Genomic DNA, 56744 nt, shown 5'->3' with positions numbered 1-56744 from the left:
CACCTGCCCGGCGAGCGAATCGAACTGCAGCGGCTCGGCGAAGGTGCGCGGCAGGTCGATGCGCATGTCGCGGTTGGTCAGCGTGATCGCGCCTCGCTTCTCGTTCGCCTCCAGGCTCCCCGATACGTTGGCAAGTCCCGGCAGCGAGCCGACCGGCGCCACGCCCAACTGTTCGAAGCGCGCCTTGACCGCGAACTGCGCCGGCGGCCACGCTCCGCTCCAGCTTGCGTCGACACCCGAGACGATGCCGCGCGGCGCGTAGCGCGCGAGATCTTTGCGAATGCCCTCGTCGATCGGCAAGTGCTCGGCGAAATGCGCCAAGGCGCCGAGGTCGAGCACGTTCGCCTTCATCTGGCCACCGGCCGGCTTGGCGCCCTGCGCCTCGAACTTGCGCAGGGTGAAATCGGCGGCGCGAAAACTTTCTCCGTCCGGCGCGGAGGCGCCGAGTTGGCGCGCAGACACTTCGAACCCCGAGCGCCATCCGCGCCAGCCCACACGTCCCGCAAGCTCGTTCAGTTCCAGCGGCTGCAGGCCCGGCGCTAACGTGGCGGTTACCGCGGCAAGGTGCACGTCGGCCGTCACCGCGGTTACGCGTTCGGCTGCAATATCCACCCATAGCCGCAGCGCGCCCTGGCCGCGCGCGATGTCGATCGGCAGGTCGACCCACTGTTTGTGCGCGGCCAGGTCCGCATCGTCGAGCCGCAGATAGATCTGGCCTTCCCATTGCTGCAGGTCGCGCACGCTGCGGCCCGAGAGGTTTCCTCGCAGATCCACGGCGCCGAGCACCCCGGCCGGCCCGACCGCCTGCAGGCCGAAGCGGTGGCGGTAGAACTCGTTCTGCAGCCGCAGCCGGACCTGTTCGAGCTTGAGCTCCGGCGCCTGCCTTTGCTCGTCCAGCCACGATACGCTGGCGCCGGATATCGCCAGCGCCGGCTGGCGCAGGACCCAGTCTGCGAGCCCCCCGCCGCCTTCGGTCTTGCGTAGTTCGATGGCGCCGATCGAGATGACGCCGTCGGCGGCGCGGCGAATCGCGAGGTGAGGCCGATCGATCCGGAACGAATGGAAGCGGGGCTCGAGGAAGAACAGCGTTGTCCACGCAAGTGAGCTCTCGATCCGGCCCAGCTCGAGCCCGGGCCTACCCGCATCGTCATAGACGGTGACATCGAGCAGCGTGAATTGCGGCCGAAACCCGCGCCAGTCGGCGCGCACTTCCCCTATGGCGATGCGCTGGCCCGTGGCCGAGCTCATGATGCGCTCGAGATGGCCTCGATACGCATCGATGTTCGGCAGCACCCAATAGCGCAAGCCGAGGATCGAACCGCCGGCCAGCAGCATCGCAGTAAGCGTTGCGTAAAGTCCGACGCGCCACGACCAGAGCGGGATGAGCTTGAAGATCAGCCGGCCGATGCGCCGTAACACCTCGAAATCCGCCGTAGCTCGCAGTGTCCTGAGTCCGGGATTCGATGCTGCAATCCCGATCGTATGCCCCGCGCCCGAGCGTGGCAAAAGTGTCGAAATCGGCGCCAGACGCGAAGTGAACCGCAGCCAGGTTGGACACCTGGCGAGGATTCACGACAATGTATGGCGTCGATTCTCGGCATCTTTTGCGCGGCGAATTTCGGACTCAGGACACTACTGTGGAGTGTGAAAGTCGTCAGCCCAGCCGACGACCGTGTGTCAATCGCCCAGCGAGCGAGCGCCCGAAAACTTCTCGCATGCTCAGTACAATGGACGGACTTGCGCAAGGAATTTCATTGTAACCTCAAAAGCAATGATGCCCGCAGCCAACACCGGACCCGATGCAGCCTCCGGCGCGATCGAGCGCGCGTGCCGATTGAGCCGCTACGCGCGCCGCACGGCTGCGAGCCAGCCGGCGTTGCTGCAAACGCTCGACGCCGCCCGTGCGTTTACCGCGCAAGCCATGCGCAATTTCATTCGCGCGGCCGAGCCATTCGACGAAACCGCGCTGATGGCTACCTTACGCGAGCTGCGCAAGCGCGTGCTGCTCACGCTCATCGTGCGCGATCTGGCGGGCTGGGCCGACCTCGACGAAGTGACCTCGACCATGACCGCCCTGGCCGACACCGCTCTCGACGAAGCCTGCACCCGGATCGAAGCCTGGACCGCGACCCAATACGGCAGCCCCACGGCCCCGGACGGCAGCACGCAGCACCTCATGGTGGTCGGCATGGGGAAGCTCGGCGGCTGCGAGCTCAACGTGTCGTCCGATATCGACCTGGTGTTCCTTCACGGCGAAGAGGGCGAAACGCGTGGCGCCAGGTCCATCAGCAATTCCGAGTTGTTCACCCGGATCGCGCGCAAACTGATCGCCGCGCTGGGTGAGATCACCGCGGACGGGTTCGTGTTCCGCGTCGACATGCGCCTGCGGCCCTACGGGGATTCGGGGCCACTGGTGTGCAACCTCGCCATGCTGGAGAGCTACTTCATCACCCAGGGACGCGAGTGGGAGCGTTACGCCTGGATCAAGGCGCGCCTGATCCGCGGCGGGCGCGAGGGCGAGCTCGCCGCGCTGGTGCGGCCGTTCGTCTTCCGCCGCCACCTCGACTACGGCGCGCTCGCCTCGATGCGAAGCCTGCATGCGCAGATCCGCCAGGAAGTGAACCGGCGCGACATGGCCGACGACATCAAGCTCGGTCCCGGCGGCATTCGGGAAATCGAGTTCATCGCCCAACTGTTCCAGCTGATCCGCGGTGGCCGCGAGGCGGCGCTGCGCACGCAGCCCACGCTCGAAGTGCTGCGGCTGCTGGCCGAACGCGCGCTATTGCCTGCGGCGGCTGCAGCCGAGCTCGCGCAGGCGTATGAATTCCTGCGCCGCCTGGAGCACCGGCTGCAATATCTCGACGACCAGCAGACGCAGTCGCTGCCGCGCAGCAACGAAGATCGCGCGTTGATCGCGCAGGCGATGAGCATGCAGGATTGGCCGGCCATGCTGGACGCGCTGGATGCGCATCGCCGGGCCGTGTCGCATCACTTCGAGCAGATTTTCGCAGCCAGCGGGCGGGCGCCGGACGAAGGCTCGACTGCTGCGGCCGTGGCCGCGCCCGGCTTGCCGTCGGCGGCGATCGAGGCCCAGGGCGGCGTGCTCGGCCAGCAGCTCGTGCAACTGGGCTACGCGCGTGCGGACGCGCTCGCGGCGCGCGTGACCGGGATGCGCACCGGCAGCCGCTATCGGCAGATGCCGGCTTCCGGTCAGACGCGCATCGACGTCCTGCTGCCGCGCGTGCTGGAAACCGCGGCCCGACTGCACGATCGGGATGCGGCGGCCGAGAGCCTGCTCGATCTGATCGAAAACATCGGCCGGCGCGAGTCCTACCTCGCGTTGCTGGTGGAGTATCCGCAGGCTCTGGCGGCGGTCGCCAACCTGGCCGCGGCAAGCCGCTGGGCCGCGCAGTATCTGGGGCAGCACCCGATTCTGCTGGACGAGCTGCTGGACAATCGGGCGGCTGCCGCCGCGCCCGATCTGGCCGGCATGGTGCGCGCTCTTGAAACGCAATTGAGCGAACACGCCGGCGACATGGAGGGGCAGATGGATGCCCTGCGCCACTTCAAGCATGCGCAGACCTTTCGCCTGCTGGTGCAGGATCTGGCCGGTGGGTTGCCTTTGGAGACGCTCAGCGATCACCTGAGCGATCTGGCTTGTGCCTGCCTGGACTCGGTCATGCGGCTCGCCTGGGAGCACCTGCGCGTGCGCCATCGGCCCGAGCCGCGCTTCGCAATCGTCGGCTACGGCAAGCTCGGCGGCAAGGAGCTCGGCTATGCGTCCGACCTCGACATCATATTTCTCTACGATGACGACACCGGCCAGGCCGCAGAAGTCTACGCGCGTTATGCGCTGCGCATCAACACGTGGCTGACGACGGTTACGCCGGCCGGCATCTTGTACGAAACCGATCTGCGCCTGCGGCCCGACGGCGCGAGCGGCCTGCTGGTAAGCCCGCTCGAAGCCTTCGTCGCCTACCAGCGCGACAAGGCCTGGGTGTGGGAGCACCAGGCGCTCACGCGCGCCCGTCACGTCGCGGGCGATGCGGCAATCGGGCGCCGCTTCGAAGCGTTGCGTGTGGAGATCCTGCGCAGCCAACGCGACGTGGGCGAGCTTCAGCGCGAAATCGTCGCCATGCGCGCGAAGATGCTCGATGCGCATCCGAACACGAGCGCGGCTTTCGACCTGAAGCACGATCGCGGCGGCATCATCGATGTCGAGTTCATGGTCCAGTATCTCGTCCTGGCGCACTCCGCGCGCCACGCCGAGCTCACGGCCAATATCGGCAATCTTGCCCTGATCATGCGCGCCGCCGCGCTGGGGCTGATCCCGGCTTCGGATGCGCAGGCCGTGCACGCCGCCTACCGCCGCTACCGGCAACTGCAGCACGCATTGCGGCTTCGCGGTGAGCGTTACGCCCGCGTCGACCCGGCTAGCGTGGCAACCGAGATCGACTCGGTGCGGCGACTGTGGGATCGGGTTTTCGCGCCGTAAAGATCGCATTGCCGATCCGCTCGGAATGCGGCGCAAGCGCCGAAAACGCCACGTATGGTCCTAATTTGGACCATACCAAGCGCCACGGCGATGCGTCGCCGCGAGGCGAATTCGGCTAGAATTTCTGTTTTCCGCTGCAGGGAGTTGTACCATGTCGATGGCCGATCGCGACGGCTGGATCTGGCAGGACGGCAAGCTACGGCCATGGCGCGAGGCGACCACTCACGTGCTCACGCATACGCTGCATTACGGCATGGGCGTATTCGAAGGCGTGCGCGCCTACAAGACCTCGCAGGGAACTGCCGTATTCCGGCTGCGCGAGCATACCGACCGGCTGTTCCGCTCGGCGCACATCAACGGCATGAAGATTCCTTACGACAAGAGCACGATCTTCGAAGCGCAGCGCGAAGTGGTGCGCGCCAACAAGCTCGACGAGTGCTACATCCGCCCGATCGCCTTCTACGGCTCGGAAGCGATGGGCATCAACACCGCCAAGTGCTCGGTGCACGTGGCGATCGCCGCCTGGGCCTGGGGGGCCTACCTCGGCCCCGAGGCGCTGGAAGAGGGTATCCGTGTCAAGACCTCGTCCTATGCCCGCCACCACGTCAATGTCACGATGTGCCGCGCCAAATCGGTCGGTACGTACATGAACTCGATTCTCGCCAACCAGGAAGCGCACCAGGACGGCTACGACGAAGCGCTGCTGCTCGATGTCGACGGCTTCGTCGCCGAAGGTTCGGGCGAGAACATCTTCATCGTGCGCAGCGGAAAACTGTACGAACCCGAGCTCACCTCCGCGCTCGAAGGCATCACGCGCGATGCCGTGATCACGCTCGCACAGGAAGCGGGCATCGAGGTGATCGCCAAGCGCATCACGCGCGACGAGGTGTACAGCGCCGACGAAGCGTTCTTCACCGGCACCGCGGCCGAGGTCACCCCGATCCGGGAGCTCGACAGCCGCACGATCGGAGTCGGCCGCCGCGGCCCTGTCACCGAAAAACTGCAGAAGATGTTCTTCGACTGCGTGGGCGGACGCGCGCAGAACCACCGCGACTGGAACACCCCGGTCGCCGCCTGATCGCCGCCATCATGAACGACGACACGGTTCGCACGCCAGCCTGCATCGAGGTCACGGACAAGGACTTGCCGCTGCACTGTCCGACGCCCGCGATGCTGCTGTGGAACTCGCATCCGCGCGTGTTTCTCGATATCGAGCGTACCGGCGAGGCGATGTGTCCCTATTGCGGCACCCGCTTCTCGTACCAGGGTGAAGGCGGACACCGCGGGCACTAACGGGCGAGGCGCGGCGCTGCACGCGCGCGGGACGGCAACCGCCACGGCGACGCGCGTGCTGGTGGTTGGACCTTCCTGGGTTGGCGATACGGTTCTGGCGCAACCGCTGTTCATGCGGCTGCGCGAGCGCTCGCCGCAGCTTGCGCTCGACGTGCTGGCCCCGCCCTGGACCGCCTCCCTGGTCCGCCGCATGCCCGAAGTGAACGACGTCATCGAGAATCCGTTCCGGCACGGCGAGCTGAAGGTGTTCGCGCGCCGCCGTCTGGGTCTGGCGCTGCGCGAACGGCACTACCATCGCGCCATCATCCTGCCCAATTCGCTCAAGTCCGCGTTGCCGCCGTTTTTCGCCCACATTGCCGTGCGCACCGGCTACCGCGGCGAGCTGCGCTCGGGCGTGCTGAACGATATAAGGCGCCTGGACGAGAAACGGCTGCCGCTTCTGGTGGAGCGCTTCGCCGCTCTGGCCGAGCCGGCAGGCGCACCCTTGCGCCGCCCTGTGCCGCGTCCGCGGCTGCGCGCCGACCCGCTCAACCGCTCGCGCGCGATCGAGCGCCTGCAGCTCGCGACCGAACGGCCGGTGGTCGCGTTCTGTCCCGGAGCGGAATACGGCGAGGCGAAGCGCTGGCCGGTGGAGCATTTCGCGGCGCTCGCCGGACACGCGCGTGCCGCCGGCGCGCAGGTCTGGCTGTTCGGTTCGGCCAACGACAAGAGCATCGCGGATGCAATCGCGAGCCGCTGCGACGCGCAAGGCATCGCGAATCTGTGCGGCCGCACGACGCTCGCCGATGCGGTCGACCTCCTGTCGCTGGCCGCGGTGGTGGTCAGCAACGATTCCGGGTTGATGCACGTCGCCGCAGCGCTCGACCGGCCCCTGGTGGCGCTTTATGGATCGAGCAGCCCGGGCTACACGCCGCCGCTCGCGCCGCAGGCCCGGGTGCTGAGCCTCGATCTGCCGTGCAGCCCATGCTTCGAGCGCGTCTGTCCGCTGGGGCACTTCAAGTGCCTGCGCGATCTCGCACCCGATCGGGTATGGCGCGATGCCGCCGCCATCGCCGCTGCAGCGCTGCCGCATCCTTCCGGCACGTCCGGCTGAAGACGCCGCCTGGATGGTGCGCTTTGGCGCAGAGCGTGACGTGGTTTGCGGGGGGCTCGCGCCGCTCCTGCTAGAATCGCCGCCTATGGCTGCAGCATCATTCACCACGCCACAGGAAGCCGAGCAGGCGTTCTACGAAGCGTTCCAGCGCGCCGACCTCGATGCCATGATGGCGGTCTGGGCGGAGGACGACGAAGTATTCTGCGTGCACCCTGGGGGCTCGCGGCTGACGGGGCTTGCGGCGATACGGGAATCGTTCCGGCAGCTGTTCCGCAACGGCGCGAACATGCGTTTTCAATTGCGCGGTGTGCAGCAGATCCGTGGCGGTTTGCTCGCGGTCCACAGCGTCTACGAATACATCACGCTCGTGGGCGAGCGCCGGCAAGCGAGCGCGGTCATCGCAACCAACCTGTACGCGAATGCCGGCGGCGGTTGGCGCATGGTGGGCCATCACGCCTCGCCGGTCGCCAACGCCGAAGTCGAACCGCCTGCGGAAAAGAGCACGCCCACCCTGCTGCACTGAGCCCGCCGGCCGCTTTCCGGGAAATGTCATGAGCAACGAATTTGCGCTGCCGCCGCGGTCCAGAAAACCGCGCACGCGGGGTCTCACCTCGATGATCGATTTCGGTCCCGACACGTTCGGCTGGACCGGCGGGGAGCACGGCATTCGAGGGCTGCTCGAGTGCGCGGCCGACTACATCGACTTTGCCAAGATCTACGCGATGAATGCGCTGCTGTTGCCGGAGCAGACGGTCAAGCGCGCGGCCCAGGCCTATCGGGATGCCGGCATCGTGCCGTTCGCCGGTGGCATTCTGTTCGAGTACGCGTGGCAGAAGGGCCAGGTGGAGGAGATGATGCGCCACCTCGATCGACTCGGCTTGGCGGGTATCGAGCTGTCGGAGAACTACATCACGCTCGATCGCGACCAGCGCCGGCGCGAGATCGATCGGCTGCAGCGCCATGGCCTGAAAGTGGTGTACGAGTTCGGCCGCAAGAATCCGGTCGATCCCATGAGCTTCGATTACGTGGCCGGGCTGGTCGCCGATGTACAAGCTCTCGGCATAGACCATGTCACCGTCGAGCAATGCGAGATCGATCTGCTGGCGCAAAGCTCCGCCGAGGCGCTGCGTACACTTCCGCAGCAACCGTGGTTCGACCACATCCTGATCGAGGTCGACCCCTACCGCTTCCCGCAGCAGCACGCGCAGATCATCCGCGATTTCGGGCCGGAGGTGAACCTCGCCAACGTCACGCCCGGGCAGGTTCTGCGGGTGGAAGGATTCCGTTGCGGCATCGGCCGCGCGGTCGACTATTCCCTGCTCGCGCGCTGAGCCCACCCGGGCGCCCCGCGCCCGGGTATCTTATCCGGTGCGAGCGCTGTAATTGTCAGCGTAGGCGATCATGACGGGTACTTCAGAACATCCTGACCGGCTGGCGCACGAGCTGGAGCAGCACAGGCCCGCCCTACCTGGGTCGGCGGATATGGGAGCCATAAAAGGCTCCAGGAAGCGTGACGAATTTCTCGAACCCAACCTAGGACAACGGCATTCCCGAATTGACCCATGCATGCCCGTGGCGTAGGCTGCAAGCGCTCGGCCTCGCATCGGTCAAGAGGGATCGGTCATGTGCATCCAGTCCTGGGCTCACGTTTTCCTTCTCCGTGCCGCGTTGCTTCTCCTGGCGGCTTGGGCGCTGCCGGCGAGCGCCGGCTTCCAAATCGAGCGCTTCGGCTATGACAAATTCAAGCCTGGCGGACCGGGCGTGCCGTTCGAAGTCACGACGTTTCTCGATACATTCAGTGGCGGCGGCCCCCTGGTCAATCCCTCGGCCGCATTCGAGTGGCAAATCAAAGTCGGCACGATCAAGGACAAGGACGAGGACGAGGGCCTGCACCTGAAGCCCTGGCGGCGCGGCGCCCCCTTCACGATCGGGCCCTACCTGACACTCGCCCAGGTCCTGGAGCTGCAAACACCGCTTGCCGGCACCGGCGCCATCGACAATGCGCCGTCCAACTTCGGCGTGTACGCCGTCTACGAGCTCGATTCGTACACGGGGGGTCAGATCTTTGGCGGGGTGGGCCTCACGGACGTCTTTCGCGGTGCCGGCACGCGCGCGATTGCCGCTACCGTCGAACGCGACGGCGACAATTACTACGGCAAGTTCTCCAATGCGCTCACGGGCGAGATCTCGGATCGGCAACTGCTCGGCATCACTCTCGAAACGCGGTTTGTCGAGGTCTTCATCCAACGGGAGCATCCTACGAGCAATTCGGTGAGTGCCGGATACGCGCTGCGGGACAAGGATTTCGGCTTCATCGATCCCATCGAGCCCGTGAAGCGCTTCAGCGGATTGCAGCTCGCCTTCTCCGATGTCGTGCTGAGTCCCGTGATCTTCGCCGCGGCACCGATCCCGGAACCCGAGACGTGGGCGCTCTTGATCGCCGGCCTTGCGGTTATCGGCTACCGGGTCCGTAAGACAGACACGCCGCTAGTTTGACTCCGCGCGGTCTGCAGCGCTTGCAGCAGCGGAGAAAACAAGCCGTTCGATCCACGCCTGCGGTTAAATAAGCGCCCGGCCCCGCGCTTATTTGGGAGCTGCAACCTGCGCTTGCGCCGTGGGGCGCGCGGCATCTGCAGGACGCTTGGTCAATTCGCGATAGCGCGTGAGCTGCGCGTCGAACTTGGCGTTGATGCTATCGGTCTCCTGCTGGCTTTGAGCCATCAGGGCGTCGAGCTTTTTCCGATCCTCGCGCGCGCCGGAACGCGCCAGTCCGGCCGAGGCCATCTTGAGCGTGTCCTGATTGCGCTTGAGCTCGCGCGCGCGCGCCAGCTCGATTTCCTTCTCGCTGGCATAGGTCGACAGCAGGGCCGTGTCCTTGCGCTGGCGATCCAGCTGCCGTTTGGCTTCCGCCTTGCGCCTTTCCTGCTCTTCCTCGCTCGGAGCCACCTGCACGGCCTTGAGGTGCTCGGTCTTCGCTGGCTGGGCCGCGCGCTTGCCGCGTTCGGCAGCGCGACTGGCATACCTGGGCGGAACGCTGTCGCCATAATGCGTGGTGCCGTGCTCGTCGACCCACTTGTACATGGCGGCGCCGGCAGGCAGCGAAAACGCGGTTGCGGCAACAAGGCTTGCGAGAAAAGTTATACGCAGGGGCTTCATCGGAGCTCCGTGGATCGGGTTTGGTGTTGTTGTGCGTGGCTCACGACCCGGTCACGCCGTATGCATTACGGCCGCGCTTGGCCGAAGTTTAGCGAGCTTCCGGCATTGTGTTACAGCCTGCCCCCTCGCTTGCAGCGCGCGCATCGGCATGCGGGCCGATGCCGTTGGTCCGCGGGTCCCTGGCCTTGGTCCCCAAACGAGCATTGCGCGAAGCGCTGGGAGAGCGCGGATCGCGTTTGCAGAATGAGGAACGTACACTGTCGGCATGAGTGATTGGGATGCGGTCGAACGATTTGGCGAGGCGGCGGCCAACCTGCCGTACCAGCCGCCGCGCTGGCTGCGCAATCCGCATCTGCAAACGCTCTACGCGTCCTGCATCGCGCGCTGTCCTTGCATTGCCTGGCGGCGCAGCCGCTGGTCCACGCCCGACGGCGATTTCGTCGATCTCGACTGGCTCTGCGCCACACGAGGCACGGCGCGTGCTTGCGCGTTGTCGCCGCCCCCTTTGATCGTCGTGTTTCACGGCCTGGAAGGCAGTTCCGGCAGCCACTATGCGCGCACGCTCATGCATGCCATCGACTGTCGCGGCTGGCGCGGAGTCGTGGTTCATTTCCGCGGCTGCAGCGGCGAACCGAATCTTCTGCCGCGTGCCTATCATAGCGGCGACTCGGCCGAAATCGACTGGATTCTACGACGCATGCGCGCCGAACAACCTGGGCCGCTGGCCGCTTGTGCAGTATCGCTCGGCGGCAACGCGCTGCTGAAGTGGCTGGGCGAGCGCGGGCCCGCAGCCAGCGCGGTGCTGGAAGCCGCTTGCGCGATATCGGCACCGGTCGATCTCACCGCGGCGGGTGCGGCGCTCGAACGAGGCTTCAACCGCCTCTACACGTGGAACTTCCTGCGCACGCTCAAGCGCAAGAGCCGGCAGAAGCTGCGCAGCTTTCCCGGGCTTCTGGACTCCGAGGCCATGCGCCGTGCCCGCACGCTACGCATGTTCGACGATCACGTCACCGCGCCCCTGCACGGATTTGTCGATGCCAGCGACTACTGGACTCGATCCAGCAGCAAGCCGTGGCTGAAACATATTGCCGTGCCGACGCTCGTTCTCAATGCACGCGACGATCCGTTCTTGCCGGCGCACGCGCTGCCGAGCACGGCCGAGGTGTCGGCCGCGGTTACGCTGGAACAACCGGCGCACGGCGGCCACGGCGCATTCGTCAGTGGCCGCTTTCCGGGCTCGCTCGACTGGATGCCGGCACGCGTGCTCGCTTTCTTTCAGGCCCAATTGGCGGGCAGCCGTGTGGCGCATCTTTAGCGTGGCATAATTTTTCCTCTCACGATAGGGCACGGGACATGAACAACATTCCGGCGGAGATCTTCAAGGCCTACGACATCCGCGGCATCGTCGACAAGACGCTCACTGCGGCGGGCGTGGAAACGATCGGGCGCGCGATCGGTTCGGAAGCGCGTGCGCGCTCCGTGACAGCAGTTGTCATCGGCCGCGACGGCCGGCTGTCGGGGCCGGCGCTGAGTCAGGCGCTCGCGCGCGGGCTGCAGGCCAGCGGCGTCGATGTGATCGACATCGGCCAGGTGCCGACCCCGGTGGTCTACTTCGCCGCCCATCAGCTCGGCACGCAATCCGGCGTCGCGGTGACCGGCAGCCACAACCCGCCCGACTACAACGGGCTGAAGATGGTGCTGGCGGGCGAAACACTCGCCGGCGAAGCCATTCAGGGATTGCGGCAGCGCATCGAAGGTGGCGATTTGACTGCCGGCCAGGGCAGCTATACCGAACGGCCGATCGTCGACGCGTATGTCGAGCGCATCGTCTCGGATGTGAAGACCGCTCGCAAGATGAAGATTGCGGTGGACTGCGGAAACGGCGTCGCCGGCGCCATCGCACCCAGTCTCTACCGCAAGATGGGCTGCGAGGTCATCGAGCTCTTCTGCGAAGTCGACGGCACTTTCCCCAATCACCATCCCGATCCGTCGGTGCCGAAGAATCTGCAGGATCTGATCCGCACACTGCAGACTTCGGACGCGGAGCTCGGTCTCGCTTTCGACGGCGATGGCGACCGGCTCGGCGTGGTGACGAAGAGCGGCAAGATCATCTACCCGGACCGGCAGCTCATGCTGTTCGCCAAGGACGTACTGTCGCGCAATCCCGGCGCGCTCGTCATCTACGACGTCAAGTCCACGCGCAACCTTGCCCCCTGGATCGAGCGCCACGGCGGTAGGCCGCTGCTGTGGAAGACCGGCCACTCGTTCGTGAAATCGAAGATGCGCGAAACCGGCGCGGCGCTCGCCGGCGAGATGAGCGGGCATGTTTTCTTCAAGGAACGCTGGTACGGGTTCGACGATGGGTTATACGCAGGCGCGCGCCTGCTGGAAATCGTGAGCCGCGAAGCCGACCCGAGCGCCGTGCTGGAAGCCTTGCCCGACGCGGTCAGCACGCCGGAGCTGCAGATCAAGCTGAATGAAGGCGAGAACTACGCGCTCATCGACAAGCTGCAGAAAAGCGCCCAATTCACCGCTGCGCGCGAAGTGATTCGCATCGACGGGCTGCGCGTCGAATATGCCGACGGCTTCGGCCTTGCACGCTCGTCGAACACGACTCCGGTGATCGTGCTGCGCTTCGAAGCGAACGACGAGGCGGCGTTGAAGCGCATCCAGGAGGATTTCCGGCGCGTCATCACTGCGGTCAAGCCGGACGTGGTTCTGCCGTTTTAGCATCTATGAGATTAGAGGAATCTAGAGCGGAGTGAAGCGTGAAGAGTGAAGAGTGAAATGTGTGGGGAAATGGGGACGCACACAATTTTAGCTCCATAGTGCAGTTCTCGCCTCGCACTGAAGAAAATTGTGTGCGTCCCCATTTCCCCATTTCCCTATAACCGCCGCAGGTGGCCGGTGATTTCGTCCCGGTCGTGGTACAGATGCTTGAACCTCAGCATATGATCGCCCTCGGCCGCGGCGAGCGTCCTTTCGATGACGCCGTGGCAGCGCTGCACTTCGCGCCAGCGCTCCTTGTTCGGCAGCTTCAAGTTGAAAATTGTCTCGCGGCACCAGCGCCGGGCGACCCACTGCGCCACGAGGGCAGCGATGCGCGCGGGTGCGGCGACCACGTCGCACACCATCCAGTCGACCGGCAGCTCGGGACGGAAGCGAAACGCATCTTCGCGCCGGTGCTCCACCAGCTGCGTTTGCATCACTTCGGGGGCGATTGAACCGTTATCGACGGCGACCACGCGCACTCCGCGCGACGCGAGTACCTGGCTCCAGCCGCCGGGTGCCGCGCCGAGATCGATCGCCACACGCCCTGCCCGCATGCGCCCCAGCAATTCGTCCTCGCCGATGAAAAGCATCAGCGCCTCGAGGAGCTTGAGCCCCGAACGGCTCGGTGCCCCGGCGGGAAAACGCAGCCTTGGAATGCCCATCGGCCAGGGCGAGCTGTTGTCGGGATCGGAGGCGCCGAGCACGACGCGATGGCGATCGAGGAGGCTCACGTGCAGGCGCGGACCACGCGACGCGATCACGCCGGCTTCGCGCAATCCTTCCTGCAGCGGCGCTGCCAAACCCCGAGTACCGGCCAGCAACTGCCTCGGCCCGTCGGCATCCGGCGCTTCCAGCCACACGGTGGAAAAACGTCGCCCCAGCTGCTTTGCCGCGGCGACGATCACGGCGAGCCGCTCGGCCGGCACCGGCACATCCAGCAGGCGAGCGTGCGTCAGCAACTGCCGGGTGAATGCGAGCTCGGCGAAGTCGGGCGTCCACTCGCGCTTCCTGCCACCGCCCGCTGCGGGGTGCCAAAGGACATGCGCCTCGCCCACCTTGTGTTCCCAGCGGCCATGAGCGCCAGCCGCAGCCGCGGACAGCTCGGCGGCGCAATCCACCTCGAAACCCGCGCGACAATAGAAAAGCAGCATGCAACCGGCGCCGGACCGGCGCAATAGGGTTCAGACTCAGGCTCAGGCTCAGAGACGCTTGCGCCTCATGCGACGCTCACCAGCCGAGCACGTAGGCCGGCCGGCGCGGATCGGCGCCGCCATGCAGGATGCCGTGCTCCTGATCGACCACGATGGCGCACGGCGCACCGGCGAGCCATGTCCACTCGTCCCACCAGTCGACGCGATGGCCGCGGGCCTTCAATGCTTCGCCCGTGGCGGCGTCGATGCGACCCTCCATCATGAGCAGCCCCGGGAAGTACGGGTGCGGCTCGAACGAGCCCGGGAAGCTGTAGCTCGCGAAGCGCGGCGCCTCGATAGCAGACTGGACGTCCATGCCGAACACGTGCACGTTCAGGAACACCTGGACCATCGATTGGATTTGCACATCGCCGCCCGGCGTGCCGAACGGCATCAGAACGCGGCCGTTCTTCAGCGCGAGCGCCGGGTTGGGCGTCAAGCGTGGACGCTTGCCCGGCGCCACCGAGCAGGGATGGCTCGGATCGGCCCACGACTGGGTGCCGCGACCGGAGGCGATGACGCCCAAACCCGGGATGATCGGCGTTTGGTTCGAGCCGTCGCTCGGCGTGCACGAGAACGCGTTGCCGTGCCGGTCGATGACGCACAGATACGAGGTATCGCCCGGGCGCACGTCGTCGGCCTGCGGCGTGGGCAGCTTGGCGCGCGGCAGGCCTTCCGATCCGGGCGGATCGCCCGCCGGCGGCATCTGCGGCCACGCCTTGTCCATGCGGATCTGGCTGCGGCGCTGTTCGGCATAGCCCTCGGACAGCAGGCCCTCGATCGGCACCGACACGAAGCGCGGATCGCCGATGTAGTTGTGGCGATCCGCGAATGCTAGCTTGAGCGCTTCGGTCACGACATGAACATAGTCGGGCGAGTTGTGGCCCAGCGCCTTCAGGTCGTAGCCTTTGAGGAGATTCAACGCGATCGGCAGCGTCGGACCCTGGCACCACGAGCCGCACGCATGCACGTCGATGCCGTGGAAGTTGGAACTGACCGTCGGCTCGAAGCGCACGCGGTATTCGGCCAGGTCGTCGCGGCGCAGGAGGCCGCCGCTTTCCTCGTGGAACTCAACGATCTTCTGCGCGATGTCGCCCTTGTAGAAGGCGTCGCGCGCCGCCTGGATGCCGGTCGAGCGTCCCTTGCGGCCATTGGCCTTTTCCTCGTCCACCATGTACTGCAGAGTGCGTGCGAGGTCCGATTGCACGAACAGTTCGCCGACCACGGGCGGCTTTCCGTTGGGCAGGAAAACCGCGGCGCTCGATGGCCAGCGCCGGTAGTTGTCGACCTGGTCGGCGATGAACTCGGTCATCAGCGGATACATCGGAAAGCCGTCGCGCGCGAACCGAATTGCGGCCGCGGCGACTTCGCCGAAGGTCATGGTGCCGTAATGCTCCAGGGCGGTCAGCCAGGCATCCGGTGCCGCCGGCACCACCGAGCGGAGCACCCCGGGTGGAATCTTGCCGCCGTGGTTCTTCTGGAAGTAGTCCGGTGTGATTGCCTTGGGCCACACGCCGAGACCGTCGATCGAAACAAGCTTGCGGTCCTCGGCACGATAGATAATGGTGGGCGCGACGCCCGCGAAACTGACCTTCTCGCCCTGCAGCACGCCGATGCAGATGCCCGCGCACACGCCGGCATCGACCGCGTTGCCGCCCGCCTCCAGAATCTGGAAGCCGGCATGGGTGGCGAGGTAGTGGCCGGCCGCAATGACATGCCGCGTGCCGGATATGGTCGGTCGGTTCGAAGCCATCGCCTGTCTCCTGTCGTTCGGCCGCAAAGCGTTTGCACGCATTCCACAATACGACGAAGCCGCTCGCTACTCCGTCACGGCCGATGATACTCCTCGGCGTCGTTGCCGACGCCATGGCGTGCCGCCATTGCGTGGTGCCTGCGGGCGATGCGCCGTAAAGCGCCATCGGCACGTCCTCGAGCGGCCGAGCCTTGGGCCTGCCATGCAGGCCAAGCGTGCCGTCGCTGACAGCTACCCGAGCGCCGGAAACAGCGCCCTGAGCCCGATCGCCATGCTTTCGATGGCGAACGCGGCCAGCAGCAGGCCGAGCAACCGGGTGGCGATGTTGAGCCCGGTGGTTCCCATGCGCCGTCCGACCGGTGCCGCGGCCGCGAGGATGAGCCACAGGACCGCGCACGCGACCACGATGCAACCGAGGATGGCGAGCCGGTGCAGCAAGCCGCCGCCGTGAGAGGCGACGATCACCGTGCTGATGGCGCCCGGGCCGGCCAGGAGCGGGATCGCGAGCGGCACCACGCCGAGGCCTGCGCCTTGCTCCAGCGCGCTCGCTTCCTCGGCCGTCTGGCGCACGTCGCCGGTGCGCGCATTGAGCATGGCGAGCGCCATCAGCAGCAGCACCAGGCCGCCGCCGACGCGAAACGATGCAAGGCTGCCGCCCACGGCCTGCAGAATGGCCTCGCCGGCGACCGAAGAGACGACCAGCACCGCCGCCACCGTCAGCGTGACGACGCGCGCCGTTCGCCGGCGCTCATGCAACGATCGGTTCGCCGTGAGCGAAACGAACAGCGGCACGGCGATGAACGGATCGAGGATTGCGATCAATCCGATCAGGAAGCGCGAGTAGTCCTGCCAGGTAACGAATGCGTCCGGCATGCGATCGGCGTGCCGTTCAGGTCTTCGGCCAGAGGATCAGCTGCGTGCAGCGGAAGAGCGCGATGCGCTGGCCGTTCGCCTCGCCTTTTACGACCGCATCCCATACGTGTGTGCTGCGGCCCATGTGCGCCGGCGTCGCCTCGCACACGATCGCGCCTTCGCGCGCCGTGCCGAGGTAGTTGGTCTTCAGCTCGATGGTGGTGAAGCTCGTCGCGCCTTGCGGCAAGTGCGCCGCGGTGCCGTACCCGCACGCCGTATCGGCCAGTGCGACGACCACCGCGCCGTGCAGAAAGCCGTTCGGCGCGAGATGCTCTGCGCGCAAGGTGAGACGCATGACGACGCAGCGCTCCTCCACGCGGACCATCTCGAGGCCCACCATGCCCGGGAAGCGGCCGCGGCTGCGCCGGTCCAGCTCGGCCATGTCGACTTCACGCCGCAGTTCGCTCATCGGAGACCCATGCGGGCACGGGATGCCGAGGCCCGACATCTGACATCACAGCCGTTCTTCCACCCAGCGGCGGACCGAATCGAGCGCCGAGAGCAATTTGTCCGGTTGTGTTCCTCCGCCCTGCGCCATGTCGGGTCTCCCCCCGCCCTTGCCCCCGACCTGTTGCGCGACGTGGCCGACGATATCGCCCGCCTTCACCTTGCCCGTGAGATCGGGCGTCACGCCCGCAATCAGCGTCACCTTGTCGCCGTCGGAGGCGCCGAGCACGATGACCGCCGAGGCGAGCTTGGTCTTGAGCTTGTCGACCGTCTCGCGCAAACCCTTGGCGTCCGCGCTGTCGAGCCTGGCGGCCAAAACCTTCGCACCCTTCACCTCGGTGGCCTGCGCGGCGAGCTCCTCGCCTTGCGAAGCCGTCATCTTCGACTTGAGACGCGCCAGCTCCTTCTCCAGGTTGCGCACGGTTTCGATCATCTGCTGGATCTTGGCGTTCACTTCCTGGGGGCTCGTCTTGAGCGTGGCCGCCGCGTCTGCGACGCGCTTCTCCTGTTGCCGCACCCAGGCCGTCGCGCCATCGGCGGTAACCGCTTCGATGCGCCGCACACCGGCCGCAATGCCGGTCTCGGACACGATCTTGAAAAAGCCGATATCGCCGGTGCGCTTGACGTGAGTGCCGCCGCAAAGCTCGGCAGAAAAATCGCCCATGCCGATCACGCGCACTTCGTCGCCGTACTTCTCACCGAACAGCGCCATCGCACCCGCCTTCACCGCATCGTCGTACTTCATCACGCGCGCGGAAACGTAGGCATTGCGACGGATCTCCCGGTTCACCAGGTCTTCCACCTGCGTGATCTGCTCGGCAGTCATCGGCTCGTTGTGCGCGAAGTCGAAGCGGGTCCGATCGGGATCGACCAGCGAGCCCTTCTGCTGCACGTGCGCACCCAGCACCTTGCGCAATGCCGCGTGCATGAGATGGGTGGCCGAATGGTTCCAGGCCGCCCGCGCACGCGCCTGCGCATCCACGGCGCACATCACCTTGTCGCCGACCTTCATGCGGCCGGTCTGCAGCTGTCCCTTGTGACCGAAGACGTCGGCCTGGATCTTCTGTGTGTCCTCGACCAAGAACGTGCCGTTCACCCCGGCCAGCTCGCCGCGATCGCCCACCTGCCCGCCCGACTCGGCGTAGAACGGCGTGCGGTCCAGCACGACGATGGCCGCATCGCCGGCTGCGATCTCCTCGCATTGGGTGCCTTCGCGATACAGCGCCACCACGCTCGACTCGAGCGTGAGTGTGTCGTAGCCATGGAACTCGGTTACGCGGCCGCTGTAGCTCACCCCGCCCGACATGCTGAAGCGCGATGCGGCCCGTGCCCGCTCGCGCTGGCGCTCCATCGCGGCTTCGAAACCGGCGTAGTCCACGCGCACGCCGCGCTCGCGCGCGATATCCGCAGTGAGGTCGACCGGAAAACCGAAGGTGTCGTAGAGCTGGAACACCATCTCGCCGTCGAGCATCTTGTCCTCGCGGGTGAGCGCGCCCTCGAGGATTTTCATGCCGTGATCGAGGGTCTCGGCGAAGCGCTGCTCCTCCTGCAGCAGGATCTGGGCGACACGCTCTTTCGCCCGCACCAGCTCCGGATACGCCTCGCCCATGACGCGGGCGAGATCGTCCACCAGGCGATGGAAGAAGGGCTGCGTCTGCCCCAGCTTGTAGCCATGCCGGATGGCCCGGCGCACGATGCGGCGCAGGACATAGCCGCGGCCTTCGTTGCCCGGGATGACGCCGTCGGTGATAAGGAAGCTGCAGGCGCGAATGTGGTCGGCAATGACCTTGAGCGAGTTGTCGGCAAGATCGCGGCTGCCGGTCTCGCGCGCCGCTGCTTGGATGAGATCCTGGAACAGGTCGATCTCGTAGTTCGAATGCACGCCCTGGAGCACGGCGGCGATGCGCTCCAGCCCCATGCCGGTATCCACCGAGGGCCTGGGCAGCGGGTGCAGCTTGCCGGATTCGTCCCGGTTGTACTGCATGAACACCAGGTTCCAGATCTCGATGTAGCGATCGCCGTCGGCATCGGGCGCGCCGGGTGGACCGCCGGCCACCGCGGGCCCGTGGTCGTAGAAAATTTCCGTGCACGGGCCGCAGGGCCCCGTATCGGCCATCTGCCAGAAGTTGTCCGAGCCGCCGCCGGGCTTGTCGTCGATGCGGATGCAGCGCTCGGGGGCGATACCGATCATCCGGGTCCACAACTCGTAGGCTTCGTCGTCGTCCTTGTAGACGGTGGTCCACATCAGCGCCGGGTCGAGACCGTACACCTCGGTCAGCAGCTCCCAGGCGAACTGGATCGCATCGCGCTTGAAGTAATCGCCGAAGCTGAAATTGCCCAGCATCTCGAAGAAGGTGTGGTGGCGCGCGGTATAGCCGACGTTCTCGAGATCGTTGTGCTTGCCGCCGGCTCGCACGCAGCGCTGCGACGTGGTTGCTCGCGAGTACGCGCGCCGGTCTTGACCGAGAAACACGTCCTTGAACTGGACCATGCCCGAATTGGTAAAGAGCAGGGTCGGATCGTTGCCGGGCACCAGCGGGCTGGAGGCTACGATCGTATGGCCCTTGCTTTCGAAATACTGCAGGAACTTGGTGCGGATCTGGCTCGATTTCATGACGGCCGCGGGCGTCCGAGAGGCATGGGAAAACATTGATTTTCCCTTGAAAATTTCAAGGGCGCAATGCGACCGGGATTGCGCGGCGTGCTTTCAGCCGCCGCTGCCGGAGTCGTCCGGTTCGTCCGCGAGCCGCAGCACCTTGAGCGCGATGCCGTGGCCGAAGCCGCGGTTGAGGAGAAATCGCACCTGTCGCTCGCGCTCGGCCCGATCGGCCGCCGGCTGGCCGAAACGCCGCCGCCACAGGGCAAGCGCAGCCGTCAGATCGGTTTCTTCCAGTCCTGCGGTCGATTCGGCGATCACATCGGGCTCGAGACCGCGCCGCGCCAGCTCGTGGCGGATGCGCACGGCGCTCGAGCGGCTGCGACGCGAATGGACCAACTGGGCGGCAAGACGCGCTTCCGACAGCCAGCCGCGCGCCTGCAGCTCGTCCAGCAGCGCGGCGAGCGTGCCGCCATCGTCGCAATATCCGGCGAGCAGGTGTTCCATTTCGGCGCGCGAGCGATCGCGCCGGGCGAGCAACCGGATGGCCTTCTGCTTGAGCGCCGGAGCATCGAGGTGCTGCGCGGGACCCGGATGCGAGCGGCGCCCCGCCATGAGCCTGGCGCCGGCGGTATGCTGCTGCGTCTGCCTGCTCAGGCCTCTTCGGCAACGGCCGCGGCGGCGGCGGGAACGCCCACCGCCTCGCGAATCCTGGCCTCGATCTCTTCGGCGATCTCGGGATGCTCCCGCAGGTATTCGCGCACGTTGTCCTTGCCCTGGCCGATGCGGTCGCCCTTGTACGAATACCAGGCGCCGGCCTTTTCCACGATGCGGTTGTTCACGCCCAGCTCGATGATCTCGCCTTCGAGCGAAATGCCTTCGCCATAGAGGATGTCGAACTCGGCCTGTCGAAACGGCGGCGCCACCTTGTTCTTGACCACCTTGGCGCGGGTCTCGGAGCCGATCACCTCGTCGCCCTTCTTGATCGAGCCGATACGGCGGATGTCGATGCGCACCGAGGCATAGAACTTGAGCGCGTTGCCGCCGGTGGTCGTCTCGGGATTACCGAACATGACGCCGATCTTCATGCGGATCTGGTTGATGAAGATGACCAGCGTGTTGGAGCGCTTGATGTTCGCGGTGAGCTTGCGCAGCGCCTGTGACATGAGGCGCGCCTGCAGGCCCATCTGCGGCTCGCCCATCTCGCCCTCGATCTCGGCCTTGGGCACCAGCGCCGCGACCGAGTCGACCACCACCACGTCGACCGAGCCGGAGCGCACCAGCATGTCGGCGATCTCGAGTGCCTGCTCGCCATTGTCCGGCTGCGAGATCAGCAGCTCGGAGATGTCGACGCCGAGCTTCTGCGCGTATTGCGGATCGAGCGCATGCTCGGCATCGATGAACGCCGCCGTGCCGCCGAGCTTCTGCATCTGCGCGATCACCGACAGCGTGAGCGTGGTCTTGCCCGAGGATTCGGGCCCGTAGATCTCCACCACGCGCCCGCGCGGCAACCCACCGATGCCGAGCGCGATATCCAGTCCGAGCGATCCCGTGGATACGGCCTGGACATCATTCGCCAGATTCGATTCGCCCAGGCGCATGATGGAGCCTTTGCCGAACTGCTTTTCGATCTGCGTCAGCGCCGCCGACAGTGCCTTGACCTTGTTGTCGTCCATGTCGATCTCCCAGAATGGCGCCATTATCCCACACGGCCGCGCCGGTCGAGCCCGTTACTTAAGCGCTACTCGGCACGCTAGACCGCTCGGTCTAGCGTGCGGGCGTCGCAATCTGCGCGAGGACACCGTGCAACGCGTGCGCCACCGTCTTGCGCCGCACGTCGTCCCGGTCGCCGCGAAAACGGCGCGTCTGAACCACCGCCTTGCCGGGCGCGCGCGCCCAGGCGAAACACACCGTGCCCACGGGCTTGTCGGGTGTTCCGCCGCCCGGGCCCGCGACCCCCGACACCGCCACCGAGACCTGGGCGTGACTGTGTCGCAATGCGCCCACAGCCATCTGGCGCACGACCTGCTCGGACACCGCGCCATACCGGGCGAGCGATGCGCTCTTGACGCCCAGCATTTCGCGCTTGGAGATGTAGGTGTAGGTGATGAAACCGCGCTCGAACCACTCGGAGCTTCCCGGCACCATGGTGATCGCCTGTCCGATCCAGCCGCCGGTGCAGGACTCGGCGGTCGCAACCATCAGGTCCTTGCGCTTCAATTCGCGCCCGACGCGAACCGCCAGCCGAAATAGAGCCTCGTCCATTTATAGAGCCTCGTCCATTTTTCTCCTCAATCGAGCAACGCCTTCGCTGCCGCCAGGCAGAGCAGGCTGTAACCGGCCGCGAGCAGATCATCGAACATCACGCCGAAGCCGCCTTTGAGGCTGCGGTCGAAATAACGAATCGGCGGCGGCTTGAAGATATCGAACACTCGGAACAGCGCGAACGCAGCCGCCTGCCACACGGCATCGGGTGGCGTGAAGAACAGCACCAGCAGGAAAGCGACGGTCTCGTCCCAGACGATGCCGCCGTGGTCGGCCACGCCCAGATCGTGCGACGTACGGCCGGCCGCCCAGATGCCGATCGCGAACGCAGCCGCAATCCCGGCCAGGTGAACATAGGCATTCAAGTGCGCAGCGGCCCACAGGTGCAACGGCACCGCGCCCAGGCTGCCGAACGTGCCGGGCGCGAATCGGATCAGTCCGACTCCGCCGAACAGCGCGATGACGTGCGCCGGGTGCGAGGCGACGAAGCGCCACGACGGTCCGCTGAGCGCCCTAGCCAAAGTGGTCGAATCCACGTTTCCCGATCCGTGCCACGGCTCCGTCGGCGCGCAGCAGCCGCACGCCGCGCCCGCGCCGCATCGTCCCGATGCGCGTGAGCGGCAAGCCGAGCTGCGTGCTCAGCGCCTGAACGTGGCCACGACGGCGAACCGGCGCGGTGAAGCAGAGCTCGTAATCGTCGCCGCCCGCGAGCAGCGCTTCATGCGCAGCCGCACGGTCGCCGAGGCGCGCAAGCAGGGGCGAACGCGGCACCTGCGCGACATGAACGTCGGCGCCGAGTTTCGAGCGCACGCAGATGTGGCCCAGGTCGGCCGCAAGGCCATCGGAAATGTCGATCGCGGCATGCGCGATCCCGCGCAGCGCGATACCGAGCGCGATGCGCGGAGTCGGCCGCTCCAGCCGGCACATGCAGCGCGCCAGCTCGTTCGCGGCAAGCGTCACGCGGCCCTTGCCGTGCGCGACGCCGAGCGCGGCCTCGCCCAGCGAACCCGACACCCAGACATCGTCGCCCGGCCGCGCGGCGTCGCGGCGCAACGAGGCGCGCGGCGGAACCTCGCCGACGATCGTGACGCTCAGGTTGAGCGGCCCGCGGGTCGTATCGCCGCCGACCAGATCGACGTCGAAGGCGCGCGCGAGGGCGAGGAAGCCACCCGCGAAACGTTTCAGCCAGGCGCTATCGGCGCTCGGCAGCGCCAGCGACAGCAGCGCCCAGCGCGGCGCCGCGCCCATGGCCGCCATGTCGGAGAGATTGACGGCCAATGCCTTGTGACCGAGGGCGCGCGGATCCGCGTCGGGGAAGAAGTGGGTGCCGGCCACCAGCATGTCGGCCGATACCGCGAGCGCCATGCCGGGCGAGGGCTCGAGCAGCGCCGCATCATCGCCGACTCCGAGCAGCGCATGCTTCGCCGGCCGCGCGAAGTAGCGCCGAATCAGCTCGAATTCGGTAGGCATGCGCAATTGTACGCGCAGGCGCTGCAGCCTTCCGTCGAGCGGGAAGCGGGCCGGCGCCCTCGCGCAGCTGCGCTCTCGTCAACGCCGCGAGCGCGATGCGCGTGGATCGGCCTCGACTTCGATCGCGCGGGCTTGGGCGGCAAGGCGATCGAGCACGCCGTTCACGTACTTGTGGCCATCCGTTCCGCCATAGGCCTTGGCCAGTTCGACGGCCTCGTTGATCACGACCCGGTAGGGCGTCTCGATGCGGTGCACCAGCTCATATGCGCCAACCAGCAGCACCGCGTGCTCCACCGGCGACAGTGCAGCGATCGGCCGATCCAGATAGGGCGCCAGCCGCGCATCGAGGTCGCTCGCTTCGCGGATCACGCCGTTGAGAATCGATTCGAGCAGCGCACGGTCGGCCTTGTCGAAAGTCCTGAGTTCCGCCAGGCGATGCTCGATCGCGCGCACATCGTTGCCGGCGAGCAGCCACTCGTACAGGCCTTGTACGGCGAATTCGCGGGCGAGTCGACGGCTGTTTCTCATCTGGCGTGCGATAACCAACGTGTCCGCGCGACGCGCGAAGAGGCGCGCATTCTACCGGAAAGCGTATCGCTTCCGAGCAGACACGCGAACGCTTGTCGCTCGCCATGCAAAGGGATGGGGCGGCGGGAGCGCATTGATGCGCTCCGGGGGCGGGCTCGCACCTTGTCCGGTTCATCGGCCGGCGGCATGCAATGCGAGGATGTCCCACACCGCGCGGCATAGCGGCGTGGGGATCGCGTGCGCGCGCCCGAGCGTGGCGACCGCACCGGCGAGCCATTCGATCTCCAGCGGCCGGCCGGCCTCGCGATCGTGGTGCAGCGACGAGGTCATGTCCTGCGGCATGGTATCGGCGAACGCAAGCCTCTGCTCGGCGTAGTCGGACGGCAGGGCCACACCGAGCGCGCGGCCGACGGCGACAACCTCGCGCATGAGATCCAGCAGGAACGCCCGCGTCTGCGCATTGCCGAGGATGGCGCCGAGGCGCACTCGCATGGTCGCCGTGGTCGAGGACAGGCCGACAAGGAATACGAACTTCTCCCACAGCGTGCGACGAATGTCGTCGCTGATCGCGGCGTCGATGCCCGCACGCGTGAGCCAATCGTGCAGCGACTGCACGCGCGGCGACGGACGGCCGTCGTATTCGCCGATCACGACCCGCTGGACGGCGCCGGTTTGCCCGATGACACCGGGCCGGGCGATGCGGGTCGCAACATAGGTGACGCCGCCGACTACGGCCTGTGCCCCGAACTCGCGCCGCAGAATGTCGTCCTTGGTCACGCCGTTCTGCAAGGACAGGACCGCAGTCGCGGGCGTCACCAATGGCCGTACGGCGGCCGCTGCGGCCTCGGTGTCGCGCAGCTTGACCGCGATGATGACCAGGTCGACCGGACCCAATAGCGCCGGGTCCTCCGCGGCTCGCACGTTCGGAATACGGATGGCGTCCTGACCATCGCGCTCGATCACCAGCCCGTTCGCGCGCATCACCTTCAGATGCTCGCCTCGCGCGACGAAGCGCACATCGCACCCCGCATGGGCGAGCCGTCCGCCGACGAAGCCGCCTACGCCTCCGCTGCCCATGACGGCGATTCTCATCTCTTTCTCCAATGCTCCGGACTCGAGCACGGTAGCAGAAGTCGACGCCCCCGGAATCGGGGAATACACTTCCAGTGTCCGGAGGCCGGGATTCGTTGCTGCAACGTCAATTGTGAAGGAGCGCCGCATGGACAACCGACTCGTCGTCGAGATCGTATCCGACGTGGTTTGACCCTGGTGTTTCATCGGCAAACGCCGCCTGGAATCGGCCTTGGCGCTATTCCGCAGCAAGTTGCCCGATGAACCCGAGCCGGCCGTGCGCTGGCTGCCGTTCCAGCTCAATCCGGATCTCCCAGCGGAGGGAATAGCCCGCAAGACCTACATCGAACGCAAGTTCGGTCCCGGCGGCGCCCGCAATTATGCCCGCGTCGCCGCGGTGGGCAAGGAGGTCGGCATCGACTTCGCCTTCGACGCGATCACCGTGCAGCCCAACACCGTCAACGCGCATCGCCTCATGCACCATGCCGCCCGACACGAGCGGGAAGATGCAATGGCCGAGAGCCTGTTCCGTGGTTACTTCCAGGAAGGCACCGTGTTGACGGACTTGTCCCAGCTGGCCGCGCTCGGCGCGCGCGCGGGATTCGAGCCCGATGCGGTGGCCGCTTATCTCGCCTCCGACGAGGACAGGCAAGCGGTGCTGTCAGCCGATCTCGAAGCACGGCAGGCGGGAATCGGCGGCGTTCCATTCTTCATCTTCAATCGACGCGTCGCCGTTTCGGGCGCGCACGAGCCGAGCATGCTGCTCGAAGCGATGCAGCAGTCGCTAGCCTGAATTTCCATGGCGCCAGTCCTGACGCCTGCTGCCGCCCGGGGCACCGGGCTGACGGCTGCATGGTCACAATGCGACGGAATGTCGACGTGGGCGCAGTCCGACGGCCGCCGATGTCGTTCCGCCGGCTTCTTTCTTAGCATGCATAATCAGTAACTTAACGTATCGCCACGACGCCGTGTCAGGGATGGTGTGGAAGTTGCTTTGAGAAGCTCAGGACGTGGCTTCGCAAGGTAACGGTCAATGTTGATCTACATCGAGGACTACCTGAACCGCCGCCGCCAATCGCAGGCGCAGGCGCGACCGCTGTTGATTGCCGCGGGCGGCACGGCGACGACAGTATCGGCGGACAATTCGAGTCTTGCGCGGCCGTCGGCGCGCATCCGTGTCTTGCCTCTGGCGGCGCCTTGTTACGACCCGGCGCTGTCCTCGGCAATCGATCTCGGCAACGTCTACGCCGAGGCCACGCTGGTCTGAAGGCAGCGGCGCCTCGCGGGTCCCACCTCGCGGGTCCCACCTGCGAGCTCATGCACCACCGTGCTCGCGCGTCACCGTACAGCCACCCTGACCCTGCAATCGGGTGCCGGGCGAAGTCTCCTTTGTTGCGCGCTCGCGGCCGATTCGATTCGAATCAGTCCGCTGTCCCCGAAAGTTGAAGTCGATTCGCCGGCTCGCGCGATGCGGGAGGACCAGCGAACGAATTCCCGCGATTGAAGTTTTGGCGGGCATCTTCTACCATAAGCGCGCAACATCTTTCGAGAGGAGGCAGCATGCTGATCGAAGAGGATTTGGAAGCTACGCGCGCCAAACTCGCCGAATTGCACTCCGTACATCGCAGTCTCGACAAGATGATCTCCCGCCTCGCCGACAGCCCCGTACAAGACGAACTCGAGCTGCGGCGCCTGAAGAAACAAAAGCTCCTGCTCAAAGACCAGATCTCGGTGCTCGAGAAACGACTGGTCCCCGATGTGCCAGCCTGAGTAACCGAACGCGCAGCCCGAGCCGTAACGCCGGGCAACCCTTGCGCGACACGGCGTATGCCGAGCGGATCGCCGGCATTCGTGTCGAATCCAGAGCGCTGTATCAGGCGCGCATTTGCGCGTGTCCCGCACGACCACGGTCGCGCGTGGCCCGCATCGTCACCACGACCGCGAGCAGCGCGAGCAGCACGAACCAGACGAGCGACCAGCCGGCAATGCTGAGGCCGAGAAAGGTCCAGCCTTTTTCCGCGCATTCGCCCGATCCGCGCAGCACCATGTCGATCGCCTTTTGCAACGGGAAGCGCGACAGGATGTAGTCGAGCCCCGGTCCGCATTCCGGGACCATGTTCTTGGGCAAGCTTTGCAGCCATACGTGTCGCCCGGCGAGCGCCGCGCCCGCGGCCGCAAACAGCAGCAGCAGCACGCCGTAGACGGCCGCCGCCGTGCGACGCGGATCGTGTAGCGCGGCGACGAGGAATACCACGCCCAGACCCATGAATGCGATTCGCTGCAGCAGGCACAGCGGGCAAGGGTCTTCGCCCACGACGTACTGCAGATAAAGGGCGAACCCGATCAATCCTGCGCACACCAGGAAGCCCGCCAGATAACCGTGCCGATTCGTGAGTTGCATCGTCCTCGCCGTGGCTGGCGCATGCGCCATCGATAGGCCCCGTCTCGCGTATGACCCGGGCGAGCGCCTCGCGCCGGATGATGACACTCGCCTGCTAAACTTCACTCATGCTGCGACGACCGGGGGCCATTTCGATCGACGAGTCTCTGATCCAGGAGCAGTTCGTACGCGCGCCCGGACCGGGCGGCCAGAACGTTAACAAAGTGGCCACCGCCGTGCAACTGCGCTACGACCTCGCACGCGCAACCTTGCCCGCCGATATGAAGCGCCGGCTCGCGGCGCTGGCCGGTTCGATGATGACGCGCGAGGGCGAGCTGGTGATCCAGGCGAGCCGCTATCGCAGCCAGGCGCGAAACCGGGAAGACGCGAGGACGCGGCTGCTCGATCTGCTGCGCAAGGCATCGGTTCGTCCGCGCGCGCGGATCGCAACGAGGCCACCCGCAGCCGAGCGCGAACGCCGCCTGCAGTCGAAGCATCGGCGCGGCCTGCTCAAGCGCGACCGGCGCATCTTGGAGTAGCCTTCAACCCGAGTTGACGACGACAGCAACCGCGCCGGCGACGATCAGGAGCACGACCGCCGCCCGCAGCAGACTCGCCATCGGCTCCTGCGTCGGCGCGGCACCATCGACGTACTTTCTGCCGGTGAACATGGCGCCGATCAGGTTCTCGCGCTTGACCAGCAGATAGAACAGGATCGCGATCAGGTGCAGCGCGATCAGTGCGAGCAACACGTAGAAGTTGTAGTTGTGGATCGCGGTGAGCAATTCGCTCGTCTCGCCCGAAACACGGCTTGCGAGCGGACCTTCGGTCATGACGTCGTCGTTGGCGAAAAGCCCCGTCGTCGCCTGTACCGTTATGCTGAGCAGCATCAGCACGACGCTCCAGCCGCCCAACGGATTGTGGCCGAGGAACCTCGACGAGCGGGTGGCGGTGAGACTCGTGGCGTAACGGATCACCTCGCCCGGCCCTCTGACGAAGCTGGCGAAGCGTGCATGCCAGCTGCCGACCCATCCCCAAATGATGCGAAACACGACCAGGGTGAGAATCGTGTAACCCGACCACATGTGGTAGGTCATGGCATTGCCGCCCACCTCGCTGGTGATCCAGGAGACGGCAATGAGTACGACGAGCAACCAATGCACGATGCGCACGGGCCAATCCCAAACCGCGACGGCCTTGCGCGGCTGATTCTCCCGATCGACTCTCGCCTCGGCCATCCGCACTCTCCTTTCGCGCCAACGATGCACGCGACGCGCTCGGCTGCCGCGGCAGGCAAATTCGGCTCTCAATTGTCGTTGACGACTCGCCCCATGGGATTGGGTGCATCGTCGCGTTGCGTCTGCAGCCGAGCGGCGACCATGTCGGTCAGCCTCACGTAGTCGGTCTTGCCGTTGCCCAGCACAGGCAGCGAGGCGACATGAACGATCTCGCGCGCCACCGCGAGATCCTGCGCTCCGAGCGAGCGAGCGGCCTGGTGCAACTTCATCCGATCGAGCGCGGCATCGGTCGTGAAGAGAACCGTCGTCTCGCCGCGCTCCGTCGCTGTCGCAATCGTTGCGGCATGCTGATGCTCCGGCGAGCACTCGCGCGCCAATCGCTCCACCAACTCCAACGCCACCATCTCTCCGGCCACCTTGGCAAAGCGCTTGAGGCGCCCGACTACGCGCACGAAACCCTGATCGTCGATTTCGACCACGTCGCCCATGCAATACCAGCCGGGGCCGAGCTCCGATGCGGGCGGCTGCAATTCGCCCGGTCGATCGGGCAGCAGATAACCGAGCATGAGATTGGGACTGCGCACATGCAACACGCCGCCTTGAGCGATCCCCGGCACGGCCGTGAGGCGGAACTCGACGCCTGCGAGAAATGCGCCGACCGTTCCGGCGCGATTGCGTTGTGGGGTGCCAAGCGAAATGGCAGGGCCGCATTCCGTCGCACCATAGCCCTCGAACACGCGCAGGCCGAACCGCTCCTGGTACAACCGTTGAACTTCCGGGTTGAGCTTTTCCCCGCCCGAGATCACATAGCGCACGGTCGCGAAATCCAGCGCGCGTGCCTGCCGCGCGTAGTGGCCCAGGAACGTGCTGGTGCCGAACAGGTAGGTGCATTTACGCGAATAGGCGATCTCGGGAATGATCCGGTAGTGCAACGGGTTGGTATACAGAAAAAGCTTCGTTCCGTACACCAGGGGCATCAGCGTGCAGGCGATGAGACCGTAGGTGTGGTACATCGGCAGCGCGTTGAGGAACTTGTCGTTCTCGTTGAAGTCGATCGCGGCTGCGAGCTGCGCCATGTTCGCCAGTACGCCGTCATGCGACATCCCCACGCCCTTCGGCTTGCCTTCCGAGCCCGAGGTGAACAAGACGATCGCAAGCGCATCCGGGTCGCTCGCACGCTCGATGCTACGCGGCCGCCATAGGGCCCAGCCAGCGAGCCAGAGCTTGTCGCGCCAACCGAGCTGCGAACGAAGGTCTTCGAGGTAGTGGATGCTGCAGCCGTCCAATGCGCGTAGCAGCCGCTCCAGACGCGCCATCTCGACGAAACGGCGCGAAGTCACCACGGTCTTGATGCCGGCTGCGGCGACGGAGCTGCGCACAGCGTCCGGACCGGAACTGTAGTTGAGGATCGCGGGCACGCGGGCAGCTGCGCTCAATCCGAACAAGGTTCCGACAGCAGCCACCGTATTGGGCAGCAACACGCCCACGACCTCGCGCTCCCGCGTGCGCGGCTGCAGCAAGCGCGCGAGCGCCAGCGTCACCTTGAGCACGGTGCCGTACGATTCTTCGATCTGCCGGATGTCTTCGACGATCGGGGTCCGGCGCCCCTGCTGCTCAACCGCGTCCAGGAACGCACCGAACAAGGTACGGCGAGGTCTCGCCTCGAGCGCTGCGCACTGCATGAGCGAGAGCAATTGAACACCGGCCTGCCGGCGCCGCTCGCGCGCCGCCAGGCCGGGCGCCAATTCGATTCGGCCCGGTGTGCCGACACTCAGAACCGAACCGTGGCGCAGCTTGCCGTTGGCCCCGGGAGAACCGTAGCGGATGTTGATCGGGACCACGGTTGCGCCGGTTCGAGCCGCGACGATCGCGGGCGCCTCGTAGAGCTTGCCCAGTGCGCCTGTGCGAACCGGCCCGTTCTCCGGAAAGACGACGACGTTGCGGCCTTGGTTGATCAGGCGCGCGAGCCGGCGCACGGTCAATGCTTCGCTCATTTCCGCGACGAGAACGTGCGCCCCGCGCAGCCACAGCTTGCAGGCTGGATGGCGCGCGGCGCGCGGCGCGACCACGACAACGGCATCGATCGGCAGCACCGCGGACACCAGCAGCGGGGCGATCGCGCCCGGATGATTGGCAACGATCAGCAGAGGCCCCGGCGAGAGCAGTGCATCGGCCTTCCCGCCGAGAGAAGCGCCTAGCACTGCGCGCAGCAGACGCCTCGAACGCGTACCTTGCATGATCGGAGCATACCCCAACGCGCTTATCGCTCTAACACCGGCTCGCCGCCCAGCGCACCCGCCCTTATTCGCGGCCACCCGAGCGCACGCCGAGCATTTTGTAGGAAAACTTCCTACAACGCTTGTAAGACATCTTCTGACGCCATGTCGTCATTTCTCTTATAAATGGCCAGTTTTTTACAATTTTACTGCCCCCGAAAGGCTACCGTGAGCCCAATTGATTTTCAACAATATAAAACCTAACAATCTGTGAGATTTGTGTTTTACGTTAGGTTGCTCTACATTTCCTACCACTATGTCGGAATGTCACTGACATCGCCTGAAAATCAACGAATCGGGAGACCCCCCACATGGATATGAATGTGCCGCAGCAGCTGTTGGAGGCTCGCGACAATGCCTTGGCGCGGCAGCTGACCCCCGACCTGGAGTACAGGTTCTCAGAACAGTTGAGCGCGCGCTTCGACCCCAGCCAGAACGCGATGTGGTCGCGCTGGAGCCCGTCGCCGCGGCCTTGCTTCAATCCGGGCCTGCTGCGCGATATTCGAACGTACTACGACATGCTTACGCAGACGCACGGCACGGTGAGCGACGGCATCGACGAGCATCCGATCGAATACGTCGTGCTCGCCTCGGCCATGCCAGGCGTATTCAATCTGGGCGGCGACCTGGATTTGTTCCGCGAACTGATCGACAAGCGCGACCGCGCCGGCCTTTCGGTATACGGGCGCGCGTGCGTCGATGTGCTGTATCGCAACTACATCGCGCACGATCTCCCCGCCACGACCATTTCTCTGGTTCAGGGCGAATGCCTGGGCGGCGGCTTCGAAGCCGCCCTGTCGAGCGACGTCATCGTGGCCGAACGCAGCGCCCGCTTCGGTTTCCCCGAGATCCTGTTCAATCTATTCCCCGGAATGGGAGCCTATTCCTTCCTCTATCGGCGTGTTGGCGAGAAGCGCGGAGAGGAGATACTCACCAGCGGCAGGATCTACAGCGCCGAGCAGGTGCGCGAGCTGGGCGTCATCGACCTGGTGGTCGACGATGGGCAGGGCGAAGCCGAGGTCGCAGCACTCATCAAGCAGCGCTCCCGCATGCGCAATGGGCTCTATGGAATCGCCGCGGCGCGCAGGCGCGTGCAGAAGATCGACCTCGCCGAACTCGTAGACATCGTTGAAATTTGGGTAGACTGTGCGCTCCGACTCAACACCCGGGATCTCAAACTCATGCAGCGGCTGGTTTCCCGCCAAAGCGGCTTGGCGGAATCGCAGCAGGTGCACTAGGCAACGCCGCAACGCGGACCGGCCGCGCGCGGACCGGCTCGCCACCAAAGGTTGCTCGAGGTCACAATGACCCCAACGCGCAAGGGAGGCGCGGACATGCGTCCGCCATTCGAGTACAGCATCCAGGAGGCAGCCGAACGGCTCGGCCTGCCCATTCATACCTTGCGGCGATGGCACGAGCACGGAATCCTGATCGCGCGCCGCACCGAGGGCGGCCATCGGCGCTATTCCCGCGAACTGATCGACACGCTCGCCAGCACGAACTTCTCGGGCCTGTCGCAGGGGTCGGTGTCCGACGAGCTGGCCGCGGTCAAGCGCACGCTCGAGGACAAGCGGCGGGTCATACAGCTTTTGCTCGAAAGCGAGAAGCGCTACCGCGACCTGGTCGAAACGTCCCACGATCTGGTCTGGACCACCGATGCCCAGGGCCGCTTCACCTACGTCAACGGCGCTTCGCTGGAAGTGTTCGGGCTGGAGCCGTCCGCGATCATCGGGCGCTGCTTCTTCGATTTCGAGACGCGCCCCGCGCACATCGCCAATCGCCGCTTCCTCGCCAAGCTGATGCGCAACGGCGAGGTGCGCAACTACCTCACGCATCTGCAGACTATTCACGGCCAGGATCGCTGGATCGGGATCAATGCGCGCGTGACGGCATCGGATTCGGGTGCGGTGATCGGGATCCGCGGCACCGCGCGCGACGTGACCGAGGCGCAGACGGCGATGATGGAGATGGAGCGCATGGCGGCGCGCGATCATCTCACCGGGCTGCCGAATCGCACCGCGCTGCAGGCGCAGCTGCAACAATCGCTGGAATCCAACGAGCACGGCGCCGTCGTTTTTCTCGACCTGGACCATTTTCGCTACGTCAACGAAAGCTTCGGCTATCCGGCCGGCGACCAGCTGCTGATCGGCATCGCGGCGGTACTGCGCGAAGCGCTGGAGTCGACCGGGGCGAAGATCTACCGCCTGGGGGGCGACGAGTTCGCCGTCATCGCCCGCAACAAGCTGCGCGCGCAGGCCGCCGAGCTCACCGAAAAGACGCTGGAGGCGATCCGGCAGTATCGCTGCGTGCTGCGCGCCGGACATCGGATGTGGGGCGTGAGCGCCTCGGCCGGTGTCGCGCTGTATCCGTTTCACGGCAACGACGTTCCGGGGCTGCTGTCGAATGTCGATGCCGCCATGTTCCAGGCCAAGGAAGCCGGGCGCAACCGCTACGTGCTGTTCGGCAACGACCCGGACGACCGTCGCAGCACGCACCGGCGCGTGCACTGGTCGCGCAAGCTGCGCGATGCCATCGATGCCGATCGCATCGTGCTGCACTGCCAGCCGGTGGTCCGGCTGGCAGATCGCAAGACCGTGCACTACGAGGTGCTGGCGCGGCTTCGCGACGACGACAATACGCTCATCCAGCCGGCGCAGTTCATCGAGCTGGCCGAATCGCTGGGATTGATCCGTGAAATCGATTTGCGCGTGGTGGAGAAAGTGCTGCGGCACATCGCGGCGAACCCGTCGCCGCACGAGTCGCTGCGTTACTTCGTCAACCTGTCGCGCGTGTCGATCTCGGACCCGGCCTGGGTAGCCCGCTTCCAGCAATTGCTGTGCTCCGCCCCGGTGCGCCCGGGGCAGCTCGTGTTCGAGATCACCGAAACCGCGGCCATGACCGAGGTCGACGTGACGCTGAAGTTCATCGAGCGCCTGAAGGCCATGGGCCACCGTTTCGCGCTCGACGACTTCGGTGCGGGCTTCAGCTCGTTCTACTACCTGAAGCGCTTCGAAGTGGACTACATCAAGATCGACGGCGGCTTCATCCGCGATCTTTGCGAAGGCAACTCCAATGTGCTGTTCGTGCGCGCCCTCAACGATGTGGCGCGCGGGCTCTCCAAGCAAGTGATCGCGGAAGGCGTGGAGACCAAGCAGGCGTTCGACATGCTATTGCAGATGGGCGCGCAATACGGCCAGGGCTACTACTTCCGCTCGCCGTACCCGATGGAAAACGGGCCCGACCTGGGAAGTGTCTACCAGCCCGCGGTCGCTTGAGCTTTGAGTCCTACCGTCTTGGTCCTACCATTGGCCGGCCGCGATTCTGCCGGCCAGCAGCAGCGCCATGATGGTCTTCGCTTCGACGATGCGGCCGCTTTTCACCCATTGCAGCGCTTCCTCCAGCGGCAGAGTGAATACGTCGAGAAACTCGCCCTCGTCGAGCGCATGGCCGACGTGCTCGAGATCGCGCGCCAGATAAAGCTCGATGCGCTCGTTGGAATAGCCCACCACGGGGTAGGTGGTGAGCAGATGCCGCCAGCTCCGGGCGCGATAGCCGGTCTCCTCCAGCAGCTCGCGCTTGGCCGTATCGAGCGCATCCTCGCCCGGATCGATCTTGCCTGCCGGAAGCTCGTAGACGTGGCTTTTGAGCGGATAGCGGTATTGACGTTCCATCAGCACGCTGCGCTCGTCCGGCATTGCGAGCATCACCGCGGCGCCCGGATGCACGATGTACTCGCGCCGGGAGGGCTTGCCGTCCGGGAGCCGCACGATGTCTTCCTGGACTTGCAGCAGCCGGCCTCGGTAGACCGTTTTGGACTCGACCGTGTGCTCGGTCAGATCGCGCTCGGAATCGGCTGGCATGAGAGCGGGCGTGCTAGAAGGAATACTGGATCGAGGCGATGCAAAGCGCCATCAGCGGCTGCGGCAAGATGCCGAGCACCAGCATCGAAAGGCCGTTGGCGCTGAGCAGCAGGCGCATGTCGGCCTGCGGCCGGATGGGCGCCGTGTCCTGAGCCGCATCGAAATACATGAGCTTCACCACCCGCAGGTAGTAGAACGCGCCTACCAGCGAGAGAAGCACGGCAACGACGGCGAGCCAGGCATAGCCGGCGGCGAACACCGCCTGCAGCACCGACAGCTTGGCGTAGAAGCCGATGGTCGGCGGCAGCCCCGCCATGGAAAACATGGTGATGAGCATCATGAACGCGTACCAGGGGCTGCGCTGGTTCAGTCCCTTGAAATCGTCCAGCATGTCGGCTTCGAACCCCTGGCGCGACAGCAGCAGGATCATGCCGAAAGCCGCCAGAGACATGAGGACGTAGGCGACCACGTAGAACATCGCCGAGCCGTAGCCGTTGAGATCTGCCGCCAGCACCCCGAGCAGCAGGAACCCCATGTGCGAGATGGTGGAATACGCGAGCATGCGCTTGATGCTGGTCTGGGCGATCGCGGTGATGTTGCCGATCGCGAGCGAAAGCACCGAAAGCACCACCAGCATCTGCTGCCAGTCGGTGACCAGGGCCTCCAGCCCCGATACCAGCAGGCGCATGATGAGCGCGAACGCGGCCAGCTTGGGCGCCGAACCGATGAGGATCGTGACAGCGGTCGGCGCGCCGTCGTACACGTCCGGAACCCACATGTGGAACGGCACGGCGCCCAGCTTGAAGCCTACGCCCGCCACAATGAAGGCCACGCCCAGACCGAGCACCCAGACCTTGGGATTTTCGGCGGTCGCGATCGCCGAGGCGATCTGGTCCAGCTGCATCGTCCCGGTCGCACCGTAGATCATCGACATGCCGTAAAGAAGCAATCCCGAAGCGAGCGCGCCCAGCACGAAGTACTTCATCGCGGCCTCGACCGCGACGCGCGAATCGCGCTGCAGGGCAACCATCGAGTACAGCGACAGCGACAGCAGCTCCAGTCCGAGATAGAGCAGCAGCAGGTGGCTCGCGGAGATCATGACCATCATGCCGAGCGTGGCGAACAGCGCCAACACGAACAGCTCGCCCCGGTAGATACCGCGCGCGCCGATGTAGGCGCGGCAATAGACGAGAATCCCGGCCACCGCGATGCAGACGAACACCTTGAGCACGTCGGCCATCGGATCGCGCACGAACATGTCGCTGAAGGTGTAGGCCGTCGCCGTCCCACCCGTGCCGACCAGCACCGCGCAGCCGGCGAGGCTCAGCAGGGTGAGCACGTAGCTCACCCAACGCGAGTCGTCCGAAAGGAACAGATCGACCAGCAGCACCGTGCAGGCAGCCGCCAGCAGGAATATCTCCGGGGCCGCGACTGCGAGGTCAGGAACTGGAAATCCCATCGACTGCTATGCCTCCGCTAGTTTTGCGCAGCGAATTTCGAACTCGGGACACTAGGGCAGCTTGCTGCGGGCGACGTGCGCCAGCAGGTCGTTCACGCTCACGTGCAGCACTTCGGCGAACGGCGCCGGATATACCCCCATCAGGAGCACGCATGCGGCCAGCACCGCCATGACGATCCACTCGCGCGCGGACAGATCATCGAGCTGCGCCACGTGATCGTTGGTCACGGCGCCGAACACGACCCGCTTGTACATCCACAGCGTATAGGCCGCGCCCCAGATGAGCGTGGTGGCCGCGGCCGCCGCGTACCAGAAGTTCACCTTCAGTGCCCCCATGATGACGAGGAACTCGCCGACGAACCCGCTGGTTCCCGGCAGCCCCGCGTTCGCCATCGCGAACAGCATGAAGAAGGCCGCGAAAACCGGCATGCGGTTCACCACGCCGCCGTAGTCGGCGATCTGGCGCGAGTGCATGCGGTCGTACAGAACGCCCACGCACAGGAACAGGGCGCCCGAGACGAACCCGTGCGAGATCATCTGGATGACCGCCCCTTCCATCGCCATGGCATTGAAAACGAAGATGCCGAGCGTGACGAAGCCCATGTGCGAGATGGACGAATAGGCGATGAGCTTCTTCATGTCGGTCTGCACCAGGGCGACCAGGCCGATATAGATCACCGCGATCAGCGACAGCGCGATGACGAACCCCGCGAGCTCATGGCTCGCGTCCGGAACGATCGGCAGCGACAGGCGCAGGAAGCCGTAGGCACCGAGCTTCAGCATGATCGCTGCCAGCACCACCGAGCCCCCGGTCGGCGCTTCGACGTGCGCATCGGGAAGCCACGTATGCACGGGCACCATCGGCACCTTGACGGCGAACGCCAGGAAGAAGGCCAGGAACACCAGCACCTGGGCAACGAACGGGATGGGCAACGCGTACCAGTCCTGCAGCGAGAAGCTGCCGCCCGAGCTCAGGTACAGGTAGATCAGCGCGATCAGCGCCAGCAGCGAGCCGAGCAGCGTATACAGGAAGAACTTGAGCGCCGCATAGACGCGGTTGGGGCCGCCCCACACGCCGATCACGATGAACATCGGGATCAGCGTCGCCTCGAAAAAGACATAGAAGAGCAGCCCGTCGAGCGCGCAAAACACGCCGTTCATCACGCCCGAAAGAATCAGCAGCGAGGCCATGTACTGCGCCACGCGGGTGTCGATCACCTTCCAGCCCGCGATCACCACCAAGACGGTGGTGAGGCAATTGAGCAGGATCAGCAGCAGCGAGATGCCGTCGATGCCCAGGTGGTAGTAGACGTTGAAGCTCTCGATCCAGGAATGGCGTTCGACGAACTGGAAACCGCTCGCCGTCGCGTCGAATCCGGTCCAGAGCGGGATCGCGACCAGGAAGCCGGCGACCGCGCCCACCAGCGCCAGCAGCCGCGCCATGCCGGCATTGCGATCCGACCCGGTCAATAGCGTCGCAATTCCGGCCAGGATCGGCAGCCAGATCACGGTGCTCAGCGTCGGCAGTGCGCCCATGCGTGCGTTTTCTCCCCGCTCAGCTCGATATGAACAGCAGCGTGACGAGCAGCAACACGCCGATAATCATTGCGAATGCGTAGGTGTAGATGTATCCGGTCTGGAGATAGCGCAGGAGCCCTGCGAACCACCCCATCAGGCGCGCGGATCCGTTTACCATGACGCCATCGATCAATCCCGCGTCGCCGAAGCGCCACAGGCCGCGCCCCAATCCGCGCGTGCCGCCGGCGAAGAACCAGTCGTTGAACTCGTCGAAGCCGTACTTCTTCTCCAGCACCCGGTACAGGAGCGAGAAGCGCCCTGCGATCACGGCCGGCAGGTCCGGGCGCTTGATGTACAGATACCAGGCCAGCGCGATCCCGGCGAGCAAAAGCCAGAATGGAGCCGTCAAGAGCGCATGCCACATCATGCCGAGCACCCCGTGGAATTCCTCGCCCAACCGCGCCAGCACCGTGTGCTCGGGCGCGACGTAGATCGAGTCGCCGAAATAGGATCCGAACAGCACCGGGCCGATCAGCCAGCCGGCGGCAATCGCCGGAATCGACAACGCGACCAGCGGCAGGGTGACCACCGCCGGCGACTCGTGCGGCACGCGCCCGTGGTCGTGATCCGTCGCTGCGGCATGCGTATCGTGCGCGTGTGCGACCGCGTGCGCAGCGGTCGCCGCCGGCCCGGTCACGGCTGTAGCGCCGTGGCCCGAATCGTCTCCATGGCCGAAGCGCTCGGTGCCGTGGAAGGTCATGAACATCATGCGGAAGGTGTAGAAGGCGGTCACGAATACGCAGGCCGTCACGCAGAACGCGGCGAAACCGGCGCCGGGCGTGGTTGCCAGATGCGCCGCCTCGATGATCGCATCCTTGGAGAAGAAACCGGACAATCCTGGAACGCCGATGCTCGCAGCCGCCGAGATCATCATGGTCCAGTAGGTGATCGGCATGTACCGGCGCAGCCCGCCCATGCGGCGCATATCCTGCTCGTGATGCATGGCGATGATCACCGAGCCGGCGCCGAGGAACAGCACCGCCTTGAAGAACGCGTGGGTGGCGAGGTGAAAGATCGCGGCCGAGTAGGCCGAAGCGCCCAACGCGACGGTCATGTACCCGAGCTGCGAAAGAGTCGAATACGCGACCACGCGCTTGATGTCGTTCTGCACGATCGCGATGAGCGCCATGAAAAGTGCGGTGATCGCGCCGATGACGATGACGAACGAAAGCGCCGTCTCCGAGAGCTCGAACAGCGGCGACATGCGCGCTACCATGAAGATGCCCGCGGTCACCATGGTAGCGGCGTGGATCAGGGCGGAAATCGGGGTCGGACCTTCCATCGAATCGGGCAGCCAGACGTGCAGCGGAAATTGCGCGCTCTTGCCCATCGCGCCCACGAACAGCAGGATGCAGATGACGCTCATGAGGCTCCAGGCATGGCCCTCGAACAGCTCGATGTTCATTCCCGCAAGCTGCGGTGCTTGCGCGAACACGCTCGCATAGTCGAGGCTGCCGGCGTAGGCGAGCACCAGGCCGATACCGAGCAGGAAGCCGAAATCGCCCACGCGGTTGACCAGGAACGCCTTGAGGTTGGCGTAGATCGCCGTCGGGCGCGTGTACCAGAAACCGATCAGCAGGTACGACACCAACCCCACCGCCTCCCAGCCGAAGAACAGCTGCAGGAAGTTGTTCGACATCACCAGCATCAGCATGGAGAAAGTGAACAGCGAGATGTAGCTGAAGAAGCGCTGGTAGCCGGGATCGTCGGCCATGTAGCCGATGGTATAGACGTGCACCGCGAGCGAGACGAAGGTCACGACCACCATCATGGTGGCCGTCAGCCGATCGATGAGAAAGCCGATCTCGAAGCGCAAATCGCCCGAGACGAGCCAGGTGTAGACCGGGCCGTTGAAGGTATTGCCGTCGAACACGTCGCGGAAAACAGCGAGCGCCGCGCCGAACGAGACCACCATGAGCGCGATGGTGACCGAATGCGCGCCGCGCCGGCCGATGAACCGCCCGCCCAGTCCGGCGACGAGCGCGCCGAGCAACGGAGCGAGAGCAACGATCAGGTAGAGTGTCTGCATGCCGCTTGTTTTTCTGTATGGGTAGCCGTCCCGCTTAGAGCCCGCGGGCCGATCATCCTTTCAGGCTGTCGAGATCGTCGACGTCGATGGTGTTGAGCGCGCGGAACAGGACCACCAGGATCGCCAGGCCGATCGCGGATTCCGCCGCCGCTACGGTGAGGATGAAGAACACGAACACCTGCCCGGCCATGTCGTCGAGATAGTGCGAGAACGCGACGAAATTCATGTTGACGGCAAGCAGCATCAGCTCGATCGCCATCAGCAAGATGATCACATTACGGCGGTTGAGGAAAATGCCGACCACGCTGATCGCGAACAGGATCGCGCCCAGGATCAGGTAATGCGAAAGCGTGATCACCGTGCGCCTCCCGCTTCCGGCTTGGCTTCGGCGCTCGCCTCTGCCGCGGCGTCCGCCTGCCCGGCCTCGCGCCGCACGGGCGGCATCGAAACGAGCCGCACGCGGTCCTCGCGCCGTACCGAGACCTGCAGCGACGGGTTCTGATAGCGTGTGTTCTTGCGCCGGCGCAGCGTGAGCGCAATGGCCGCGACGATGGCAACCAGCAGGATCACCGCGGCGATCTCGAACGGGTACACGTACTCGGTGTAGAGCAGCCGGCCGAGCTCCTTGGTATTGCTGTAGCCGGCTGCGAGCGGAGGCGGCGCCGGCATGTCCTGCAGTTCGACGTTGCGCGACCACAGCACCAGTCCCATCTCCATGACCATGAGCAGGGCCACCACGAGCCCCAGCGGCAGATAGGTGAAAAGGCCTTCGCGCATGCGCGCCAGATTGATGTCGAGCATCATGACCACGAACAGGAACAGCACCATGACTGCGCCCACGTACACCAGAACCAGGACGATCGCCAGAAACTCGGCTTCGAGCAGCAGCCACAGGCCCGAACACGAGACGAAGGCAAGCACCAGGAACAGCGCGCAGTGCACCGGGTTACGCGCGGTGATGACGCGAAGGGCCGCGAAGACCAGAACGCCCGCCAGCACCCAGAAGACGAATTCCTGAAAAGTCATGCGGCTCCCCCGCTCCCCGAGTCGCGTTTTGTCATCGGTAGGGCGCGTCGGCGGCGCGGTCGCGTGCGATCTGCTCTTCGAAGCGGTCGCCGATCGCAAGCAGCATCGGCTTGGTATAGATGAGGTCGCCGCGCTTCTCACCGTGATACTCGAGGATGCGCGTCTCGACGATCGAATCCACCGGGCACGATTCCTCGCACAAACCGCAGAAAATGCACTTCGTGAGATCGATGTCGTAACGGGTGGTGCGGCGGGTGCCGTCGTCGCGCTGCTCCGATTCGATCGTTATCGCAAGTGCGGGGCACACCGCCTCGCACAGCTTGCAGGCGATGCAGCGCTCCTCGCCGTTCGGATAACGGCGCAGCGCGTGCAGCCCGCGAAAGCGCGGGCTCTGCGGAGTCTTTTCCTCGGGATACTGGATGGTGATCTTCTTCGCGAACAGGTGCCGGCCGGTGAGCATCATGCCGCGCACGAGCTCGACTAACAGAAACGTACTGAAGAATTCTCGAATCCGCTTGATCATGATGGCCTCCTTACCATGGCCACAACGGGGTCATCATCCACACGGCCAGCACGAATATCCATACCAGCGTGACCGGGATGAACACCTTCCAGCCCAACCGCATCAGCTGGTCGTAGCGATAGCGCGGGAAGGTTGCCCGGAACCACAGAAAAAAGAACACGACGAAGAAGACCTTGGCGGCCAGCCAGTGGAATCCGGGTGCCGCCAGCCAGCGCGCGAACGCGATGTCGTTGAGCGCGGAGAACGCGAACGGCGACAGCCACCCGCCCAGGAACATGACCGCGCACAGCGTCGAAACCAAAACAATGTTCGCGTATTCGGCGAGGAAGAAGATCGCGAAAGTCATTCCCGAGTATTCGACGTGGAAGCCGGCGACGATCTCCGACTCGCCCTCGGCCACGTCGAACGGCGCGCGGTTGGTCTCCGCGACCCCGGCGATCAGGTAGACGAGGAACAGCGGAAAGAGCGGGATGAAGAACCAGTTGAGGAACCCGTAGGGCCCCACCTGGCGCACGACGATTTCGCCCAGGTTGAGGCTTTGCGCAGCCATCAGTACGCCGACGAGCGCGAAGCCCATGGCGATTTCGTAGGAGACGATCTGCGCCGCCGAGCGCATGGCTCCCAGGAAGGCGTACTTCGAGTTCGAAGCCCAGCCCGCGATGATGACTCCGTACACCCCCATGGACGTGATCGCCAGCACGTACAGCAACCCTGCATCGATGTCGGCGAGCACCAGCTCGGGGGCGAAGGGAATGACCGCCCAGGCCGCAAGCGCTGGCATGATGGCCATGACCGGCGCCAGCACGAACAGGAACCGGTTCGCGCCGGAAGGGACGATGATCTCTTTCAGCAGCAGCTTGAGGGCATCGGCGATCGGCTGCGCCAGGCCGCCGAGCCAGCGCAGGCCGAAGAAAGTGACCCGGTTGGGGCCGCGGCGCACCTGCATCCAGCCGATCACCTTGCGCTCCCAGAGCGTAAGGTAGGCGACGCAGGCGAGCAGCGGAACGACGATCGCGACGATCTTGGCGAGCGTCCACACCGCCGGCCAGGTCGGCCCGAACAGCTGCTCGAAGAATGCGAAGTCCATTTAGCCGACCTTGCGCTCGTCCAGCGCCACCGGCTGCGCCTCGATCGCCCCGAACATCGATCCCAGCGCTGCGGTTGCCGGGTGACCGGCCGGAACGCGCACGCAGTTCGGGGGAACGCGCTCGTCCAGCGCCACCGGCAGCGTCGCCTCGCCTTGCCCTTGCCGCAAAAGCACACCGCCGCCTGCGCGCAAGCCCAATTGCGCCGCCGTCTCGCTGCTCATGCTGGCAACCGGAGGCTGGCCGTATTGCGTCGCCAACAGGGGCGGCGAACGGCGCACGATGGCGTCGGCGTGATAGGCTGCCACCTCGCCGATGCGTTCGAGATCCGGCGCTTGCATGCGCGGTGCGTCGATGCGCTCCTCGCGCAGGTGATTATCCAGCCGCGCGGCAAGCTCGTCCTGCGCCAGCGCTTCGTCGCGCACCTGCTCGCTCGAGGTGTAACCAAATCCGTCGACGCCGAGCATCGTGCCCAGCACGCGCAACACCTTCCAGCCGGGACGCGTTTCGGCCAGCGGATTCACCACGCCGCGGAAGCTTTGCGGCCGGCCTTCGGTGTTGACGAAGGTGCCCGAGGTCTCGGTGAAGGGACCGATCGGCAGCATGACACGCGCGTAGTCGACTGCTCCGTGCTGATAAGGGCTGAGCGCAATGACGAAGTCGGCGGCGCGCATCGCGGCCATGGCCGCCGCCGGGTCGTGACAGTCGAGCTCGGGCTCGGCATTCAGCAACAGGTACGCATGACGCGGCGCCTCGAGCATCGCGCGCGCATCGAGCCCTGCGACCGTGCCCCCATACGGCACCGCGCCCGCAAGCACCCCGCCTACGCTGTTGGCCGCCTCGCCGAGAAAGCCGAAGCGCGCCCCCGCGACATCGGCGATGCGTTGCGCCAGCGCGTGCAGCAGGCTCGCGTCGGGATGGTGCTGGGCGAGGTTGCCGAGGTAGAGGGCGACGTTGCTGCCCGAAGCCAGGCTCTCGGCGATGCGCCGGGCGCTTTCCGAAGCTTCGACGCCAGCTTGCTGGGGCACCGAAACGCCCTTCAACCCGCCGAGGGCTTGCAGGATCTCGGCCAGCGCTCCGGCGAGCCCGCTGGGCGCCACGATCAGGCGATTGGCCACACGCAGCAACAGCTCGTCGTCTACCGGGTTGACGAGGTTCAGCTGCAGCACCTTCTTCGCCGCCTGCCGCAATCGATGCGCGAGCAACGGATGATCGCGACGCAACGTCGAGCCGACGACCAGCACGCGGTCGAGCGCCGGAATGTCTGCAATCGCGGTCCCCAGCCACGGCGCACCGGCTTGCGTGCCGTCGCGACTGAAGTCCGACTGCCGCAACCGGTGATCGACATTGCCGCTGCCGATGCCACGCATGAGCTTCTGCAGCAGGTATAGCTCCTCGAAGGTGGAATGCGCCGTGGCCAGCGCGCCGATGGCGCTCGGTCCGTGCGCCTCGCGCACCCGTTTGAGGCCCTCCACCGCGAAGGCCAGCGCCGTGGGCCAATCGACTTCGCGCCAACCGGACGATTCACGGATCATCGGCCGCACCAGGCGCTGCTCCGAGTTGAGTCCTTCGTACGAGAAGCGGTCCTTGTCCGACAGCCAGCATTCATTGACGGCTTCGTTCTCGCGCGGCAGCACGCGCATGACCCGGTTCTGCTTCACCTGCACGGTGAGATTCGAGCCCAACCCGTCGTGCGGACTGACGCTCGAACGCCGCATGAGCTCCCAGGTGCGCGCCGAGTAGCGAAACGGCTTGGACGTGAGCGCCCCGACCGGACAAAGATCGATCACGTTGCCCGACAGCTCCGAGTCGACCGCTCGGCCTACGAAGGTGATGATCTCGGCATGCTCGCCGCGCCCGATCATGCCGAGCTCCATGATGCCGGCGATTTCCTGACCGAAGCGCACGCAACGCGTGCAGTGAATGCAGCGTGTCATGTCGGTCGATATCAACGGACCGAGGTTCTTGTTCGAGACCACGCGCTTCGGCTCGTCGTAGCGCGAAGCGCTGGCGCCGTAACCCACTGCGAGATCCTGCAGCTGGCATTCGCCGCCCTGGTCGCAGATCGGACAGTCGAGCGGATGGTTGATGAGCAAAAATTCCATCACGCCCTTCTGGGCGTCGACCGCGGTATCCGAATGCGTCCACACCTTCATGCCGTTCGTGACCGGTGTGGCGCACGCCGGCAAGGGCTTGGGTGCCTTCTCCACCTGCACCAGGCACATGCGGCAGTTGGCGGCAATGGAAAGCTTGCGGTGATAGCAGAAGTGGGGGATGTAGATCCCCTCCCGATTGGCGACATCCATGATGGTGCTGCCCTCGGGAACTTCCAGTTTGCGGCCGTCGAGCTCGATCTCCAGCATGGGGGTTCTCAGACGTAGTGCGGCACAGTGCAGCGGCCGTGCTCGATGTGGTGCACGAATTCGTCGCGGTAGTGCTTGATGAAAGCGCGCACCGGCATCGCAGCCGCGTCGCCGAGCGCGCAGATGGTGCGGCCCTGGATGTTGTCCGCCACGGCGTCGAGCTTCGCCAGGTCCTCCATCTTGCCGCGGCCGTGCTCGATGCGATCGACCATGCGGTAGAGCCAGCCGGTGCCTTCGCGGCAGGGCGTGCACTGCCCGCACGATTCCTCGAAATAGAAGTACGACAGGCGCAGCAGGCAGCGCACCATGCAGCGCGTTTCGTTCATGACGATAACCGCGCCCGAGCCCAGCATCGACCCCGCCTTGGCGATCGAGTCGTAGTCCATGTCGGTGCGCATCATCACTTCCGCCGGCAGAACCGGCATGGACGAGCCGCCGGGAATGCATGCCTTCAATGCAATGCCGTCGCGCATGCCGCCTGCCATCTCGAGCAGCGCGGCGAACGGCGTGCCGAGCTTGACTTCGTAGTTTCCAGGTCGTGCCACGTCGCCCGAGACCGAGAAGATCTTGGTGCCACCGTTGTTCGGCCGTCCCAACGACAGGAAGGCTTCGCCCCCGTTCAGGATGATCCACGGCACGGCGGCAAAGGTCTCGGTATTGTTGATCGTGGTCGGCTTGCCGTAGAGCCCGAAGCTCGCCGGAAACGGCGGCTTGAAGCGCGGCTGGCCCTTCTTGCCTTCGAGCGATTCGAGCAGCCCGGTTTCCTCGCCGCAGATGTAGGCGCCGTAGCCGTGATGAGCATGGAGCTGGAAGCTGAACGCGCGCCCCAGAATGTTCTCGCCGAGGTAGCCGGCGGCGCGCGCCTCCAGCAACGCCTCCTCGAAGCGCTCGTAGACATCCCAGATCTCGCCGTGGATGTAGTTGTATCCGACGGGGATCCCCATCGCATAGGCCGCGATCGCCATGCCTTCGATGACGATGTGCGGGTTGTAGCGCAGGATGTCGCGGTCCTTGAAGGTGCCGGGCTCGCCCTCGTCGGAGTTGCACACGAGGTATTTGGGACCGGTGTACTGCCGCGGCATGAAGCTCCACTTGAGCCCCGTGGGGAAGCCGGCGCCGCCGCGCCCGCGCAAGGCCGACTTCTTCACCTCGGCGATCACCTGCTCCGGGGCGATGTTTTCGCGCAGGATCTTCTTCAGCGCCTCGTAGCCGCCGCGCGCCTCGTAGTCCTGCAGGCGCCAATTGAGGCCGCTCAGGCCCTTGAGAAGGACGGCGTCGGGCCCGTAGATGTCGCCGGAAAAGGGCGGCAGCGGTGCATTCATTCGGGTTTCCTCTGATCTTCGATCAGCGCGTCGATCTTCTCCGGCGTCATCCACGACAGCATCGTCTTGTTGTTCATCAGCATGACGGGAGCGTCGCCGCACGCGCCCAGGCATTCGCCTTCCTTCAAGGTGAATGCACCGTCCGGCGTGGTCTCGCCGAAGCCGATGCCGAGGCGCTGTTTCAGGTGCCCGGCCGCCACGTTGGCGCCCTGCAGCGCGCACGGCAGGTTGGTGCAAATCGTCAACTTGCAGCGGCCGACCGGCTTCAGGTTGTACATCGTGTAGAAGCTCGCGACCTCGTACACCGCGATCGGCGGCATTCCGAGGTAATGAGCAACGAAGTCCATGACCTCTGTGGAAAGCCAGCCGTTCTCGTCCTGCGCGATGGCGAGCGCGGCCATGACGGCGGATTGCTTTTCGCCGGCGGGATATTTCGCGCTCTCGCGGTCGATCTTCGCCAGCGCTTCGGGCGAGAGCAGCATCGGTGCGTTCATCGGTCCACCTCGCCGAACACGATGTCGAGCGTGCCGATGATCGCCACCACGTCGGCCAGCATGTGGCCGCGCGTCATTTCATCCATGGCGGAGAGGTGAACGAAACCCGGTGCGCGGATCTTCAAGCGAAACGGCTTGTTGGCGCCGTCGGAGACGAGGTAGATGCCGAACTCGCCCTTGGGATGCTCGACCGCGGCATAGGTTTCGCCCTCCGGCACGTGCATGCCTTCGGTGAAGAGCTTGAAGTGATGGATGAGCTCTTCCATGCTGCTCTTCATCGACACTCGTGCCGGCGGCGCCACCTTGTAGTTGTCGACCATCACCGGCCCGGTGTTCTTGCGCAGCCAGTCGATGCACTGGCGCACGATGGCGTTCGATTGGCGCATCTCCTCGATGCGCACGAGATACCGGTCGTAGCAATCGCCGTTGACCCCGACGGGAATATCGAACGCCATGCGGTCGTAGACTTCGTACGGCTGCATCTTGCGCAGGTCCCAGGCGATGCCCGAGCCGCGCAACATGGGCCCCGTGAACCCGAGCGCCTTGGCCCGTTCCGGCGTGACGACGCCGATGCCGACCGTGCGCTGCTTCCAGATGCGGTTGTCGGTGAGCAGCGTCTCGTACTCGTCGATGTAGCGGGGAAAACGCTCGATGAAGTCTTCGATGAAGTCGAGCATCGAGCCTTGCCGGTTCTTGTTGAGCGACTTCACCTCGTCCTCGTCGCGCAGGCGCGAGGTCTCGTACTGCGGCATGCGGCTGGGCAGGTCGCGATAGACACCGCCGGGCCGGTAGTACGCGGCATGCATGCGCGCACCCGACACCGCTTCGTAGCAGTCCATCAAGTCCTCGCGCTCGCGGAAGCAATACAGGAACACCGTCATCGCGCCGATGTCGAGCGCATGCGCCCCGAGCCACAGCAGGTGATTCAGGATGCGCGTAAGCTCGTCGAACATGACGCGGATGTACTGCGCGCGCAGCGGAACCTCGATGCCGACCAGGCGCTCGATCGCCATGACGTAGGCGTGCTCGTTGCACATCATGGAGACGTAATCCAGCCGGTCCATGTACGGCAACGCCTGCAGGTACGTCTTGCTCTCCGCCAGCTTCTCGGTCGCCCGGTGCAGCAGGCCGATGTGCGGATCGGCGCGCTCGATCACTTCGCCGTCGAGCTCCAATACGAGACGCAACACCCCGTGAGCCGCAGGGTGCTGCGGGCCAAAATTCATCGTGTAATTGCGAATTTCAGCCATGGCGGAGCCTTGGCGAATGAGCAATGGCGCGATGAATTTGGGCGCAGGCTAACTTGCACTGTCGAATGAAAGAGACAGCGTAAGTTAAGCACGCAGTGCGGCCGAAGCCAAAGTTCATGGTGTAGTTGCGGATTTCAGCCATGACGACTACTACTCAGAGTCCCCATAAGTCTCTTCCCGAACGATCCGAGGCACGTTGTTGCGCGGCTCGATCGTCACCGGCTGGTAAATCACGCGCCGCTGGTCCGCGTCGTAGCGCATCTCCACGGTGCCGCTGAGCGGGAAATCCTTGCGGAAGGGATGGCCGATGAAACCGTAATCGGTGAGGATACGCCGCAGATCCGGATGGCCCTCGAACACGATGCCGAAGAGATCGAACGCCTCGCGCTCGAACCAGTTCGCCGCCGGCCACACGTCGATCACCGAGGCGACTCTCGGCATGTCGTCGTCCTCGCAGAACACTCGCACGCGCAACCGCTGGTTGCAGGCGAGCGACAACAAGTGGTAGACGACGGCGTAGCGCGGCCCTTCGTAGCCGACGCCGTAGCTCGCGTAGTCGACGCCGCAAAGATCGACCAGCAGCTCGAACTGCAGGCCCGCGCCATCGCGCAGCGTCGTCATGGCCTGGATCAGATCGGCCGCCGGAACCACGATCGTGACCTCGGGGCCCGTCACGACCGGATCGGTCAGGCGCTCGCCGAGAACGGCGCGCAGCGACTCGACCAGCGTTGCGGTTGGGCTCGTCATTGTGTTCATCCTGATTGCGCGCCAAGCCGATGTTCCGGCCCTGCAGTGCGCGTGCGGCTCCCTGGCTGCCCGCTCAGCGGGCGATGGTGTTGGTGCGCTTGATCTTGTTCTGCAGCTGAATGATTCCATACAGCAACGCTTCGGCGGTCGGCGGGCAACCGGGGACGTAGACGTCGACCGGCACGATACGATCGCAGCCGCGTACCACCGAATACGAGTAATGATAGTAACCGCCGCCGTTGGCGCACGAGCCCATCGAGATGACCCAGCGCGGCTCGGCCATCTGGTCGTACACTTTGCGCAGCGCCGGGGCCATCTTGTTGCACAGCGTGCCGGCCACGATCATCACATCCGACTGGCGCGGGCTGGGGCGAAAGATGATGCCGAACCGGTCCAGATCGTAGCGCGCGGCGCCTGCGTGCATCATTTCCACCGCACAGCAAGCGAGCCCGAACGTCATGGGCCACAGCGAACCGGTGCGGGTCCAGTTGATCAGGTTATCGGCCGTCGTGGTGACGAAGCCCTTCTCGGTCACGCTTTCCATCTCGCTCACGCTTCCAGTGCCGCTATTCCCATTCCAGTGCTCCCTTCATCCACTCGTAGATGAAGCCCACTACGAGGATCAGCAGGAACACACCCATTGAGATCACGCCGAACCAGCCGAGTTCTTGCAGCACGATCGCCCACGGAAACAGGAACGCGATCTCCAGATCGAACAGGATGAAGAGAATGGCGACGAGGTAGTAGCGCACGTCGAATTTCATGCGCGCATCCTCGAACGCCTCGAAACCGCACTCGTACGGCGAGAGCTTGTCCGGATCGGGCCGGTTCACGCCGAGCCAAGTGCTGGCGGCCCATCCGAGCGCCATCGGCACGAACCCGATGGCCAGGCCCACCAGCAGGAACATCAGGATCGGAAAATAATTCTCGAGCATCCTAGCTATCCGCCCATCACTGCGGCGGCCCGTGTCGCATCCAGGTTCCGTGACAAGGCCGGCGAGGCTTGGGACTGCTACGCAAGCCGATACTGGTGCCGACGGTGAGACTCGAACTCACACGACTTTCGCCACCGCCCCCTCAAGACGGCGTGTCTACCAATTCCACCACGTCGGCAGGTTTTCCGCGGAATCCTTCGCTGCCCGGCCGCGATCCGGGCATGCCTCACTTTACTTCGGCACCTCACCCGCTTTCGAACCGTCCGGCGAAGGTGCAGCCGGGCTGGGCGCCGGGACCGAGGTGGGCGGAATGCTTTCGGGCGCCGACTTCTTTTCCTCGCCCGCCTTGGTGCGCTCGATCACGCCCTGGGTCTCGGTGCGGTTGCTACCCAGGTAGGTGAGGCCGAGGCTGGTCACGAAGAAGACCGTGGCCAGTATGGCGGTCGCCCGGGAAAGAAAGTTGGCCGAACCGCTGGAGCCGAAAAGGCTTCCGGCCGAACCGCTGCCGAAGGCAGCGCCCATGTCCGCGCCCTTGCCGTGCTGCAGCAGCACGAGCCCGACCACGCCCGCACCGACCAGCACATGAAAAATCAGAAGAAATAATTCCATGGTCTCTTCCGGCGGCTAATGCGGCCCGCCCGCCGCCTCGCAGATCGCGAGGAACTCCCTGGCATCGAGCGAAGCCCCGCCCACCAGCCCGCCATCGATATCCGGCATCGTGAACAGCGCCTGCGCATTGCTGCCTTTCACGCTGCCACCGTAAAGAATCTGCAGAGCACCGGCAACGGCCGGATCCACCGCCGCGACGCGGCCCCGAATCAAAGCATGCACGGCCTGCGCCTCATCCGGCGTGGCCGTCTTGCCGGTCCCGATGGCCCACACCGGTTCATACGCCAACACGGCCTGCGCCAGCGCCGCCACACCGGCCCGCGCGATCACGGCGTCCAGTTGTTCGCAGACCACCGCTTCGGTCGCTCCGGCATCTCGCTGGGCGAGCGTTTCGCCGACACAAACGATTGGCAGCAAGCCTTGCGACTGCGCAGCCTGCATCTTGCGCGCCACGAGCGCACTGTCCTCGGCATGCAACGTCCGCCGCTCCGAGTGACCGACGATGACGTAGCGGCAGCCGAACTCCTTCAACATCGCGGCCGAAACTTCGCCGGTATACGCACCCTTCGCCTCCTCGCTCACATCCTGCGCGCCCCAGGCGATCGGACTTCCCTGCAGCGACGCTTGCGCTTGAGCCAGGTAGGGGAACGGAACACAAACGGCGCTTTGGAATCCGCGGGTGGAAGCAAGACCTGCCTTGAGGGCACCGAGCAGGGCCTCGTTCTCGGTCAAGCTGCCATGCATCTTCCAGTTGCCGGCAACGAGTTGACTGCGCATCTCGGGCATCAACAGTCTAAACTGTCGAATGTTACCGCTTCCGTTCGATCCGGGTCAATTTGCGGCGGTGCGGGGTGAAGCGTGAAAGGTGAAGAGTGAATGCGTGAAACGTGAATGGCCGCTTACGCCCCCGCGCACCTTCACCCTTCACTTTTCACCGTTCCCTCCCGTAGCTCCTCACGCCGCAGCCCGACGCACACAGTCGGCGATATCGTTCGCCAGCTGCTCGACCTGGTCGCGCGGCTCGCCTTCGACCATGACCCGGATGACCGGCTCCGTTCCCGAGGGGCGCAACAGCACCCGCCCCAGCGAGCCGAGCTTCGACTCGGCCAACGAGACCGCTTTCGCGACTGCCGGATTTTCATGGCAGTCGAACTTGCGGTTGACGCGGACATTGACCAGCACCTGCGGATAGAGCGAGAGCCCGGCGGTGGCCTGCGCCAGCGCCTGTCCGCTTCGGCGCAGCGCGTGCAGGACCTGGAGCGCCGAGACGATGCCGTCGCCCGTGGTGTGCTTGTCCAGGCAGACGATGTGCCCCGAGCCTTCCCCGCCGAGCTGCCAGCGCTTGGCGACGAGTTGCTCGAGCACGTAGCGGTCGCCGACCGCCGCGCGCGCGAACGCAATGCCCATGCTCTTCAGGGCATTCTCCAGCGCCAGGTTGGTCATCAGCGTGCCGACGACACCGCCCCTGAGCGAGCCGCTGGCATGCCGGTGACAGGCGATCACGTACAGCAGCTGGTCGCCGTCGTAGATTCTCCCGTCCTGGTCGATCATCACCAGCCGGTCGCCGTCGCCGTCGAGCGCGATGCCGAGATCGGCGCGATGCTGGCGCACCGCCGCGCGCAGCGTCGCCGGCTGCGTCGCGCCGCACTTGTCGTTGATATTGAGCCCGTCCGGCTCGTTGCACACCGAGACCACTTCCGCGCCCAGCTCGTGGAAGACGTGCGGGGCGATGTGGTAGGTCGCACCGTGCGCGCAATCGACCACGATGCGCAGGCCGCGCAGGTCGAGCTCGCTCGGAAACGTGCTCTTGCAGAACTCGATGTAGCGGCCGTCGGCGTCGCGCACGCGGCTCGCCTTGCCGAGCTGCGCCGAAGGCTTGGTTACGAGCGGCTCGTCGATGCCCGCCTCGATCTGCTCCTCGGTCGCGTCGGGCAGCTTGTTGCCGTCGGAGGAAAAGAACTTGATGCCATTGTCCTCGAACGGATTGTGCGAAGCGCTGATGACGATGCCTGCCTGCAGGCGCAGCGCGCGCGTGAGGTATGCAACCGCGGGTGTGGGCATCGGACCGGTCAACAGGCTGTCGACGCCGGCCGCCGACAAGCCCGCTTGCAACGCCGCCTCCAGCATGTAGCCGGATATGCGCGTGTCTTTGCCGATGAGAACCGCCGGCCGCTCGCCTTGCGACAAGTGCCAGTCAGCGGCTGCGAGCACTTTCCCGGCCGCGAACCCTAAGCGCATCACGAAATCCGGCGTGATGGGCATCTCGCCCACTCGGCCGCGTATGCCGTCGGTACCGAAGTATTTTCTGGCCATGATGAATTCCGGATCGGACGATGTGCCAACTACGGCTGGCCGCGCGAAAACTGTGAAAGCATGAGATCACGCGCCCGCGTGCATCGCCTCGAACACAGCGAGCGCGTCGCGCGTGGCGGCGACGTCGTGGACGCGCACGATTCTAGCCCCGTTCACGACGGCCAGCAAAGCGGCAGCGACGCTGGCGTACGTGCGCTCGCCGGCCGGGAGGCCGGTGATCGTTCCCAGCGTCGACTTGCGCGACAGGCCGGCCAGCACCGGGTAGCCGAGGCCCGCGATCTCGCCGAGACGGCGCAGTAAGTCCAGGTTGTGTCGCAGCATCTTGCCGAAGCCGAAGCCCGGATCGACGACGATCCGGTTGCGGGTGACGCCGGCCTGTTCGGCTGCCTGTGCGCGGCTGCGGAGGAAGGCCGCGACTTCGTTCACCACGTCGTCATAATGCGGCGCAAGCTGCATGGTGCGCGGCTCGCCCTGCATGTGCATGAAGCACAGCCCCGCATTCGAAGGGGCCACGGCCTCGAGCGCGCCGGAGGCGCGAAAGGCATTCACGTCGTTGATCATGTCGGCGCCATGCTCGAGCGCCGCGCGCATGACCTCGGTCTTGCAGGTATCGACCGACAGCACCACGCCGGCGTCGGAAAGCCCGCGCAGAACGGGCAGCACGCGCGCAAGCTCGTCGGCCGCAGGCACGCTTTCGGCGCCCGGCCGGGTCGATTCGCCGCCGATATCGATGATCGCCGCGCCCTCGCGCGCCAGCTCGAATCCGTGCGCGATGGCGACTGCCGGCTCGAAATAGGCGCCACCGTCGGAGAAGGAGTCGGGCGTGACGTTGACCACGCCCATGATGAGCGGGCGAGTCAGCGAAAGCTCGAAACGCCCGCAGCGCAGAGTGCCGCCTGCCTGGACCTCGGCTGCGGACACGCCGTCAGTGCCCGAATGCCGCCGGCCGCGTGAACCAGCCGCCGTTCAGGCGCCCTGGGCGGTGGTGCTGCCCGCGGGTGCCGGCGTGGGCGTTTCTTCCTGCGGCGGCGTCGGGGGCTGGGACGAAGTCGGCTTGGGCGGCCGCGGCGGACGCCCGTTCATGATGTCTTCGATCTGGTCGGAATCGATCGTTTCCCATTCCAGCAGCGCCTTGGCCATCACCTCGACCTTGTCGCGATTCTCCTCGATCAGCCGGCGCGCGAGCCCGTACTGCTGGTCGACGATGCGGCGGATCTCGGCGTCGACCTTCTGCATGGTCGCTTCCGATACGTTCTTGTGCGTGGTGATGCTGCGGCCGAGGAACACCTCGCCCTCGTTTTCGCCGTACACCATCGGCCCCATGGAGTCGCTCATGCCCCATTGGGTGACCATGCGCCGGGCAAGGTCGGTTGCGCGCTCGAAGTCGTTGCTCGCGCCCGTGGTCATCTGCGACATGAACACTTCCTCGGCGATGCGCCCGCCGAACAGCACGGCGATGTTCTGCAGCAGGTGCTCGCGATCGAGGCTGTAGCGATCCTCCTGCGGCAGCTGCATCGTCACGCCGAGCGCGCGCCCGCGCGGGATGATCGTAACCTTGTGCACCGGGTCGGTCCTGACGAGAAGCTTCGCCACGACCGCATGGCCCGACTCGTGATAGGCGGTGTTGCGCCGCTCGTGCTCCGGCATCACCATCGATTTGCGTTCGGCGCCCATCATGATCTTGTCCTTGGCGCGCTCGAAGTCGTGCATGTCGACCAGCCGCTTGTTGGCCCGTGCCGCGAACAGCGCCGCCTCGTTGACCAGGTTGGCGAGATCGGCGCCCGAGAAGCCCGGCGTGCCGCGCGCGATGATGTCGGATTTCACGTCCGGTCCGACCGGGACCTTGCGCATGTGCACCACCAGGATCTGCTCGCGCCCGCGGATGTCGGGCAGCGGCACGACCACCTGGCGGTCGAAGCGGCCGGGGCGCAGCAGCGCCGGGTCGAGCACGTCGGGGCGGTTGGTGGCGGCGATCACGATCACTCCGGCGCTGCCCTCGAAGCCGTCCATCTCGACCAGCAGCTGGTTCAGCGTCTGCTCGCGCTCGTCGTTGCCGCCGCCCAGGCCGGCCCCGCGCTGGCGGCCGACCGCGTCGATTTCGTCGATGAACACGATGCAGGGCGCGTGCTTCTTCGCCTGTTCGAACATGTCGCGCACGCGGGCTGCACCCACGCCGACGAACATCTCGACGAAATCGGAGCCCGAGATACTGAAGAAAGGAACCTTGGCCTCACCGGCGATGGCTTTCGCAAGCAAGGTCTTGCCGGTTCCGGGGCTGCCTACCATGAGCACGCCGCGCGGAATGCGCCCGCCCAGCTTCTGGAACTTGCCTGGATCGCGCAGGAACTCGACCAGCTCGGCGACCTCGTCTTTCGCTTCCTCGCAGCCGGCAACATCGGCGAACGTCACCGTGTTGTTGCTTTCGTCCAGCATTCGCGCCCGGCTCTTGCCGAAGGAGAAAGCGCCGCCACGGCCGCCGCCCTGCATCTGGCGCATGAAGAATATCCACACCCCGATCAGCAGCAGCATCGGGAACCAGGATACGAAGATGTTCATGAGCAGCGATGGCTCTTCCTCGGGCTTGGCCTCGACGATGACGCCGGCCTTGAGCAGGTCGCTGACGAGCCAGGGATCGGACGGAGAATAGGTGGTGAAGCGCTCGCCGCTGCGCTTGATGCCCTTGAGCACGCGGCCCTCGATGGTGACCTTGGCGATCTGTCCCTGCTTCACCTCCTCGATGAACTGGGAATACTCCATCGCCTTCTGCGTGGCCTGGCGCGTGCTGAACTGATTGAACACCGTCATCAGCACCAGGGCGATGACGAGCCAGATCGCTATGTTCTTGACCAAGTTGTTCAAAATGCGGTCCTAAACGGATCGACCGGGATCCCCCGATCGATTCTATCCTCAACCGACTCGCGATTACAGAGCCGCCCTGGAAAGGCCTACTGCAGCAATCCTCGACACACCACGTAGACTTCGCTGGAATCGCTGCGCGACGCCGGCGGCTTGCGGATGCCAACTTGTGCGAACGCTCCCTGCATTTGCCGGATAACGGCATCCAGGCCCGAACCATGAAAAACTTTGACCAGCAGCCCTCCCCCGGGTTTCAGCAGGCGCCGGGCGGCTGCCAGCGCGACTTCCGCCAGCTCCTGCGAGCGGGCTTCGTCGACCGGCCTCACGCCTGTGAGATTGGGGGCCATGTCGCTCAGCACAAGGTCCGCCCGGCGCTCGCCGAGCGCTTTTTCGATGGATGATTGCACGGCCGGCTCGCGCACATCGCCCCGGATAAACGTCACATCGGGCAGTACCACCATGGATTGAAGGTCCACGGCCACCACGCAACCGCCCGGTCGGACCTTTTCCGCCGCCAGCTGCGACCAGCCGCCCGGCGCTGCGCCCAGATCGACGATCCGCATGCCGGGACGGATCAGCCGCTCGCGCTCGTTCAGCTCCAGCAGCTTGAATACCGCCCGCGAGCGGTAGCCCCGGCTGGCCGCCTGTTTCACGTAGGGATCGCGCAGATGCCGGCGCATCCAGGCGCTGCGTGTTTTCGAGCGCGCCATGAGTGTGGCCTACAATGCGTTCATGAGCAAACCGCCCGCTTCCGGTGCAGCAATGACGATAGCCACGTCCGCGGAGCCGCTGGCGCCGAGGAGCCTGCGCGGCTTGCGCGCTCGGGCGCACGCGCTGAAGCCCGTGGTGTGGATTGCTTCGACCGGCCCCACCGAAGGCGTTGTGCGCGAGCTCGACCGAGCGCTCGCCGTGCATGAGCTGGTGAAGATCCACGCGGCGATCGACGACCGCAAAGAGCGCGGCCGGCTGCTGCAATCGCTTTGCCAAGAGCTCGGTGCAGAACCCGTGCAGACCATCGGCAAGATGCTGGTCGCTTTCCGGCCCCGGCCGCAGCCCGCCGAGCCGCCGGTCGCCAAGCCACGCGCGGGAGGCAGGCCAGGCAAACGGGACGGCGGGAAGGCGCCGGCACGGCGCGCGCGACCTGCGGCCCGGTCACGGAACACTTCGGCAGCGGCGTCGCGACGAGTGCGCCGCCAGTCGCGCTAACACCTCGGACGAGCCGATCCGCGGGCAACAACCCCGACTGCCCCTAGACGTATTTGACTTCGAGTATCTCGTACTCGCGCGTGCCGCCCGGGGTATTGACCTCGACCACGTCGCCGGCGTATTTGCCGATCAGCGCGCGCGCGATCGGCGAGCT

The 56744-nt window shown here is 65.4% G+C and carries 55 protein-coding genes and 1 tRNA gene (1 of these 56 running past the window's edge); 16 read left to right on the top strand and 40 right to left on the bottom strand.

Annotated features, from left to right (window positions below; all coding sequences use genetic code 11):
* Positions 1-1419 carry the start of a TIGR02099 family protein gene (locus tag GEV05_10260; GenBank protein MPZ43769.1) on the bottom strand. It extends 2400 nt beyond the left edge of the window, so the window shows 1419 of its 3819 coding nt (coding positions 1-1419); its start codon is at positions 1417-1419; its stop codon lies off the left edge, out of view.
* A 352-nt stretch (positions 1420-1771) separates the two neighbouring features.
* Between GEV05_10260 and glnE the strand changes: the two genes are divergently transcribed.
* From glnE to GEV05_10225, 7 genes are all read left to right on the top strand, one after another.
* Positions 1772-4495, top strand: a complete 2724-nt coding sequence (gene glnE / locus GEV05_10255; GenBank protein MPZ43768.1) for a bifunctional [glutamate--ammonia ligase]-adenylyl-L-tyrosine phosphorylase/[glutamate--ammonia-ligase] adenylyltransferase — start codon at positions 1772-1774, stop codon at positions 4493-4495.
* A 151-nt stretch (positions 4496-4646) separates the two neighbouring features.
* Positions 4647-5573, top strand: a complete 927-nt coding sequence (locus tag GEV05_10250) for a branched-chain amino acid transaminase (GenBank protein MPZ43767.1) — start codon at positions 4647-4649, stop codon at positions 5571-5573.
* An 11-nt stretch (positions 5574-5584) separates the two neighbouring features.
* Positions 5585-5788: a zinc-finger domain-containing protein gene (locus tag GEV05_10245; GenBank protein MPZ43766.1), complete on the top strand. Its 204-nt coding sequence runs from the start codon at positions 5585-5587 to the stop codon at positions 5786-5788.
* Positions 5789-5843: 55 nt separating this feature from the next.
* Positions 5844-6881 carry a lipopolysaccharide heptosyltransferase II gene (gene waaF, locus GEV05_10240; GenBank protein ID MPZ43765.1) on the top strand — a complete coding sequence of 346 codons (1038 nt, stop codon included), beginning with the start codon at positions 5844-5846 and terminating at the stop codon, positions 6879-6881.
* Between the two features lie 67 nt (positions 6882-6948).
* Complete coding sequence (locus tag GEV05_10235) at positions 6949-7404, top strand: SgcJ/EcaC family oxidoreductase (protein MPZ43764.1); 456 nt, start codon at positions 6949-6951, stop codon at positions 7402-7404.
* A gap of 28 nt (positions 7405-7432) precedes the next feature.
* A complete protein-coding gene (locus GEV05_10230; protein ID MPZ43763.1) occupies positions 7433-8212 on the top strand; it encodes a phosphosulfolactate synthase in 780 nt (259 codons plus the stop codon).
* A 292-nt stretch (positions 8213-8504) separates the two neighbouring features.
* Positions 8505-9377 carry a PEP-CTERM sorting domain-containing protein gene (locus GEV05_10225; protein MPZ43762.1) on the top strand — a complete coding sequence of 291 codons (873 nt, stop codon included), beginning with the start codon at positions 8505-8507 and terminating at the stop codon, positions 9375-9377.
* Between the two features lie 87 nt (positions 9378-9464).
* Here GEV05_10225 and GEV05_10220 read toward each other — a convergent pair whose 3' ends face one another.
* Positions 9465-10037 carry a DUF4124 domain-containing protein gene (locus GEV05_10220; GenBank protein MPZ43761.1) on the bottom strand — a complete coding sequence of 191 codons (573 nt, stop codon included), beginning with the start codon at positions 10035-10037 and terminating at the stop codon, positions 9465-9467.
* A 265-nt stretch (positions 10038-10302) separates the two neighbouring features.
* Here GEV05_10220 and GEV05_10215 point away from each other — a divergent pair, with 265 nt between their 5' ends.
* Together GEV05_10215 and GEV05_10210 are read left to right on the top strand one after the other, a co-directional pair.
* Positions 10303-11352 (top strand): hydrolase, encoded by a 1050-nt coding sequence (locus GEV05_10215; GenBank protein MPZ43760.1) that lies wholly within the window; start codon positions 10303-10305, stop codon positions 11350-11352.
* A gap of 38 nt (positions 11353-11390) precedes the next feature.
* A complete protein-coding gene (locus tag GEV05_10210; GenBank protein ID MPZ43759.1) occupies positions 11391-12767 on the top strand; it encodes a phosphomannomutase/phosphoglucomutase in 1377 nt (458 codons plus the stop codon).
* A 155-nt stretch (positions 12768-12922) separates the two neighbouring features.
* On the opposite strand, the gene rlmM is transcribed toward GEV05_10210, so the two are convergent.
* The 12 genes from rlmM to GEV05_10150 all read right to left on the bottom strand — a co-directional run bounded on the left by rlmM (position 12923) and on the right by GEV05_10150 (position 25062).
* Positions 12923-13960, bottom strand: a complete 1038-nt coding sequence (rlmM, locus tag GEV05_10205; protein ID MPZ43758.1) for a 23S rRNA (cytidine(2498)-2'-O)-methyltransferase RlmM — start codon at positions 13958-13960, stop codon at positions 12923-12925.
* A gap of 76 nt (positions 13961-14036) precedes the next feature.
* Positions 14037-15794 (bottom strand): gamma-glutamyltransferase family protein, encoded by a 1758-nt coding sequence (locus GEV05_10200; protein ID MPZ43757.1) that lies wholly within the window; start codon positions 15792-15794, stop codon positions 14037-14039.
* 189 nt (positions 15795-15983) lie between these two features.
* On the bottom strand, positions 15984-16625 hold the full coding sequence (locus tag GEV05_10195) for an NAAT family transporter (protein MPZ43756.1): 642 nt from the start codon (positions 16623-16625) through the stop codon (positions 15984-15986).
* 16 nt (positions 16626-16641) lie between these two features.
* Positions 16642-17073 (bottom strand): hotdog fold thioesterase, encoded by a 432-nt coding sequence (locus tag GEV05_10190; GenBank protein MPZ43755.1) that lies wholly within the window; start codon positions 17071-17073, stop codon positions 16642-16644.
* A 45-nt stretch (positions 17074-17118) separates the two neighbouring features.
* A complete protein-coding gene (gene alaS, locus GEV05_10185) occupies positions 17119-19725 on the bottom strand; it encodes an alanine--tRNA ligase (protein MPZ43754.1) in 2607 nt (868 codons plus the stop codon).
* Between the two features lie 93 nt (positions 19726-19818).
* Positions 19819-20322 carry a recombination regulator RecX gene (recX, locus tag GEV05_10180; GenBank protein MPZ43753.1) on the bottom strand — a complete coding sequence of 168 codons (504 nt, stop codon included), beginning with the start codon at positions 20320-20322 and terminating at the stop codon, positions 19819-19821.
* A 38-nt stretch (positions 20323-20360) separates the two neighbouring features.
* The gene (recA, locus tag GEV05_10175) at positions 20361-21383 is read right to left on the bottom strand and encodes a recombinase RecA (protein MPZ43752.1); all 1023 of its coding nucleotides are present in this window, start codon (positions 21381-21383) and stop codon (positions 20361-20363) included.
* A gap of 91 nt (positions 21384-21474) precedes the next feature.
* Positions 21475-21972 carry a nicotinamide-nucleotide amidohydrolase family protein gene (locus GEV05_10170; protein ID MPZ43751.1) on the bottom strand — a complete coding sequence of 166 codons (498 nt, stop codon included), beginning with the start codon at positions 21970-21972 and terminating at the stop codon, positions 21475-21477.
* 26 nt (positions 21973-21998) lie between these two features.
* Positions 21999-22493, bottom strand: a complete 495-nt coding sequence (locus GEV05_10165; GenBank protein ID MPZ43750.1) for a phosphatidylglycerophosphatase A — start codon at positions 22491-22493, stop codon at positions 21999-22001.
* Positions 22486-23442, bottom strand: a complete 957-nt coding sequence (gene thiL / locus GEV05_10160) for a thiamine-phosphate kinase (GenBank protein MPZ43749.1) — start codon at positions 23440-23442, stop codon at positions 22486-22488. Before thiL ends, GEV05_10165 begins: the two co-directional genes overlap by 8 nt.
* A gap of 78 nt (positions 23443-23520) precedes the next feature.
* On the bottom strand, positions 23521-23970 hold the full coding sequence (gene nusB, locus GEV05_10155; protein ID MPZ43748.1) for a transcription antitermination factor NusB: 450 nt from the start codon (positions 23968-23970) through the stop codon (positions 23521-23523).
* Between the two features lie 171 nt (positions 23971-24141).
* On the bottom strand, positions 24142-25062 hold the full coding sequence (locus GEV05_10150; GenBank protein ID MPZ43747.1) for a 2-dehydropantoate 2-reductase: 921 nt from the start codon (positions 25060-25062) through the stop codon (positions 24142-24144).
* Between the two features lie 184 nt (positions 25063-25246).
* On the opposite strand from GEV05_10150, the gene GEV05_10145 reads away from it, so the two are divergent.
* From GEV05_10145 to GEV05_10135, 3 genes are all read left to right on the top strand, one after another.
* On the top strand, positions 25247-25834 hold the full coding sequence (locus GEV05_10145; GenBank protein MPZ43746.1) for a DsbA family oxidoreductase: 588 nt from the start codon (positions 25247-25249) through the stop codon (positions 25832-25834).
* A 240-nt stretch (positions 25835-26074) separates the two neighbouring features.
* Positions 26075-26308 carry a hypothetical protein gene (locus GEV05_10140; GenBank protein MPZ43745.1) on the top strand — a complete coding sequence of 78 codons (234 nt, stop codon included), beginning with the start codon at positions 26075-26077 and terminating at the stop codon, positions 26306-26308.
* A 296-nt stretch (positions 26309-26604) separates the two neighbouring features.
* Positions 26605-26811 (top strand): DUF465 domain-containing protein, encoded by a 207-nt coding sequence (locus GEV05_10135; GenBank protein ID MPZ43744.1) that lies wholly within the window; start codon positions 26605-26607, stop codon positions 26809-26811.
* A 103-nt stretch (positions 26812-26914) separates the two neighbouring features.
* On the opposite strand, the gene GEV05_10130 is transcribed toward GEV05_10135, so the two are convergent.
* Complete coding sequence (locus GEV05_10130) at positions 26915-27442, bottom strand: disulfide bond formation protein B (protein MPZ43743.1); 528 nt, start codon at positions 27440-27442, stop codon at positions 26915-26917.
* A gap of 107 nt (positions 27443-27549) precedes the next feature.
* Here GEV05_10130 and GEV05_10125 point away from each other — a divergent pair, with 107 nt between their 5' ends.
* The gene (locus tag GEV05_10125; protein ID MPZ43742.1) at positions 27550-27960 is read left to right on the top strand and encodes an aminoacyl-tRNA hydrolase; all 411 of its coding nucleotides are present in this window, start codon (positions 27550-27552) and stop codon (positions 27958-27960) included.
* 3 nt (positions 27961-27963) lie between these two features.
* On the opposite strand, the gene GEV05_10120 is transcribed toward GEV05_10125, so the two are convergent.
* Together GEV05_10120 and GEV05_10115 are read right to left on the bottom strand one after the other, a co-directional pair.
* Positions 27964-28659, bottom strand: coding sequence for a hypothetical protein (locus GEV05_10120; GenBank protein MPZ43741.1), 696 nt, complete (start codon positions 28657-28659; stop codon positions 27964-27966).
* A 68-nt stretch (positions 28660-28727) separates the two neighbouring features.
* Positions 28728-30896, bottom strand: coding sequence for an AMP-binding protein (locus GEV05_10115; GenBank protein ID MPZ43740.1), 2169 nt, complete (start codon positions 30894-30896; stop codon positions 28728-28730).
* A gap of 350 nt (positions 30897-31246) precedes the next feature.
* Between GEV05_10115 and GEV05_10110 the strand changes: the two genes are divergently transcribed.
* Positions 31247-32173 (top strand): enoyl-CoA hydratase, encoded by a 927-nt coding sequence (locus GEV05_10110; protein ID MPZ43739.1) that lies wholly within the window; start codon positions 31247-31249, stop codon positions 32171-32173.
* Positions 32174-32239: 66 nt separating this feature from the next.
* Positions 32240-34210, top strand: a complete 1971-nt coding sequence (locus GEV05_10105; GenBank protein ID MPZ43738.1) for an EAL domain-containing protein — start codon at positions 32240-32242, stop codon at positions 34208-34210.
* Between the two features lie 24 nt (positions 34211-34234).
* On the opposite strand, the gene GEV05_10100 is transcribed toward GEV05_10105, so the two are convergent.
* From GEV05_10100 to GEV05_09995, 22 genes are all read right to left on the bottom strand, one after another.
* Positions 34235-34795, bottom strand: coding sequence for an NUDIX domain-containing protein (locus GEV05_10100; protein MPZ43737.1), 561 nt, complete (start codon positions 34793-34795; stop codon positions 34235-34237).
* Positions 34796-34808: 13 nt separating this feature from the next.
* Positions 34809-36254: an NADH-quinone oxidoreductase subunit NuoN gene (gene nuoN, locus GEV05_10095; GenBank protein ID MPZ43736.1), complete on the bottom strand. Its 1446-nt coding sequence runs from the start codon at positions 36252-36254 to the stop codon at positions 34809-34811.
* Positions 36255-36305: 51 nt separating this feature from the next.
* Positions 36306-37790 carry an NADH-quinone oxidoreductase subunit M gene (locus tag GEV05_10090; GenBank protein ID MPZ43735.1) on the bottom strand — a complete coding sequence of 495 codons (1485 nt, stop codon included), beginning with the start codon at positions 37788-37790 and terminating at the stop codon, positions 36306-36308.
* 19 nt (positions 37791-37809) lie between these two features.
* Positions 37810-39861, bottom strand: a complete 2052-nt coding sequence (nuoL, locus tag GEV05_10085) for an NADH-quinone oxidoreductase subunit L (GenBank protein ID MPZ43734.1) — start codon at positions 39859-39861, stop codon at positions 37810-37812.
* 52 nt (positions 39862-39913) lie between these two features.
* Positions 39914-40219 (bottom strand): NADH-quinone oxidoreductase subunit NuoK, encoded by a 306-nt coding sequence (gene nuoK / locus GEV05_10080; protein ID MPZ43733.1) that lies wholly within the window; start codon positions 40217-40219, stop codon positions 39914-39916.
* On the bottom strand, positions 40216-40887 hold the full coding sequence (locus tag GEV05_10075) for an NADH-quinone oxidoreductase subunit J (protein ID MPZ43732.1): 672 nt from the start codon (positions 40885-40887) through the stop codon (positions 40216-40218). The genes nuoK and GEV05_10075 overlap by 4 nt, the downstream gene beginning before the upstream one ends.
* A 31-nt stretch (positions 40888-40918) precedes the next feature.
* Positions 40919-41407, bottom strand: coding sequence for an NADH-quinone oxidoreductase subunit NuoI (gene nuoI / locus GEV05_10070; GenBank protein ID MPZ43731.1), 489 nt, complete (start codon positions 41405-41407; stop codon positions 40919-40921).
* 13 nt (positions 41408-41420) lie between these two features.
* A complete protein-coding gene (nuoH, locus tag GEV05_10065) occupies positions 41421-42497 on the bottom strand; it encodes an NADH-quinone oxidoreductase subunit NuoH (protein ID MPZ43730.1) in 1077 nt (358 codons plus the stop codon).
* Positions 42498-44858, bottom strand: a complete 2361-nt coding sequence (locus GEV05_10060) for an NADH-quinone oxidoreductase subunit G (GenBank protein MPZ43729.1) — start codon at positions 44856-44858, stop codon at positions 42498-42500.
* 8 nt (positions 44859-44866) lie between these two features.
* Positions 44867-46180, bottom strand: a complete 1314-nt coding sequence (gene nuoF, locus GEV05_10055; protein MPZ43728.1) for an NADH-quinone oxidoreductase subunit NuoF — start codon at positions 46178-46180, stop codon at positions 44867-44869.
* Positions 46177-46659, bottom strand: coding sequence for an NADH-quinone oxidoreductase subunit NuoE (gene nuoE, locus GEV05_10050; GenBank protein MPZ43727.1), 483 nt, complete (start codon positions 46657-46659; stop codon positions 46177-46179). The genes nuoF and nuoE overlap by 4 nt, the downstream gene beginning before the upstream one ends.
* A gap of 11 nt (positions 46660-46670) precedes the next feature.
* Positions 46671-47924, bottom strand: coding sequence for an NADH-quinone oxidoreductase subunit D (locus GEV05_10045; GenBank protein ID MPZ43726.1), 1254 nt, complete (start codon positions 47922-47924; stop codon positions 46671-46673).
* A gap of 150 nt (positions 47925-48074) precedes the next feature.
* Positions 48075-48671 (bottom strand): NADH-quinone oxidoreductase subunit C, encoded by a 597-nt coding sequence (locus GEV05_10040; GenBank protein ID MPZ43725.1) that lies wholly within the window; start codon positions 48669-48671, stop codon positions 48075-48077.
* Positions 48672-48744: 73 nt separating this feature from the next.
* Positions 48745-49215: an NADH-quinone oxidoreductase subunit B gene (locus GEV05_10035; protein MPZ43724.1), complete on the bottom strand. Its 471-nt coding sequence runs from the start codon at positions 49213-49215 to the stop codon at positions 48745-48747.
* Positions 49216-49237: 22 nt separating this feature from the next.
* Complete coding sequence (locus GEV05_10030) at positions 49238-49606, bottom strand: NADH-quinone oxidoreductase subunit A (GenBank protein MPZ43723.1); 369 nt, start codon at positions 49604-49606, stop codon at positions 49238-49240.
* 93 nt (positions 49607-49699) lie between these two features.
* Positions 49700-49784, bottom strand: a tRNA-Leu gene (locus GEV05_10025).
* Positions 49785-49837: 53 nt separating this feature from the next.
* The gene (gene secG / locus GEV05_10020; GenBank protein MPZ43722.1) at positions 49838-50215 is read right to left on the bottom strand and encodes a preprotein translocase subunit SecG; all 378 of its coding nucleotides are present in this window, start codon (positions 50213-50215) and stop codon (positions 49838-49840) included.
* A 15-nt stretch (positions 50216-50230) separates the two neighbouring features.
* On the bottom strand, positions 50231-50992 hold the full coding sequence (locus GEV05_10015; protein ID MPZ43721.1) for a triose-phosphate isomerase: 762 nt from the start codon (positions 50990-50992) through the stop codon (positions 50231-50233).
* A gap of 177 nt (positions 50993-51169) precedes the next feature.
* On the bottom strand, positions 51170-52528 hold the full coding sequence (gene glmM / locus GEV05_10010; protein ID MPZ43720.1) for a phosphoglucosamine mutase: 1359 nt from the start codon (positions 52526-52528) through the stop codon (positions 51170-51172).
* A 66-nt stretch (positions 52529-52594) separates the two neighbouring features.
* Complete coding sequence (gene folP / locus GEV05_10005) at positions 52595-53371, bottom strand: dihydropteroate synthase (GenBank protein ID MPZ43719.1); 777 nt, start codon at positions 53369-53371, stop codon at positions 52595-52597.
* 123 nt (positions 53372-53494) lie between these two features.
* Positions 53495-55387, bottom strand: coding sequence for an ATP-dependent zinc metalloprotease FtsH (hflB, locus tag GEV05_10000; GenBank protein MPZ43718.1), 1893 nt, complete (start codon positions 55385-55387; stop codon positions 53495-53497).
* A gap of 86 nt (positions 55388-55473) precedes the next feature.
* A complete protein-coding gene (locus GEV05_09995) occupies positions 55474-56094 on the bottom strand; it encodes a 23S rRNA methyltransferase (GenBank protein MPZ43717.1) in 621 nt (206 codons plus the stop codon).
* 52 nt (positions 56095-56146) lie between these two features.
* Between GEV05_09995 and GEV05_09990 the strand changes: the two genes are divergently transcribed.
* A complete protein-coding gene (locus GEV05_09990; GenBank protein MPZ43716.1) occupies positions 56147-56590 on the top strand; it encodes a ribosome assembly RNA-binding protein YhbY in 444 nt (147 codons plus the stop codon).
* Positions 56591-56633: 43 nt separating this feature from the next.
* On the opposite strand, the gene GEV05_09985 is transcribed toward GEV05_09990, so the two are convergent.
* Positions 56634-56744, bottom strand: a 111-nt coding sequence (locus GEV05_09985; GenBank protein MPZ43715.1) for a transcription elongation factor GreA, incomplete at its 5' end; no start/stop codon positions are given.

The sequence above is a fragment of the Betaproteobacteria bacterium genome (assembly GCA_009377585.1).
Taxonomy (GTDB): domain Bacteria; phylum Pseudomonadota; class Gammaproteobacteria; order Burkholderiales; family WYBJ01; genus WYBJ01.
This window is presented reverse-complemented; position numbering and strand designations above follow the sequence as displayed.

Excerpts from the sequence above, each read along its gene's own strand:
- GEV05_10015 (MPZ43721.1), bottom strand. The coding sequence starts at position 50,992 with ATGCGCAGTCAACTCGTTGCCGGCAACTGGAAGATGCATGGCAGCTTG.
- nuoH (MPZ43730.1), bottom strand. The coding sequence starts at position 42,497 with ATGGACTTCGCATTCTTCGAGCAGCTGTTCGGGCCGACCTGGCCGGCG.
- GEV05_10225 (MPZ43762.1), top strand. The coding sequence starts at position 8,505 with ATGTGCATCCAGTCCTGGGCTCACGTTTTCCTTCTCCGTGCCGCGTTG.
- recA (MPZ43752.1), bottom strand. The coding sequence starts at position 21,383 with ATGGACGACAACAAGGTCAAGGCACTGTCGGCGGCGCTGACGCAGATC.
- nuoL (MPZ43734.1), bottom strand. The coding sequence starts at position 39,861 with ATGCAGACACTCTACCTGATCGTTGCTCTCGCTCCGTTGCTCGGCGCG.
- GEV05_10040 (MPZ43725.1), bottom strand. The coding sequence starts at position 48,671 with ATGACGAGCCCAACCGCAACGCTGGTCGAGTCGCTGCGCGCCGTTCTC.
- thiL (MPZ43749.1), bottom strand. The coding sequence starts at position 23,442 with ATGCCTACCGAATTCGAGCTGATTCGGCGCTACTTCGCGCGGCCGGCG.
- GEV05_10030 (MPZ43723.1), bottom strand. The coding sequence starts at position 49,606 with ATGCTCGAGAATTATTTTCCGATCCTGATGTTCCTGCTGGTGGGCCTG.
- GEV05_10150 (MPZ43747.1), bottom strand. The coding sequence starts at position 25,062 with ATGAGAATCGCCGTCATGGGCAGCGGAGGCGTAGGCGGCTTCGTCGGC.
- nuoF (MPZ43728.1), bottom strand. The coding sequence starts at position 46,180 with ATGAATGCACCGCTGCCGCCCTTTTCCGGCGACATCTACGGGCCCGAC.
- GEV05_10220 (MPZ43761.1), bottom strand. The coding sequence starts at position 10,037 with ATGAAGCCCCTGCGTATAACTTTTCTCGCAAGCCTTGTTGCCGCAACC.
- GEV05_10100 (MPZ43737.1), bottom strand. The coding sequence starts at position 34,795 with ATGCCAGCCGATTCCGAGCGCGATCTGACCGAGCACACGGTCGAGTCC.
- GEV05_10215 (MPZ43760.1), top strand. The coding sequence starts at position 10,303 with ATGAGTGATTGGGATGCGGTCGAACGATTTGGCGAGGCGGCGGCCAAC.
- GEV05_10250 (MPZ43767.1), top strand. The coding sequence starts at position 4,647 with ATGTCGATGGCCGATCGCGACGGCTGGATCTGGCAGGACGGCAAGCTA.
- GEV05_10115 (MPZ43740.1), bottom strand. The coding sequence starts at position 30,896 with ATGCAAGGTACGCGTTCGAGGCGTCTGCTGCGCGCAGTGCTAGGCGCT.
- GEV05_10045 (MPZ43726.1), bottom strand. The coding sequence starts at position 47,924 with ATGGCTGAAATTCGCAATTACACGATGAATTTTGGCCCGCAGCACCCT.
- GEV05_10210 (MPZ43759.1), top strand. The coding sequence starts at position 11,391 with ATGAACAACATTCCGGCGGAGATCTTCAAGGCCTACGACATCCGCGGC.
- glnE (MPZ43768.1), top strand. The coding sequence starts at position 1,772 with ATGATGCCCGCAGCCAACACCGGACCCGATGCAGCCTCCGGCGCGATC.
- GEV05_09990 (MPZ43716.1), top strand. The coding sequence starts at position 56,147 with ATGACGATAGCCACGTCCGCGGAGCCGCTGGCGCCGAGGAGCCTGCGC.
- GEV05_10120 (MPZ43741.1), bottom strand. The coding sequence starts at position 28,659 with ATGGCCGAGGCGAGAGTCGATCGGGAGAATCAGCCGCGCAAGGCCGTC.
- secG (MPZ43722.1), bottom strand. The coding sequence starts at position 50,215 with ATGGAATTATTTCTTCTGATTTTTCATGTGCTGGTCGGTGCGGGCGTG.
- GEV05_10125 (MPZ43742.1), top strand. The coding sequence starts at position 27,550 with ATGCTGCGACGACCGGGGGCCATTTCGATCGACGAGTCTCTGATCCAG.
- GEV05_10130 (MPZ43743.1), bottom strand. The coding sequence starts at position 27,442 with ATGCAACTCACGAATCGGCACGGTTATCTGGCGGGCTTCCTGGTGTGC.
- folP (MPZ43719.1), bottom strand. The coding sequence starts at position 53,371 with ATGGGCGTGGTCAACGTCACGCCCGACTCCTTCTCCGACGGTGGCGCC.
- GEV05_10200 (MPZ43757.1), bottom strand. The coding sequence starts at position 15,794 with ATGCGTGCAAACGCTTTGCGGCCGAACGACAGGAGACAGGCGATGGCT.
- GEV05_10110 (MPZ43739.1), top strand. The coding sequence starts at position 31,247 with ATGGATATGAATGTGCCGCAGCAGCTGTTGGAGGCTCGCGACAATGCC.
- GEV05_10060 (MPZ43729.1), bottom strand. The coding sequence starts at position 44,858 with ATGCTGGAGATCGAGCTCGACGGCCGCAAACTGGAAGTTCCCGAGGGC.
- GEV05_10075 (MPZ43732.1), bottom strand. The coding sequence starts at position 40,887 with ATGACTTTTCAGGAATTCGTCTTCTGGGTGCTGGCGGGCGTTCTGGTC.
- GEV05_10035 (MPZ43724.1), bottom strand. The coding sequence starts at position 49,215 with ATGGAAAGCGTGACCGAGAAGGGCTTCGTCACCACGACGGCCGATAAC.
- GEV05_10245 (MPZ43766.1), top strand. The coding sequence starts at position 5,585 with ATGAACGACGACACGGTTCGCACGCCAGCCTGCATCGAGGTCACGGAC.
- GEV05_09995 (MPZ43717.1), bottom strand. The coding sequence starts at position 56,094 with ATGGCGCGCTCGAAAACACGCAGCGCCTGGATGCGCCGGCATCTGCGC.
- nusB (MPZ43748.1), bottom strand. The coding sequence starts at position 23,970 with ATGAGAAACAGCCGTCGACTCGCCCGCGAATTCGCCGTACAAGGCCTG.
- rlmM (MPZ43758.1), bottom strand. The coding sequence starts at position 13,960 with ATGCTGCTTTTCTATTGTCGCGCGGGTTTCGAGGTGGATTGCGCCGCC.
- recX (MPZ43753.1), bottom strand. The coding sequence starts at position 20,322 with ATGGCGGGGCGCCGCTCGCATCCGGGTCCCGCGCAGCACCTCGATGCT.
- GEV05_10090 (MPZ43735.1), bottom strand. The coding sequence starts at position 37,790 with ATGGGCGCACTGCCGACGCTGAGCACCGTGATCTGGCTGCCGATCCTG.
- nuoN (MPZ43736.1), bottom strand. The coding sequence starts at position 36,254 with ATGGGATTTCCAGTTCCTGACCTCGCAGTCGCGGCCCCGGAGATATTC.
- GEV05_10190 (MPZ43755.1), bottom strand. The coding sequence starts at position 17,073 with ATGAGCGAACTGCGGCGTGAAGTCGACATGGCCGAGCTGGACCGGCGC.
- glmM (MPZ43720.1), bottom strand. The coding sequence starts at position 52,528 with ATGGCCAGAAAATACTTCGGTACCGACGGCATACGCGGCCGAGTGGGC.
- GEV05_10105 (MPZ43738.1), top strand. The coding sequence starts at position 32,240 with ATGACCCCAACGCGCAAGGGAGGCGCGGACATGCGTCCGCCATTCGAG.
- GEV05_10170 (MPZ43751.1), bottom strand. The coding sequence starts at position 21,972 with ATGGACGAGGCTCTATTTCGGCTGGCGGTTCGCGTCGGGCGCGAATTG.
- GEV05_10230 (MPZ43763.1), top strand. The coding sequence starts at position 7,433 with ATGAGCAACGAATTTGCGCTGCCGCCGCGGTCCAGAAAACCGCGCACG.
- alaS (MPZ43754.1), bottom strand. The coding sequence starts at position 19,725 with ATGAAATCGAGCCAGATCCGCACCAAGTTCCTGCAGTATTTCGAAAGC.
- GEV05_10140 (MPZ43745.1), top strand. The coding sequence starts at position 26,075 with ATGTTGATCTACATCGAGGACTACCTGAACCGCCGCCGCCAATCGCAG.
- GEV05_10195 (MPZ43756.1), bottom strand. The coding sequence starts at position 16,625 with ATGCCGGACGCATTCGTTACCTGGCAGGACTACTCGCGCTTCCTGATC.